47 protein-coding genes and 2 pseudogenes (2 of these 49 cut by a window edge) are annotated in these 57,671 nt (G+C 43.0%); 25 read left to right on the top strand and 24 right to left on the bottom strand.

What is annotated here, in order from left to right; translation table 11 throughout:
* The 3 genes from MAS10914_RS29425 to MAS10914_RS0102515 all read right to left on the bottom strand — a co-directional run.
* On the bottom strand, positions 1-1,623 hold the 5' portion of the coding sequence (locus tag MAS10914_RS29425; protein ID WP_017314326.1) for a phosphodiester glycosidase family protein. Its footprint begins 18 nt before the window's first position; the window shows 1,623 of its 1,641 coding nt (coding positions 1-1,623); its start codon is at positions 1,621-1,623; its stop codon lies off the left edge, out of view.
* Positions 1,624-1,782: 159 nt separating this feature from the next.
* On the bottom strand, positions 1,783-2,727 hold the full coding sequence (locus tag MAS10914_RS0102520) for an ATP adenylyltransferase family protein (RefSeq protein ID WP_017314325.1): 945 nt from the start codon (positions 2,725-2,727) through the stop codon (positions 1,783-1,785).
* A gap of 250 nt (positions 2,728-2,977) precedes the next feature.
* On the bottom strand, positions 2,978-3,655 hold the full coding sequence (locus MAS10914_RS0102515) for a GntR family transcriptional regulator (protein ID WP_017314324.1): 678 nt from the start codon (positions 3,653-3,655) through the stop codon (positions 2,978-2,980).
* A gap of 102 nt (positions 3,656-3,757) precedes the next feature.
* On the opposite strand from MAS10914_RS0102515, the gene MAS10914_RS0102510 reads away from it, so the two are divergent.
* Positions 3,758-5,389 (top strand): 2-isopropylmalate synthase, encoded by a 1,632-nt coding sequence (locus MAS10914_RS0102510; protein WP_017314323.1) that lies wholly within the window; start codon positions 3,758-3,760, stop codon positions 5,387-5,389.
* Between the two features lie 80 nt (positions 5,390-5,469).
* On the opposite strand, the gene MAS10914_RS0102505 is transcribed toward MAS10914_RS0102510, so the two are convergent.
* Positions 5,470-6,051, bottom strand: a complete 582-nt coding sequence (locus tag MAS10914_RS0102505) for a carboxymuconolactone decarboxylase family protein (protein ID WP_017314322.1) — start codon at positions 6,049-6,051, stop codon at positions 5,470-5,472.
* A gap of 259 nt (positions 6,052-6,310) precedes the next feature.
* On the opposite strand from MAS10914_RS0102505, the gene MAS10914_RS0102500 reads away from it, so the two are divergent.
* From MAS10914_RS0102500 to MAS10914_RS35280, 4 genes are all read left to right on the top strand, one after another.
* A complete protein-coding gene (locus tag MAS10914_RS0102500; protein ID WP_017314321.1) occupies positions 6,311-6,877 on the top strand; it encodes a TetR/AcrR family transcriptional regulator in 567 nt (188 codons plus the stop codon).
* Positions 6,878-7,452: 575 nt separating this feature from the next.
* Positions 7,453-7,659 (top strand): DUF433 domain-containing protein, encoded by a 207-nt coding sequence (locus MAS10914_RS0102495; RefSeq protein WP_017314320.1) that lies wholly within the window; start codon positions 7,453-7,455, stop codon positions 7,657-7,659.
* Complete coding sequence (locus MAS10914_RS0102490) at positions 7,656-8,129, top strand: GNAT family N-acetyltransferase (protein WP_017314319.1); 474 nt, start codon at positions 7,656-7,658, stop codon at positions 8,127-8,129. The genes MAS10914_RS0102495 and MAS10914_RS0102490 overlap by 4 nt, the downstream gene beginning before the upstream one ends.
* A 77-nt stretch (positions 8,130-8,206) precedes the next feature.
* Positions 8,207-8,344 (top strand): hypothetical protein, encoded by a 138-nt coding sequence (locus MAS10914_RS35280; RefSeq protein WP_156818079.1) that lies wholly within the window; start codon positions 8,207-8,209, stop codon positions 8,342-8,344.
* A 109-nt stretch (positions 8,345-8,453) separates the two neighbouring features.
* Here the strand turns inward: MAS10914_RS35280 and bla are convergent, their stop codons facing one another.
* On the bottom strand, positions 8,454-9,596 hold the full coding sequence (gene bla, locus MAS10914_RS0102485; RefSeq protein ID WP_017314318.1) for a class A beta-lactamase: 1,143 nt from the start codon (positions 9,594-9,596) through the stop codon (positions 8,454-8,456).
* A gap of 135 nt (positions 9,597-9,731) precedes the next feature.
* Entirely contained in the window at positions 9,732-10,358 is a 627-nt protein-coding gene (locus MAS10914_RS0102480) for a hypothetical protein (protein WP_017314317.1), read from the bottom strand.
* 590 nt (positions 10,359-10,948) lie between these two features.
* Here MAS10914_RS0102480 and MAS10914_RS0102475 point away from each other — a divergent pair.
* The 3 genes and pseudogenes from MAS10914_RS0102475 (at position 10,949) to pstS (ending at position 15,726) form a co-directional block, all read left to right on the top strand.
* The gene (locus tag MAS10914_RS0102475) at positions 10,949-12,394 is read left to right on the top strand and encodes an alkaline phosphatase PhoX (RefSeq protein WP_156818078.1); all 1,446 of its coding nucleotides are present in this window, start codon (positions 10,949-10,951) and stop codon (positions 12,392-12,394) included.
* A gap of 440 nt (positions 12,395-12,834) precedes the next feature.
* Positions 12,835-13,524, top strand: a pseudogene (locus MAS10914_RS35275) (caspase family protein); the annotation flags it as partial.
* 1,065 nt (positions 13,525-14,589) lie between these two features.
* Entirely contained in the window at positions 14,590-15,726 is a 1,137-nt protein-coding gene (gene pstS, locus MAS10914_RS34840) for a phosphate ABC transporter substrate-binding protein PstS (RefSeq protein ID WP_071599869.1), read from the top strand.
* Positions 15,727-15,814: 88 nt separating this feature from the next.
* Here the strand turns inward: pstS and MAS10914_RS0102460 are convergent, their stop codons facing one another.
* Positions 15,815-16,162 carry a hypothetical protein gene (locus MAS10914_RS0102460; protein ID WP_017314313.1) on the bottom strand — a complete coding sequence of 116 codons (348 nt, stop codon included), beginning with the start codon at positions 16,160-16,162 and terminating at the stop codon, positions 15,815-15,817.
* Between the two features lie 250 nt (positions 16,163-16,412).
* Between MAS10914_RS0102460 and MAS10914_RS35270 the strand changes: the two are divergent.
* From MAS10914_RS35270 to MAS10914_RS0102445, 3 genes and pseudogenes are all read left to right on the top strand, one after another.
* A pseudogene (locus tag MAS10914_RS35270) lies at positions 16,413-16,525 on the top strand (DNA-binding response regulator); the annotation flags it as partial.
* 310 nt (positions 16,526-16,835) lie between these two features.
* Positions 16,836-17,786, top strand: coding sequence for an ABC transporter ATP-binding protein (locus MAS10914_RS0102450; RefSeq protein ID WP_017314311.1), 951 nt, complete (start codon positions 16,836-16,838; stop codon positions 17,784-17,786).
* A gap of 79 nt (positions 17,787-17,865) precedes the next feature.
* Complete coding sequence (locus tag MAS10914_RS0102445; RefSeq protein WP_026082288.1) at positions 17,866-19,728, top strand: ABC transporter permease subunit; 1,863 nt, start codon at positions 17,866-17,868, stop codon at positions 19,726-19,728.
* Positions 19,729-19,924: 196 nt separating this feature from the next.
* Here MAS10914_RS0102445 and MAS10914_RS29415 read toward each other — a convergent pair whose 3' ends face one another.
* The 5 genes from MAS10914_RS29415 to MAS10914_RS0102420 all read right to left on the bottom strand — a co-directional run bounded on the left by MAS10914_RS29415 (position 19,925) and on the right by MAS10914_RS0102420 (position 27,305).
* Positions 19,925-20,623, bottom strand: a complete 699-nt coding sequence (locus MAS10914_RS29415; RefSeq protein ID WP_017314309.1) for a VOC family protein — start codon at positions 20,621-20,623, stop codon at positions 19,925-19,927.
* 367 nt (positions 20,624-20,990) lie between these two features.
* The gene (locus MAS10914_RS0102435) at positions 20,991-22,232 is read right to left on the bottom strand and encodes a cysteine desulfurase-like protein (RefSeq protein WP_017314308.1); all 1,242 of its coding nucleotides are present in this window, start codon (positions 22,230-22,232) and stop codon (positions 20,991-20,993) included.
* A gap of 72 nt (positions 22,233-22,304) precedes the next feature.
* Positions 22,305-22,982, bottom strand: a complete 678-nt coding sequence (locus MAS10914_RS0102430) for a 2OG-Fe dioxygenase family protein (RefSeq protein WP_026082287.1) — start codon at positions 22,980-22,982, stop codon at positions 22,305-22,307.
* A gap of 541 nt (positions 22,983-23,523) precedes the next feature.
* A complete protein-coding gene (locus tag MAS10914_RS0102425) occupies positions 23,524-25,926 on the bottom strand; it encodes a tetratricopeptide repeat protein (protein ID WP_017314306.1) in 2,403 nt (800 codons plus the stop codon).
* Positions 25,927-26,252: 326 nt separating this feature from the next.
* Entirely contained in the window at positions 26,253-27,305 is a 1,053-nt protein-coding gene (locus MAS10914_RS0102420) for an Acg family FMN-binding oxidoreductase (RefSeq protein ID WP_017314305.1), read from the bottom strand.
* Positions 27,306-27,995: 690 nt separating this feature from the next.
* Here MAS10914_RS0102420 and MAS10914_RS29410 point away from each other — a divergent pair.
* A complete protein-coding gene (locus MAS10914_RS29410) occupies positions 27,996-28,250 on the top strand; it encodes a hypothetical protein (protein WP_017314303.1) in 255 nt (84 codons plus the stop codon).
* Positions 28,251-28,479: 229 nt separating this feature from the next.
* Complete coding sequence (locus tag MAS10914_RS0102400; protein WP_156818077.1) at positions 28,480-29,025, top strand: hypothetical protein; 546 nt, start codon at positions 28,480-28,482, stop codon at positions 29,023-29,025.
* 121 nt (positions 29,026-29,146) lie between these two features.
* Here the strand turns inward: MAS10914_RS0102400 and MAS10914_RS33850 are convergent, their stop codons facing one another.
* Complete coding sequence (locus tag MAS10914_RS33850; RefSeq protein ID WP_198014953.1) at positions 29,147-29,380, bottom strand: hypothetical protein; 234 nt, start codon at positions 29,378-29,380, stop codon at positions 29,147-29,149.
* A gap of 437 nt (positions 29,381-29,817) precedes the next feature.
* Positions 29,818-30,033: a hypothetical protein gene (locus MAS10914_RS35265; RefSeq protein WP_232224288.1), complete on the bottom strand. Its 216-nt coding sequence runs from the start codon at positions 30,031-30,033 to the stop codon at positions 29,818-29,820.
* Here MAS10914_RS35265 and MAS10914_RS0102395 point away from each other — a divergent pair.
* From MAS10914_RS0102395 to MAS10914_RS0102385, 3 genes are all read left to right on the top strand, one after another.
* Positions 29,936-31,963, top strand: coding sequence for an FAD-dependent oxidoreductase (locus MAS10914_RS0102395; protein WP_017314300.1), 2,028 nt, complete (start codon positions 29,936-29,938; stop codon positions 31,961-31,963). The two genes, MAS10914_RS35265 and MAS10914_RS0102395, sit on opposite strands and share 98 nt — an antisense overlap.
* A gap of 154 nt (positions 31,964-32,117) precedes the next feature.
* Positions 32,118-32,444, top strand: a complete 327-nt coding sequence (clpS, locus tag MAS10914_RS0102390; protein ID WP_017314299.1) for an ATP-dependent Clp protease adapter ClpS — start codon at positions 32,118-32,120, stop codon at positions 32,442-32,444.
* 21 nt (positions 32,445-32,465) lie between these two features.
* Entirely contained in the window at positions 32,466-32,759 is a 294-nt protein-coding gene (locus MAS10914_RS0102385) for a DUF2103 domain-containing protein (protein ID WP_017314298.1), read from the top strand.
* Positions 32,760-32,906: 147 nt separating this feature from the next.
* Here MAS10914_RS0102385 and MAS10914_RS0102380 read toward each other — a convergent pair whose 3' ends face one another.
* Both MAS10914_RS0102380 and MAS10914_RS0102375 read right to left on the bottom strand, forming a co-directional pair.
* Positions 32,907-33,227, bottom strand: coding sequence for a hypothetical protein (locus tag MAS10914_RS0102380; protein ID WP_017314297.1), 321 nt, complete (start codon positions 33,225-33,227; stop codon positions 32,907-32,909).
* 216 nt (positions 33,228-33,443) lie between these two features.
* Entirely contained in the window at positions 33,444-33,932 is a 489-nt protein-coding gene (locus MAS10914_RS0102375; RefSeq protein WP_017314296.1) for a molybdenum cofactor biosynthesis protein MoaE, read from the bottom strand.
* A gap of 717 nt (positions 33,933-34,649) precedes the next feature.
* On the opposite strand from MAS10914_RS0102375, the gene MAS10914_RS0102370 reads away from it, so the two are divergent.
* From MAS10914_RS0102370 to MAS10914_RS0102355, 4 genes are all read left to right on the top strand, one after another.
* Positions 34,650-37,487, top strand: a complete 2,838-nt coding sequence (locus MAS10914_RS0102370) for a hybrid sensor histidine kinase/response regulator (RefSeq protein ID WP_017314295.1) — start codon at positions 34,650-34,652, stop codon at positions 37,485-37,487.
* Positions 37,488-37,567: 80 nt separating this feature from the next.
* Positions 37,568-40,870 carry a PAS domain-containing protein gene (locus MAS10914_RS0102365; protein WP_017314294.1) on the top strand — a complete coding sequence of 1,101 codons (3,303 nt, stop codon included), beginning with the start codon at positions 37,568-37,570 and terminating at the stop codon, positions 40,868-40,870.
* A gap of 128 nt (positions 40,871-40,998) precedes the next feature.
* Entirely contained in the window at positions 40,999-41,445 is a 447-nt protein-coding gene (locus tag MAS10914_RS0102360; RefSeq protein ID WP_017314293.1) for a response regulator, read from the top strand.
* 16 nt (positions 41,446-41,461) lie between these two features.
* Positions 41,462-43,354, top strand: a complete 1,893-nt coding sequence (locus MAS10914_RS0102355; RefSeq protein ID WP_017314292.1) for a hybrid sensor histidine kinase/response regulator — start codon at positions 41,462-41,464, stop codon at positions 43,352-43,354.
* A gap of 84 nt (positions 43,355-43,438) precedes the next feature.
* On the opposite strand, the gene pyrR is transcribed toward MAS10914_RS0102355, so the two are convergent.
* The 3 genes from pyrR to MAS10914_RS0102340 all read right to left on the bottom strand — a co-directional run bounded on the left by pyrR (position 43,439) and on the right by MAS10914_RS0102340 (position 45,590).
* Positions 43,439-43,987, bottom strand: a complete 549-nt coding sequence (gene pyrR / locus MAS10914_RS0102350) for a bifunctional pyr operon transcriptional regulator/uracil phosphoribosyltransferase PyrR (protein WP_017314291.1) — start codon at positions 43,985-43,987, stop codon at positions 43,439-43,441.
* 125 nt (positions 43,988-44,112) lie between these two features.
* Entirely contained in the window at positions 44,113-45,093 is a 981-nt protein-coding gene (gene cbiB / locus MAS10914_RS0102345; protein WP_017314290.1) for an adenosylcobinamide-phosphate synthase CbiB, read from the bottom strand.
* Positions 45,094-45,146: 53 nt separating this feature from the next.
* A complete protein-coding gene (locus tag MAS10914_RS0102340) occupies positions 45,147-45,590 on the bottom strand; it encodes an Rrf2 family transcriptional regulator (RefSeq protein ID WP_017314289.1) in 444 nt (147 codons plus the stop codon).
* A gap of 542 nt (positions 45,591-46,132) precedes the next feature.
* Here MAS10914_RS0102340 and MAS10914_RS0102335 point away from each other — a divergent pair.
* Entirely contained in the window at positions 46,133-46,546 is a 414-nt protein-coding gene (locus tag MAS10914_RS0102335) for an AbrB family transcriptional regulator (RefSeq protein WP_017314288.1), read from the top strand.
* 62 nt (positions 46,547-46,608) lie between these two features.
* Here the strand turns inward: MAS10914_RS0102335 and MAS10914_RS0102330 are convergent, their stop codons facing one another.
* Positions 46,609-48,507 carry a chloride channel protein gene (locus MAS10914_RS0102330; RefSeq protein WP_017314287.1) on the bottom strand — a complete coding sequence of 633 codons (1,899 nt, stop codon included), beginning with the start codon at positions 48,505-48,507 and terminating at the stop codon, positions 46,609-46,611.
* Positions 48,508-49,227: 720 nt separating this feature from the next.
* Between MAS10914_RS0102330 and MAS10914_RS32490 the strand changes: the two genes are divergently transcribed.
* Positions 49,228-49,593, top strand: coding sequence for a hypothetical protein (locus MAS10914_RS32490; protein ID WP_071599787.1), 366 nt, complete (start codon positions 49,228-49,230; stop codon positions 49,591-49,593).
* Between the two features lie 171 nt (positions 49,594-49,764).
* Here MAS10914_RS32490 and MAS10914_RS0102320 read toward each other — a convergent pair whose 3' ends face one another.
* The gene (locus tag MAS10914_RS0102320; RefSeq protein WP_017314285.1) at positions 49,765-51,378 is read right to left on the bottom strand and encodes an ArnT family glycosyltransferase; all 1,614 of its coding nucleotides are present in this window, start codon (positions 51,376-51,378) and stop codon (positions 49,765-49,767) included.
* A gap of 325 nt (positions 51,379-51,703) precedes the next feature.
* Between MAS10914_RS0102320 and MAS10914_RS0102315 the strand changes: the two genes are divergently transcribed.
* Positions 51,704-52,816 carry a hypothetical protein gene (locus tag MAS10914_RS0102315; protein WP_198014952.1) on the top strand — a complete coding sequence of 371 codons (1,113 nt, stop codon included), beginning with the start codon at positions 51,704-51,706 and terminating at the stop codon, positions 52,814-52,816.
* Positions 52,817-52,829: 13 nt separating this feature from the next.
* On the opposite strand, the gene MAS10914_RS0102310 is transcribed toward MAS10914_RS0102315, so the two are convergent.
* Both MAS10914_RS0102310 and MAS10914_RS0102305 read right to left on the bottom strand, forming a co-directional pair.
* Positions 52,830-54,128 (bottom strand): recombinase family protein, encoded by a 1,299-nt coding sequence (locus MAS10914_RS0102310; RefSeq protein WP_017314283.1) that lies wholly within the window; start codon positions 54,126-54,128, stop codon positions 52,830-52,832.
* A gap of 48 nt (positions 54,129-54,176) precedes the next feature.
* Positions 54,177-54,536: a VOC family protein gene (locus MAS10914_RS0102305; RefSeq protein ID WP_017314282.1), complete on the bottom strand. Its 360-nt coding sequence runs from the start codon at positions 54,534-54,536 to the stop codon at positions 54,177-54,179.
* 71 nt (positions 54,537-54,607) lie between these two features.
* Between MAS10914_RS0102305 and MAS10914_RS0102300 the strand changes: the two genes are divergently transcribed.
* Both MAS10914_RS0102300 and MAS10914_RS0102295 read left to right on the top strand, forming a co-directional pair.
* Positions 54,608-55,384: a class I SAM-dependent methyltransferase gene (locus tag MAS10914_RS0102300; RefSeq protein ID WP_017314281.1), complete on the top strand. Its 777-nt coding sequence runs from the start codon at positions 54,608-54,610 to the stop codon at positions 55,382-55,384.
* Positions 55,385-55,616: 232 nt separating this feature from the next.
* On the top strand, positions 55,617-56,558 hold the full coding sequence (locus MAS10914_RS0102295) for a hypothetical protein (protein ID WP_017314280.1): 942 nt from the start codon (positions 55,617-55,619) through the stop codon (positions 56,556-56,558).
* Between the two features lie 218 nt (positions 56,559-56,776).
* On the opposite strand, the gene MAS10914_RS0102290 is transcribed toward MAS10914_RS0102295, so the two are convergent.
* On the bottom strand, positions 56,777-57,671 hold the 3' portion of the coding sequence (locus tag MAS10914_RS0102290) for an ABC transporter ATP-binding protein (protein WP_017314279.1). 776 nt of this gene lie beyond the right edge of the window; the window shows 895 of its 1,671 coding nt (coding positions 777-1,671); its start codon lies beyond the right edge, outside the window; its stop codon occupies positions 56,777-56,779.

The raw sequence follows: 57,671 nt of genomic DNA, 5'->3' as shown, positions 1-57,671 counted from the left end.
AATCGCGTCGGCGATGGGTCGCTCTCCGGTGGCGTCAGATGGACGGTTAACCAGCTGCTGATTAATAGTTATGGTTGTGGAACCACCACCATCAAGATTGACAGCATCTGTTGCTCCGAGAGATCGCATAATCCGAGCGCTTTCTTCAAAAGAAGCACCCACACTCCTTCCTGGTTGACGACCGTCAACTGTCACCAACAGCAGCTTTCCTGTTGCCGTAATTCCAGCTAATGTCCGAGGGTTACGTCGTATCCCAAATCTGTAGTAAAACTCAGGGTTTTCCTGCCAATGGAATCCTTCACTGAAGGCAGTAATCTGTATTTTACCATGACGTAGTAACCGAGGACCACCATTGATGACTCCTAGACCCTCTTCAATTGGGAGTTCCTTCTCATCAGCCAAAACACTAGTTTGAATGTCAATCTTTCCCCCAATGTGCGCGTGAGTTTGTAACCATTCAGCTGCATCACCCGTACCTGACAAAACTGAACCATTGCGTGGAATCTGACCTCCCCGCTGCTGGTGAAATTCAATGACTTGCCCTGATGCATCAAGGACCACTTCCACTCCTTCCCCTGGCTCTGTGGTTTGTCCAAAGGCTGAGGTAAATTGAATGAGTTCGCTGCTATCTGTACAGGTATAGTCATGCTTGGGGCTTTCAGTCGGCGCATCTCCACCGACACCACCGCAACCGCGAATCAGACCTGGCTTACGGTTCAACCCATCCACCTCACGGGTTGCACCGTCGTTTGCTGTTGCACTCACTTGAGAGGTCAGAGCAGCTATACGGACACTTTTACCAGAACCGGAAGGGAGGATAAGACTTGTTCTGCCATTGACAGCTTCGCTCACGAGCTTTCCGTTAAGAATGGAAATACCTGCTAGGTCGCCTGGAGTACCATCGGTTGCTCCAATGACAAAATATCCCCCATTGACGGCTGCTAAAGCTTTGGTTCGTTCAGCAAGCTGTGTTAAAGGTTCATTTTCAGGGACAATTTCAGTCGCGAGTGCGGGAGCAAGTTCTCCTTGAAACAAAGCGGGGTCTACCTCAAGTACGTTCACCACCCACGGACCAGTTGTTTCTCCGCCATCCTCTCCCGTGTTCACAACTCTGAGTCCTGAATATCCATCGGCTGTAAGTTGATTGCGTAATTCAGTAGCAAGAGCTTCTGTAGAGAAAGTACCGACGCGGACTAAATAACCGAGTGGACCAGAATCTGGATCATCTGGTGCTCGTTGCACTATCGGTTGAACACGAGGCTGATATCCTAAAGCGACTAATGATTCAGCGACAGTTTGAGCTTCCTGTGAAGTCGCTTTGAATGTAACATCGACTGTATAGACATCACGCTTGGACTGCTCACCTCTAACAATAGTCGTGTGGAGCACACCAGGCGCTAATTGATTTGATACCCGCGATTCGTTCAAATTAGACTTCCCAAGCGGAAGCGACTGCAAATGGCGCTCACCTGCAAGGGCGAGGCGCTTTGCGCTCTCACCCGTTTGATTTGATTCTTGGTGAGCACTGCTAACAAACGGTGCAACTACGGTAATAAGCAAAGTAACCGGAACGACTAAGTACAAAGCTGTTCCCTTGACGAAGAGACGGGCTTTCCAGTTCATGACTTAACCCCTTTCATCTGATAAGAGGTAAAATCCATCACAAGCACTTGAGGGTCTGAAAACTTGAGAGTCTTTGTGCATGTAAGTACAACAATGTTTTCGTACCCTTAACTTAATCGCTAAGATTTAATGGCTCGTTGTGTATGATTAAACATTCGGTTAAGCAAATGTTGTGGGTACGGCAACCTTCTCTAAAATAGTCATTGGTCCCAGGTTTTTGAGAATCTGCATTTGTTGCTCGTTTCGCACGAACAGCGTACCCGCAAATCCTAGTGAGTTGACAGGAATTGACTCAAAACTTTCTTGCGATCGCGGTACAATTAGCATCCATTGTTTCGTCAGCAGAAGGTTGTAAGAACCAGATTGCCTATTTCCACTCGCTCCGTTACTGTCTTCTAAGCCTACTGTATGTAGCAAAGTGCGGTAGCGCTCCAGCGTGGCTTCAGCCGCTTTTAATGGAGATTGTGCCCAATAGGGGTCTAGCCTTGTCAGGGCGTGTACAAAAGGAAGTTGCGGTATAGTGGCAACAGTGTCTTGAAATTGGGCGGATGCCAGCAGAGGTTCGATGGGTATCGGCAATCCGTCAGGTATAAGTGGAAGTGGAACAATTTGCAAATGCTTGTGTCGCTGACTCGCACCTGCAACCTTGCCACCGTTGTAAAAAACTAAACCATCAAAGTCAGCAAGACACGCCCACATTGCTGCAAAATCTTGCAAGGTGAGTAAGCTTTCCTGTTCCTCAAACGCACGTGTGATAATGAGCAGATGATAGTCCGCAACGTTGTATTTGTTCAACAGACAGACATGAGTATCGGAGATATCTGCAACAAACAAATCTTCCTCATAAGGAAGAAAGGGATTGAAATCTTTGCTAGAGGAGGTTTGTTTCTCTTGTTTTTGCTTTGCTGCGTCTTTACGGGCAAGGTTAGATAAAACTCGCACCAAGAAGCGAACACCACCTTGCTCTATAAATTCAGATTCCGTTGCTATTGTCACCAGCGCTCCGCATTGTAGAGCATACTCAGTCTGCTCTCTGACACGTTTCCCCAACGTGCCTGGTTGCAGTAAAATTTCTGTCTGTGCAGTTGGTTTCTTTTCAAGCATAGCGAAATATTGTACCAGTAGAGTGTTTGTGTTGGTGTAACTACTCACCAAGTCTACTTAAAATATTTGCTTGTACCTTAGTACAGGATTGCAAAAGTTGGTAACGAAATGAAGATGATGCATATCGTTCGTAGTCAGCACGAAGAGTGCTAAAGCACTTACTACAAATACTTTAGTGCTAAAGTATTTACTACAAATTAAAACGTCACGAATTAATGCAAAGCTGTACTAAGTTCTTTGTTTGGTCAGATTAGCTGTGAACGTTGTGTTGCAAGTATGCAACTAGCTGCTCTCCTGCGGTGTCAATGTGTTTTTTGAGTAGCCTGACAGCACCTTTAGTATCGTGCTGTTGACAAGCCTGTAATAATTGATAGTGTTCCTTTTGGGAGCGCTCTAGGTCATCCATTTGAGCCATCTGAAGGCGGACGTAACGGTCAACATTCAGGTGTAGGGTTTTAATCATCGTCAATAACCGAGGACGTTCGGCTGGTGCATAAAGCGTTTCGTGGAATTCCCAGTTCAGTTTCGCAAGCATTCCTGCATCGGTTAATTGATCTGTCTGTGCCAAAATCTCAGATGCCTTTTCTAAATCTGATGGGGTTAGCTTGGGAATTGCCAGTTGTATCGCTTTCACCTCCAACGCGCTCCTAATCTCGAATATTTCTTGCGCTTCTGCTGGAGAAAGTGCCGACACCGTTGCTCCTCGATTGAGATGGATCTTTACTAATCCTTCTGCCTCAAGCTGTCGCAAAGCTTCCCGCACAGGAATGCGGCTCACGCCAAACTGAGTAGCGATTTCATCCTGTCTAAGGGATTGTCCTTCCTGAAAAATTCCCCGCACAATTGCTTCTCGCAAAGCGTCTGCAATCAAATCTGGAGTACTGCGTTGTTGTTGCAGCACGTTTGCTGCTATATCATTTAATTCCATAATTTATTAGGTGCATAATTTATATTGTATACAATTTTATGTATACAATATTCAAAAGCATTGGTCTAACAATCCCTTCTATTAACACCACGGGAGACAGTCATGAGCATTCGACCTCAACCAGACCGGGTCATTATCTTCGACACAACGCTACGAGATGGTGAACAGTCACCAGGCGCAACACTGCTGGTAGAAGAGAAACTGGCGATCGCTCATCAACTGGCTCTCTTAGGGGTTGATGTGATTGAAGCAGGATTTGCGGTAGCCAGTCCTGGGGACTTTGAAGCTGTTAGAACCATAGCTCAACAAGTTGGCGTATTGGGTGGACCTATCATTTGCTCTTTGGCAAGAGCAATTCGACAAGATATTCAGGCTGCGGCTGAAGCATTGCAACCTGCGGCTCATCGTAGAATTCACACCTTCCTTTCTACCTCAGATATTCACCTCAAGTACCAACTGAAAAAGTCGCAAAGCGAGGTTTTGGCGATCGCCGAAGAAATGGTCGCCTATGCCAAGTCCTTTGTCGAAGATGTGGAATTCTCCCCGATGGATGCAAGCCGAACCGATCCAGAATTTCTCTATCAAGTGTTGGAACGAGTGATTGCTGCTGGTGCAACCACCATCAACATTCCCGATACCGTCGGTTACTGCACACCCAAAGATATGGCAGCCTTAATTCAGGGTGTTCAAGAAAATGTTGCCAATATTGAGCGGGTGATTCTTTCAGTTCACACTCAAAACGATTTGGGTTTGGCGACAGCAAATGCCTTGACGGCAATCGAAAATGGTGTGCGTCAGGTGGAGTGTACAGTTAACGGAATTGGTGAACGAGCAGGAAATGCAGCACTCGAAGAGATTGTCATGGCATTACAGGTTCGCAAACCCCATTTCAATCCCTACTTTGGTCGTCCGGTTGATTGCGATGCACCCTTAACGAACATCAAGACGCAAGAGATTTACAAAACTTCTTGCTTGGTTTCCCAATTTACAGGAATTGTGGTTCAGCCGAATAAAGCGATCGTGGGAGCAAATGCTTTTGCCCATGAATCTGGAATTCATCAAGATGGTGTTCTTAAACATCGGCAGACTTATGAGATTATGGAAGCTGCTGACATTGGTCTTTCTGAAAACAGCATTATTTTGGGCAAGCACTCTGGACGGAATGCTTTGCGAACCAGGCTGCAGGAATTGGGGTTTGAGTTGAGTGAGGCAGATTTGAACAAAGCCTTTATGCGGTTCAAAGAAATTGCCGACAAGAAAAAGGAGATGTCGGATTGGGATTTGGAGGCAATTGTTCGGGATGAAACGCAAATTCAAGTAGAAAAAAGCTTTCAACTCGAACACGTCCAAGTCACCTGTGGTGATTGCACCTGTCCGACTGCAACCATTACAATCGTGACTCCCAATGGGGAAATTTTCACGGATGCAGCAGTGGGAACAGGTCCAGTGGATGCTGTTTATAAAGCCATCAATCGAGTTGTGCAAATTCCCAACCAACTGATTGAGTTTTCTGTTCAGTCAGTGACTGGAGGAATTGATGCTCTGGGAACAGTCACAATTCGCTTACGGCATCAAGAGCGCATTTTCTCTGGACAAGCTTCTGATACTGATATTGTAGTCGCAGCAGCGTATGCTCATATGAACGCACTGAATCGCCTTTATCGATTCTTGCAAAGGCAGACAGAGAAGTCCCATGCTTCAGGTTCTGCCTCAGTTCTTAATTTTCTAATTTAAATTTCTTTAACCCAGCATCGCTGGGTTATTTTCCATGCCTTAGTTTAAACTCCAGTAACTAAGTTTTGACACTCCCCGCCTTATAACTGTGATGTGTTCACGCCTTCAGACACAGTGGGTTTCGACCAAGCGTAGCGCTTAAACTCGTTATCGAGAGGTGTTTGAGCAATGTGATTGGTGTAGTTGTGGATAACTTTCACAGCGATACCAAGAATGATTTCTAGAACCTGCTGCTTTGTGTAACCAACCTTCATAAAGCTCTCGATTTCGTCATCAGTAACCCAACCACGAGCTTGTACCATTCGCTGTGTAAAGTGACGAAGTGCCTGTAGTTTTGAGTCTTGCAGAGGTTCACCATTTCGCATGGCATTTATATCCTCGGTTGACAAAGCAACCATTTTTGCCAACCCTGAATGTGCTGCCATGCAGTAGTGACACTCATTTTCATAATTAACTGCTAGGTATACTACCTGTTGTTCAACTGGACTAAAGCTGGTTGTGCTGAAAAGATCCCACAGAGCCATACCACCCTTCAAGAGCGCAGGGGCAAGAGCGCATATACCCTCTAGGTTGGGAATCAAGCCAAAAGTTTCCTTAGCATCGCGCAGAGCTTCTTTGGACTCTTCGGGGGCGGTTTCCAGAGTGTAAATGGTGAATTCCATTAGGTTGTATCTTGTGAAGTATTGGCATAACACAACATTGCGTGCTGGAGGGTAAAGATCTGATATTTACACTAGACATCTCCGAAAAAGAATGTAGAGACGCGCCATAGCGCGTCTCTACAAAGGTTGTAGACAACGCACAATTAATTTCTGGAGATGTCTACTCATCACACACTTGTTGCTGCGTAGACAAGTTTGTCTACACTCAGTAGAATACTTTAAGTAGACAAGATTGTCTACATGGATAAGAAAACTAGCTATGGCATCACAGACCAACCAAATTTATGATCGCATCCTAGAAACTGCCTCCCAGCTTTTCTACCAGAAGGGGATTCAGCACGTTGGGATTAACGAAGTGATTGCTGCTTCAGACGTTGCAAAACGGACATTCTATAAATACTTCCCCTCAAAAGACCAACTCATTTTGGAAGTCATGCGCTATCGCGAAAAGCAGTGGTTGAAGTGGTTTCAGAAAGCTGTTGAGGAGCGAGGAAAAACAGCTAAAGAAAAGCTACTTGCAACATTTGATGTGCTTGGGGAGTGGTATGCTCAACCAGACTTTCGGGGATGCCCATTCATTAATGCAGTTCTTGAAATTGCAGATGCAAATCATCCGGCTCATTATGTTTCCATATCGTTGCGTGAGGCAATTCGCACTCATATTATGAAACTAGCAATAGAAGCGGGGGTTCGTCATCCAGAAACATTCTCTCAGCAGTACTTACTGTTAATTGGTGGTGCCAGTCTGATGGCAACGATTGAAGGAACTCCAGCAGGTGCAAACTATGCTCGTCATGCTTTATCAATCCTCATTAATCAGAGTTAATATCTGAAAGCATTGACTCTTTGACCGCTGCCTTAGCAATTATAGCCGGGATAAAATTAGAAGAGGATGTTATTTATCGCTTATTGCGGAGGGAAATCATACAGGAATCTGTGATTTAAGTACTTGTGCAAAAATATTTATGCATTTTAGCCGTTACTGCGAGCGCCCTTTGGGCGGCTCCCTTTGGGAGCATCGCCGCAGGCGGGCACTGAGTCCCTTTGGGACACGCTGCGCGTTGGCGTAGCCTGCGTGTTACGCTTATGTGCCATCGCGAGCTAGTTGCACGAACGGTGGGAAATTAGTAATGTCATTAAGGTATAAATTTTGTCTACTATACTGAAAATACTAGAAACAAGTAGCTAAATAATGATGCGATCGCAAAGCGCTGCTGTTTTGAGCAGATCGCTTTCAATAATGTCACAATTGAGTTACTCGCTCGTAAATCCCGTTAAATAGAAAACCCTGGTTAATCAAAGGGACTACGAACAGCCTTGACGTGTGTTGTTTGTCTCTAGACAGAAGTATTTGAGTATTTTACGACATAGTTAATTCTTAAAGAAGTCGAGGTTACTCTTATGAAGTTAAACCGCATTACCAGCAATCCTAATCGCATGAACGGGCAACCCTGCATTCGTAATCTTCGTCTTACTGTTCGTCGTGCAATTGAGTTACTGGCTACCTATCCCGATCGAGCAGAACTGCATCAAGAATTTCCCGAACTAGAAGATGAGGATATTCAGCAAGCACTGATTTACGCATCAATACGCCGGAGTTCACCATGATTCGACCGACCACGCCCGATGACACGACTGCTCTGATTGCCCTAGCTGACGCAACCGGACTCTTCCCGCCGAGTGCGCTAGAGTTGTTGCGCCAGATGTTGTCCGATTCTTTGGGAGTAAACAACGACACAGAACACTTCTGGATTACTGACGATGACAATGGACCAGTGGGCGTTGCCTACTGCGAGCCGGAACGGATGACAGACAGGACTTGGAATCTGCAATTGATCGCGATCCACCCTGATCGGCAAGGGCAAGGACGCGGTGCGAAACTGCTACACTACGTCGAGCAGGCGTTGACAGCGCGCGGTGGGCGTATGCTGCTGGTGGAAACGTCCGGACTGCCAGCCTTGGAGCGCACACGGGCGTTCTATGCGAAGTGCGGCTACGAGGAAGAGGCGCGCATCCGCGACTTCTATGCGGCGGGCGATGATAAGGTCGTGTTCCGCAAAGTGTTGAACGCAGACTAGACCACGCACGGTCTGGGGCAATGGGGTAATGGGCGAGACGCAGTCCGTGTTGGCAGTCGCGCCTCACGTTGGGTAGTATGAGGAAGTATTCAGAGGGGATTTTGGAGCAGGAAAGGGCAAATCGATTCCTAGAGCGAGTTACGGTTGTGCCTGATCGTCCCTCAATTGCAGCCCAAGCCTTAAAGCCAACACGGAGTTTAGACCCTAAGGAGTAACAATCAACATTATTGCTTCTGCAACAGGCTTGTCGATTGAGGAAGTGCAACAACTACAACAGCAGATTACCGAATCTCCATAGACTGAAACTTGTGATCACAAGAGGTTCTATGGCATCGCCTCTACCACTGTTGAAGCAATCTCAGACATCAATTTCTCCCGCTCTTCCAGAGGAGCTTTTGAACCAGCTATAAATACAGCAATTCCAACACGCTTCCCGTCCGGCGAACTAGCAATTCCAACATCATTTGTCGCAGTACCTATGCCGAGAACATCTGGACCTGTGCCAGTCTTGTGTGCGATCCACCAATTCTTAGGCAATCCCGCTTTGAGTCGCTTCTGTCCTGTTGGAGAATCGGTCATTATCTTGAGTAACAAAGCGGTAGAGTTCCGAGACAATAACTGATTCGAGTGCAGCTTTGCCAAAAGGTCAACTATACCTTCAGGAGTAGCAGTATCGCGTGGGTCGGTGAGATACTTTTCCACAGCAGCTTTCTTGACACTATCTGGAATCTTCTGCACAGCTTCTGCCCATTTTTGCTCGTCAGCCAATTCTGGTCGAAAGTTTGTCAGTCCCACACAATCCGGCTGTAGCTGCTGCTCTAATCGGTCAACGCGAACATCGCGAATTTTCAGCTTACCTAAGATAGCATTAACTTGCTGTGGTCCACCAACCAATCGCACCAAAGCGTCAGCTGCAGTATTATCACTCATTCCAACAGAACGTTCGAGAAGCTTTCGGACTGTGAACTGTGCGCTTGTACCTTTGAATTCCTTGATCATAGAACTCGATCCAGGAGCAAACTCCTGACGGGTAATGGTGACTGATTGGTCGAGGGAAACCTTGCCGTCGTCTACTAGTCTTAAAACGGCGATCGCAGCAGGAAGCTTAAATACGCTTTGCATGGGAAAGCGCTGCTTGCCATTGAGAAACCAGCTTTTACCACTATTAAGGTCCAAAACCCCAATGCCAACCTTACCTCGGGCGGCTGAAATGTCGAGATTTTTTAACCGTTCTTGAAGTAATGCACTGTTAGGCTGCGCTGTAGCGAACGCGCTCACTCCCATTATTCCACCTGCAAGCGGTGCGATTTGATTAATTTGTTGCTCTTGCTGTAAGGATGACTCAGTGATGCTTGAAGATAAAGGGGTTTGAGATGGTTCTTGTGCTTTGACTGGAAGCAACATCAACGAAAGCAGAATAACCACTCCAAACGAAAGCCAAAAACGACGTACAAAGACTGAAAACATCTGCTGTTTAATTTCTAGGTGTGAATATTTTTCCTACGCTATTATCTACTTTCTTGATGTCTGCTCTGTTTCTGGTAAAATCTAAAGTTAGCTATAGATAATTTGCGTAGTCGAGAATATTGCATTTAACTGAGTTCAATTTTCTCGAATCCATAGTGCTAGCCCACCTCCACGACCGCGAGCTGCAATGAAGTCTTCTGTCACTAAAAAAAACGCAAAGAAGGGTAGTTTCGCTACGGGTTGACTATAAAAATTTTCCGCCTGACCTTTACCGCCTCGTATCTGACCGCTGTAAATAACACGACCAAACAGACTGATTTGCATTTGGATAAAGTCAAACGCCAATAGGTTTTTCTTACCTGGATATTGTGCTGGTCCTTGAAGCTTCAATAAAACAGAACCCACTTGAACACAATTGCTAATTTCCGCTGTGCTTAGAGTCGCATCTGAAGCTTGTGTGGTATGAAAGGATATATGAGTTGGAGCAAACTTAGGCAGATAAAAACCTTTGCCCAAAACAATTCCAGCTTTCTTTCTGAGTTTTCTGGTTCCAGTGACAAAGCATAGCCGCCATTCACCAACCAAAGACTCAAAAGGATATGTCACTCGTTGCTGTTTAGCAGCTTTTTCTGCTTGTAGCAAAGCATTGACCAGTACTTCAGCACTAGGACAATTATTCCTTTGTCGTTGATACGTAGTCGCAGCAAGTGAGAGTACGGTGACAAAATCAGGTGAGGCTTGTGATGTTAAATCGGCTGTCATGAAGGCACTCCAGATTTAGCTTTTTGTTTGCAACCTAATACTCTGGGTAAATCATAACGTTATATATTGTAATTTTCTTGTGTCACTTTGGGAATCCGTCTTTCTGAAGCTGCGGAGATTATGGAGGTTGGTCTAATCTGTTTTACTGTAAATTACATTGAATTTTTCAACACCAGTTTTGACCATCGAAGGTCTTTATAGTCAAGTACGTATTTTTTAGTATAAAAATACACTTATTGATATTTGCATTCGGCTAATTATATTATTAGCAAATTTCTCAATAATAATATACAGAGAGGTCAATATCACTGCGATCGCTTAGACGATGCAGAATATACAGAGGACTTGTGTTATTAAATATGCTTTTGTCATTAAATATGCTAGTTGCTAACGTCTCTAACAATGAGCAATTTTCTTGTTTCTATACACTATAATCTCAGATAAGTAAAGATAACTTTAAAAACAGCAAGAAATCCCTTGAAAACTCAAAGATTCATTAAATAATGGTTCTTTTTAACTAGCTCTTCATTTGAAGTTAACCATAAATTGATAGATTCTCTGGGTATAAAAGTTAAAAGGAGTTCAGTTAAGTGTCTTTCTCCCGACGTAGGTTTTTGACTCTGGCTGGGGCAACTGCTGCTGGTGTGACAGCGATTTCTCCCCTAGAAGCTTTCTATGCTAGGATTGCTCGTGGTGAGGGAGTAACGGGAGTTGGCTTTGGTTCCCTCCAACCCAAGCTTCCTGAGAATTATGCAGAGCTAGCTAACACCAAATTAGGGGATCTCAGCAATGTCTCGCTTCTGGAGCTGCCACCTGGCTTCAAGTACACTGCTATCTCAATTACTGGTCAGACCATGAGTGATGGTAATCCAGTCCCTGGTGACCATGATGGTATGGCTGCTTTCCGTGGTCCTGGAGGAAGTACCATCCTAGTTCGCAACCATGAGCTAGACGATAAAGAAGATAAGTTCGGTGATACTGGGGGAGTAAGAGCACCTGCTAGTAAAAAATATGACCAAATTAATGCGGGTGGCACGACGACCCTTGTCGTGGGACAAGATCGCAAGTTGCAGAAACACTTTGCTTCCCTAGCAGGCACAATTCGCAACTGCGCTGGCGGTCCAACACCTTGGAAAAGCTGGATCAGTTGTGAAGAAACCTTCAGCACGAGCAGTACAGGTGTGCTACATGGTTACAATTTTGAAGTTCCTGCGACTTCCGACATTGCTTTAGCCGATCCTGTACCTCTCAAAGCGATGGGACGCTTTAGCCATGAAGCTATAGCAGTAGATCCAAAGACAGGCTACATCTACGAAACCGAAGATAGATCGAATAGCTGTTTTTACCGTTTTGTACCTGCTGTAGGCATACCGAATGCGCCAGGACAATTAGCCAAAGGAGGCACTCTCTACGCTTTAGTCGTAAAGGGTAGGTCTACACTGAACACATCAAATAACCCTAACCTTGGAGGCGCTGTAGGGTCAGTTAAAGTCGGTGAGGCTATGCCCGTGGAATGGGTTAAAATAGAAGATGTTGACCCTGTAACAGATACTGTCCGCGTAGAAGCTCAAGGTAAAGGTGCAGCCATCTTCTACCGAGGTGAAGGAGCTTGGTACGATAACGGTCTGATCTACTTCGTCTGCACTCAGGGAGGTCCAGCTGCAGTAGATAGTACGCGCGGTAATGGTCAAGTCTGGATTTATAATCCCAGAAAAGAAACAATTACATTATTTGTCGAGGCAGCTTCTAGCGGAGAACTACTCGATGAGCCTGATAACATTACTGTATCGCCCTTTGGAGACCTCTTCCTTTGTGAAGACGGCGGTGGTTCTCAATTTGTTGTCGGGATCAATAAGAAGGGTGAGATTTATCAGTTCGCACGTAATGCCCTTAATGAGAGCGAGTTTGCTGGTGCTTGCTTCTCTCCCGACGGTAAAACGCTGTTTGTCAACACTCAAAGTGCTGGTATTACCTATTGTATCTGGGGACCGTGGCCAGAGTCCGATGATGATAATGATGATTCCGATGATGATTAGTTAGATTTTGAAATAAGGATAAAGAATAATTTTTTAATCTTTATCCTTCATTTCTCATACTTTTTTAGTTAAGAACTTCTATATCAAGAAGCCCAGTTTTTCTAAAAAATTGGGCTTCTTTGTCTATGTTTAACTTTTCCTGCATTTCTTTGTAATACCTATCTTTTGACTCAAAGTACTTCTCCACAGTTACCTTTTACCAGTCGTTGAAGCGATCGCCATCTGCTGGTGAAGCGCTATAGTATTTAATGCAAGCGAATAAAAGCATTTGGTTCGGAAAGTGGAGACTTAGGGTTGTAGATAAAATCTGAGGCTAAGTACTCCTATCTTAGGAGTAAAAGCTAATGGCAAAAAGCTCAAGCTAAAAGTCCGCAGCCAGGCAAAATTAATAGCATCCATAATAAGCCGCGCAGGTATATGTAGCAGCATAGGAGTTAACAGTGGCGAAAGTAGCATTGCTAGTTGGGGTTAGTGAGTACGAGCCAGGTTTGAATCCTTTGCCTGCGGCTGTCAAGGATGTCGAGGCTATACAACAAGTTTTGCTGCACACAGACATAGGTGGTTTTGCACAAGCAGATGTAAAGCTGCTCACAAATCCTGATCGACAACAAATGGAGGAAGCGATTGAGCATCTGTTTGCTGGTCGTCATAAAGATGACTTAGTGTTGTTTTTCTTCTCAGGTCATGGCATAAAGGATGATACAGGCAGGCTTTACCTGGCAACTCACAAAACTCGCAAAAATATTCAAGGGGAATTAATCCCCTCAAGTGCAGTTTCAGCCAGCTTCGTTCAAGAGAGTATGAGTAGAAGCCGTTCTCGGCGACAAGTCGTGATTTTAGACTGTTGCTTTAGTGGTGCTTTTGCTGAGGGGTTATTAGTTAGAGATGATGGCACTATTAACATTCAAGAGCAGCTAGGTGGTGAGGGCAGAGCAATTCTCACATCATCCTCATCGACGCAGTATTCCTTTGAACAAGAGGATTCAGAATTATCAATTTATACTCGTTATCTAGTTGAGGGTATTCAAACTGGCACAGCTGATTTAGATGAAGATGGGTTCATATCGATTGATGAGTTGCATGAATATGCCAAAAAGAAGGTAAGAGAAACTCAACCATCAATGAAGCCAGAGATTTATGCCATTAGAGAAGGCTTCAAGATCCGACTCACAAAAGCTCCTGTTATCGATCCAAAGCAAAAATATCGTAAAGAGGTAGCACGGTATATTGACCGTCGAGAAATTTCTTTTGTAGCGCGCAACATTTTAGATGTTATAAGCAATGGTTTGGGACTTTCTGTTGCAGAGGTGACATCAATTGAAAACGAAATTCTAGAACTTTACCGAGAACAGTTCAAACAAAAACTAGAGCAGTATGAAAAAGTATTTACAGAGCGAATTAAGAGAAAACCAATCATTAGTGAGATTGAGCGTCAACAGTTGCGCCATTTTCAGCAAAGTCTGCATCTAGAAGATGAAGATACCGCACGTATTGAAAAACAAGTTACTGCGGCAATGGAAGCTTATAGAAAAAACTTGCAGCAGTACGAACAACAATTTGCTAAGGCTGTCAGGCAAGAATATCCTCTTGATGCATTAACAAGCAGTAAACTAGAGCAGATGCAGCAACAATTACGACTTGCTAATGAGGATATTGCTTTGATTCAAACTCGCGTTACTGCTGAATTAGAAGCATATAGACAGAAATTACAGCAGTATGAAAATCTATTTGTAGGTGCGACTCAAAAAGAATATCCTCTTAGTGAAGCAAAGCGTCAAGAACTTCAGCAACAACAGGAGTTTTTAGGACTTACTCATGAGGATGTTGCTCCAATTGAAGCACGCGTTACTGCTCCCATAGAGGAGCGCCAGCAAAAATTACGACAGTATGAGCAAGTACTGAACAATGAAATTGAACGTGCGTACCCGATGAGTGACAGAACGCGCGAAGAATTGCGACGGTTTCAGCAAGCTTTGGAACTGAGTGATTCAGAAGTTGCTCTTATTAAAGAACGAGTTATGAACAACCGATCTGTTCCTCGCTTAACACCATCTGTACCTCCACTAACTCCCAAATTACCAGACACACCTATAGCAGATCACACAAACTCTAATTCTTTAAGACAAATATCTTGGAAATTAGGAGCGGGATTAACGGTAGGAGTACTTGCTATTGGCATTGTCATTAACTCTTCAATGCAAAAACCTGACACCTCTTCTTCGCCAACACTATCAACAGATTCCTCCAATTTGAGACAGCAGGTACCTCCAATAGAAAACAGCCCTGTACAAATTCCCCCAACATCACCAACAAATATTTTTAGCCCCGGCAAACTTGACTTAGGTGGACAAGTAAGATTAACTGGCGCTGGTGCTTCTTTCCCAGCACCTCTCTACCAAACTTGGTTCAGCAATTTAAACAAGAAATATCCTAATCTACAAGTTAACTATCAGTCAGTTGGTAGCGGTGCCGGAGTGGAGCAATTTACCAAAGGCACTGTGGACTTTGGTGCTAGCGATGTTGCCATGACCGATGAAGAAATCAAGAAGGTGGAAAGGGGTGTCCTTTTACTGCCTATGACTGCTGGTAGCGTTGTGCTAGCTTACAACCTGCCTGGGGTACAAGAACTAAAACTTCCACGGGACGTGTATACCGGCATCTTCCAAGGCACTATTAAATCTTGGAACGACCCGAAAATCACTGCGGCGAACCCTGGTGTTAACCTTCCAAACACGCCAATCACAATTGTACATCGTTCTGATGGCAGTGGTACCACGGGTGTGTTCACGCAACACCTTAGTGCTGTGAGTCCAGAATGGAAATCCAAAGTAGGCAGTGGCAAAACTGTAAACTGGCCTACAGGAGTTGGTGCAAAGGGCAATGAAGGTGTGACTGCCCAAATACAGCAAACTCAAGGCTCGATGGGATACGTTGAGTACGGCTACGCTCAACAAAATAAACTTTCTTATGCTGCTTTGCAAAATAAAGCAGGTCAATTTGTGACACCAAATGAACAATCAGCATCTAAAACATTGGATGCCGTAGAATTGCCAGGAAATCTCCGTGCCTTTATTACAGATCCAGAAGGAAACGATTCTTACCCCATTGTCACCTACAGTTGGATTTTGGCTTACCAGAAATATCCTGATGCCGCAAAAGCCAAAGCAGTAGAAGCCATGATTGAATATGGTTTGACAGAGGGTCAAAAAGCTGCTCCACAACTAGGCTACGTTCCTTTACCTGAAAACGTTGTGAAAAAAGTTGCAGCAGCAGCTGATGCTATCAGTCCAGAATACAAAATTGCCGTAGGCGGTGCCAGCGCTAGCAAATAGCACAAAGAAATATAGAAAACGTCACAGGTGTGTTCTACTTCCACTTTGCCTGAGATAATACCCCATCTTAGCAACCGCCATAGTTCTACTATTCGTTGATATTAGAATCTTGACTCACTACCGGCTCAATTTCACAGACAACTTCATGTAAATAAGTGGTTGGAGCCTTGGCAAACAAGGGCGTCATCTCTTTCAAGATGTGATCATAAGCCTCGCTGTGATTCGCTTCCATATCTTCCACGTTTTCCCAAAAAATGACCGCGATGCCTTTGTCAGTTCCTGGTTCTTGCAGCAGGTATGCTTTTTTGAAGCCTTGAGTATAAGTTGAGACAGCTTGTTCGTAAAGTCTTTTAGCTTCTTCAAACTTGCCTGGTTTAAATTCTCCTATTGCAACATAGGCAAATTGATGTTTCAAGAAGTCATGGAAATCTGACATTTTTTTCTCCTCAGATATAAGTTATTGATATTCAGATGTTCCTCATTAAGTCAGTGGGCGAGAAAAGTTCCAAGTATGTAACCAAAAGTTAACTCTCTTAATTAGAGTTAAATCTAACACGCTGCGTACTGTAGTTTCCTCTTTGTCCCCTAGCTTTAACGCTATCAATTCCTGATTCATCCAAATACTTTAGGTCTATTTCTCCGGTGGCTGCAGATAATTCCAACATACAGCAGCAATTCCTGAGTCAGAATTGTTCCGCCAACATCAACCCGATGTAACATTGATGGATTTGCGAATGCCTGGATTGAGCGGCGTTGAGGCGATCCTACCATTTGCGCTGAGTTTGCAGATGCTCGGATCACACAAACAGCAGGAGAAGGCTTGAAAACCAGGGACACCAGCATTTTGGAAAAAAAGCAGCTTCAAGAAGTTTCAGTACGCTAAAACTACTTTCGTTAAAACTAGTTTCAATTTCCGAAACAAAGCTGACAAATACTGTATTCAGAAGCTACGCTGACTGTTATTCAACAATCACAGATAAATAAACAGGGTAGGCTACTAGACGCGCTAGATGCGGATAGTTCACCGTGTCATAGTGTAGTGCGCGTCAAAATTTCAGTCTGTGTGTTTGAATGCAACTCAGTATAATTTCAACTGCACTTCAGTAGCTATGACAAAAGAACTGGCAATCCGCACTAGCGGACTGACTAAGCAATTTGACAGACACATTGCCGTTAATGATATTGATTTAGAAATTCAAGAGGGAGAAGTTTACGGACTGATTGGTCCGAATGGCGCAGGTAAAACGACTCTCATCCGGATGTTGGCTGCTGCTGAGGAACCAACTACGGGTGAGATTTATATTAATGGCGATCGCCTACTGCGCGACAAAAGCAACCCCACCCTCAAGCGTCGCCTCGGCTACTTACCCGATGACTATCCACTGTATGACGAACTGACAGTCTGGGACTACCTAGATTATTTTGCCCGACTTTATAAATTACGAGAACCACGCCGCACTCAACGTCTACACGAAGTTTTAGAACTCATACAACTAGGTAATAAACGCCATAGCTTGATTTCCACGCTATCACGAGGAATGAAACAGCGTCTGTGTTTGGCGCGAACAATTCTCCACGAACCCATTGTCTTGTTGCTAGATGAACCAGTTTCGGGATTAGATCCAATCGCCAGGATGCAGTTTCGCGAAATCATCAAAGCGTTGCAAGAAGCAGGGATGACAATATTAATTTCCTCCCACGTTCTTAGCGACTTGGCGGAGTTGTGTACTTCAGTGGGAATTATGGAACTTGGGTTCCTAGTAGAAAGTGAATCACTACAACAACTCTACCAGCGTCTTGCCCGCCAGCAAATTGTGATTTCAACTTTAGGGAAGTTAGATGAACTTTTGGGCGAACTAAAAAATAATCCTCTCGTACAAGAGTGGGAGATATTGTCTACAAAAAACAGCGTGCGGGTGAATTTTTCTGGTAAGCAGGAAGATAGTGCTGATTTGTTGCGATCGCTTATTATCGCTGGTATTCCCCTCACTGATTTTCACTGTACTCAAGAAGACCTGGAAACAATTTTCCTCAAACTAGGTCATAAGCAAGCATATTGATTGGTCATTAGTCATTAGTTACTCAACGACGGACTGTGACTCTGCAAAATGGTTAATTTAATTGTGGAGTTTCTATCAAATGATAATCAACTTTATAGACAGAATGGGCGATTGGAATCCGCAATTGTTACGTGAACTGAAGGGTCGCCTAAAAGTTTTTCCTGCTGCTATAGCAGTTGTAACATCTTTACTTGTTCAGCTTGTCGTTTTCCTGTATCAATTGCGAGAACTTCCTGGCGAAAAACACTCTCTGTACGGAACATACTGCAAACTGGGTTTAAATTTTGAGCAGGCAAGAATCAAACTTGAAAAAGAACTGTCAATACAATATCAACAACTGCAAGAACAATTCCGTCACTATAGCAGTTCTAGTGACTTCGACCAGGTAAAGCTTGAGCAAATTAAATCACAAATAGCCGATGTACGTGAGAGACAAAATCATATCTATCCAACCTTAAACAATCAATTTTGCCCGTTAGACCAAATCGATATGCAAATGTGGTGGCGTGACCACTGGGAATCCATATTCCTCACGTTAAGTGTGATTTTTATTTTCACGTTGTTAGTTGCTGGCACTTATTTGCTCATCAATAATTTAGCAACCGAAGAACGGCGCGGCACACTGAATTTTCTTCGTCTCAGCCCTCAGCCAGAAACCAGTATTTTGATTGGTAAAATGCTGGGAGTTCCCATCTTAATTTATCTGGTAATTCTGACAGCATTACCTTTACATTTTTACGCCGGATATACTGCCAACATTGCCATAAGTTACATTTTGAGCTTCTGGGCTGTCCTAGCTGGTTGCTGCATTTTATTCTACAGTGTCGCACTACTGTTTGGTTTATCTTGCCGTTGGTTCAGCGGTTTTCAACCTTGGTTGGGTAGTGGTGCAGTTCTATTATTCTTAATGATCACGGTAGGTCTGGCATCCTCAAGTGGATACAACCTTGTAACTGCTTGGTTGAGAATGTTCAGTCCCTTTGACATGACGAATTATCTTTTTCCCAACTTGTTGCATGTATACAATGGTTCACCGCTAAACAAATTGCAGTTTTTTAATTTCCAACTTGGTAAAAGTGTTGTCGGTCTTGTTAGCTTTCATCTGTTGCATTATGGCTTATGGACTTACTGGACTTGGCAAGCACTGAAGCGTTGCTTCCGCAACCCAAATGCTACTATTCTAAGCAAACGTCAAAGTTACTTTTTGGTAACTTGCTTGCAAATAATTAACCTAGGATTTTACGTGGTTTATCCAATGAACACTAGGTTACTCGGATATGATATTCAATATTATTTTCAATGGCTATATCCCTTGAATTTGTTCTTGCTTCTTGGTTTAATGGCAATTCTCTCTCCTCACCGCCAAACTATACAAGATTGGGCAAGGTATCGACACCAAAATGTTTCTAGTAGCAATTTTGGGAAAAAGTCTTTGTTGAAAGATTTAATTTGGGGTGAAAAAAGCCCAGCAATTTTGGCAATAGCAATCAATCTTGTCATCACTGCCACTCCCTTAGTTATTTTGATTTTACTTTGGCATGAAACTTTGGATGATGGTCTTGTTGATTCAATTGATAGAATTAAGGCTCTTTCGGGTGTGGCTTTGTTCATGATTTTGATAATGATTTACGCCACCCTTGCTCAACTTATGCTGTTAATGAAAACTCCCAAGCGTAGTTTCTGGACTTTTGGCACCCTAGCCGCAGCAATCTTCCTGCCACTGATGATTCTACAAATACTGGGCATCAGTGCATACAAAACTCATATTTTGTGGCTGTTTTCAAGTTTTCTTTGGATGGGTGTACCAGAGGCATCAATGACAACAATTTTTATGACTTTCGTTGGTGAGTTGAGCATCATAGCATTGTTAACCTTCCAATTGACACGTCAAGTTAAATTAGTAGGGGAGTCTGCCACAAAAGCATTGTTAGCGGGACGATAGGCAATAGGTTTTGGATGCTGAAATAGCAACAAATCTGTTTAGGGTTTAGGGTGCGTCACTCCTATCGCTAAGTGCTAATTGTGGAGACTTTTCCTATGAAATTTAATTTGATGGACCGATTGGGTAACTGGAATCCTCAGCGTATTCGGCCTATTTATTTATCTTTACATAGTTTGGTTTTTTCTTACTCACCTACTTATTTAAGGGAAAGATGTTTCCTTTTTGTGAGTTCCCCTTCCGAAAGGCGTAAACCAGCAACATTTTGGCAGGAAAAGGTTTCTCTGCCTCCACATCGGCGACAGATAAGTTCTATAATTTGCTCTGCTGAGTTGCCAAGGAACCACTGACACAAGCAGCCATCATCTTGAGGAGTCATAGACAAGGGAATGAAACCCTTTTTTTGCCACGACGTTGCTGCTATTCGTATATCGTCAACGCAAAGGGCAACGTGATGGACGGCGTTGACACCGCGCTTGTTCAATAAGATATCAAGTTTATCGTTCGGTGCGTGAGGTGCAACCAGCACTAAGATGACGCTTGAAGGCATTAAAACTGCGAGGAAATACATCGAGATGTCTTCAGGCAATCCATCAAGGTTGTCGCAAAAGTCATCAGGCCATAGTCCCGGTCCTTCGGTAATTTGGGCACCATATTTGACTAAAGCATCAGCGTACTTTGTCAGGGTTTCTGTCTCAGGAAACAGTAGCACAAAGTGGTCTACGATAACTGACTCGCCAAACAGTTTTATAGAAGAGGATGAGTTGAGAATTTCCGGAGTCTTGCACTTTTCCTTGTACAAGAGAAGTCCGTTAGTTTCGATAAAAGGTGACTCACTGGTAGTCAAGGTTTCGTTTGAGTTGTCACCTGTTGTAGAAGCTAAATATTGATTTTTCATATGGTTCTCCTTGCGAACCAAACTGACCTACCCACATAAAAACTTCCATCTCTCCCAGAAACAGTCACACTCAGGAATGACACACTTGAAAACACAACCTGAATGAACGTTCAGGAAATGACTTTATAGGCAGGTTTTGACTCAAGCCAATCCAGAGAGCTTTTAAACAAAATTCTGAGGAGGCTATAATCTAATTATAGCCGATGTATAATTTTACAAAATTTTAATCATTGGAATGGGAAAAAATTCGGTTGCTAAATTGCACTTAAATTGATATAGAGATAAAACCATGATTGTCCGCCAGCAACCCGACTAGCTCGACTGAATAACCAGGAAAAGGATGTAGAGACATTGCACTGCAACGTCTCTACATCCTCTGTGAGAGCACTTTCAACAGACGATGGATCTCTTCAGGAGTGTTGTAGTGTACAAGCCCAATCCGCAGGAATCCCCCGCTTGACTCAACTCCTAATTTTTCGCTAAGACCAAGTGCATAAAAGTTGCCGTTCCAAGAGAAGATACCCTGCTCACCCAAAGCTTTGGCAACAGCGTGAGGTGTTTGCCCAGCAACTCGGACGGCAACGGTTGGTGTCCGCCAGTCAAAGCGATTTGGATCGGTGATACCATATAAAGTTAACGTGGAAATCTGCAACAGTCCTGTGACTAAGCTTTGACACAAATCTCTTTCGTATTGCTTTATTGCTATCATCGCTGCTAATAGGGCTTCTCGGCGGTTCTTCACACCTGGCAAAACTTGGCGACCAATTTTAGCTAGGTAGTTGATTGTCGCTACTAATCCAGCCAGCCCCTCGTAGTTCTGGGTTCCAGTTTCCCAACGTGATGGAACTTCGTCTGGGGCTGGGTGCACTTTGTATGGGCGCAGCCGAGCAAGATGCTCACGCTTTGCATACAGTACCCCAACATGGGGTCCAAAGAATTTATAAGCGGAGCAAGCAAGAAAGTCGCACTCAAGCACACGCACGTCAATTGGAGCATGAGCGACGTAGTGAACCGCATCAACAAAAACCATCGCCCCAACAGCATGAGCTAATTTCACAATGGTTGCAACGTCGTTAATTGTGCCTACAGCATTGGATGCATAACCCACCGCCACTAATCGCGTCCGCTCATTTATCTGCTGCTGGAGATGGTTCATGTCTAGCGTGCAGTCTTCTACGTTGATATCAACCTCACGAATGACAACACCGCGTTCGCAAAGTGCATACCAAGGTGAAACGTTGGCATAATGGTCTAGCTTGGTAACGATAATTTCATCACCAGGTTGGAGTTCGCGAGCGATCGCTCGACTCAAAGTATAGGTGAGCGTGGTCATGTTGGCACCAAAAACCACTTCGTCAGAATTACACCCCAATAAATCAGCTATGGCTGCACGCGCTGAAGTTATGAGCGCATCTGTCCGCTCACTTGTGGCAAAAGCCCCATGAGCATTGGCGTTTGACCTTACTAAGTATTCGGCGATCGCATCTATCACGCTACTTGATGCCTGAGTACCACCAGGTCCATCAAAAAAAATCACAGGTTGACCATTGATTTCTTGTGAAAGTGCAGGAAACTGATTGCGTATCCACCCCAAATCAAGGTCAACCATAAAAAACTCCTTTATTTTTGATAGTACTTTACACTTCAGTGATGTCAAGGTCTGGATATTGCATTTAGTTTTTTACTGATTTGTTGACGGAATCAACCCCGGACAAGTTAACACGAAGACATCCCTCACCCCGCTCTCTGAGGACATTGCATTGATAGCATCCGTAAAATGGAAAAATTCTTTGTCGCTAAATACTAACAGTTCACCAGGGTTGAGAATTTTGTTAAAAACAGGGCTGTCATTTTTAGATTTATATAGATGACTTTCTCCCCCTGCAATCCTTTCTCTATTCACAGAGAATATCCCAACCAAGTCTACTCCATCTCTATGGATTCCTTCAGGGGCTGGTTTACCTATTTGCCATGCAGAAGCAGTGATTCTAATTTGATGAACTGCAATTTCTTTGTAGGTCGAGCAGAGTTTACAAAACTCGAAAAATTCTAGAATAATTCTCTGAAAGTCTTGCATTTTTATCAGTTCATCATCTAGTTCTGGGTACTCTCTGACGACATCACCCAGTAAAGAATTATATTGTTTAGCTTGATAGAAAGGACGATGTGGCAACTTGACTATGCCTTCGTCAGAGATTTTAAAATGAGATAGTCGCCGGAAACGATAGTTACCTGCCAAATATGGATCTACAGGAAGGTTAATAAAGTAAGGCTTCAGCTTATCTACATCCACAGAAGATATGCTTTCTAAAGCGTAGCTGGTAAGACAATTAAAGTCTTTTTTTCTTAGTTCCAACATTTTATTATTCTCCTGAGGTTGACCTAATTTAGCTATATTGATATGCAGAAAAATCTGGGTTAGCAACATGGTCAAACCCAATGTTAAAAATCAGTAAAAAAAATAACAATCCTACTGCCACTACTGCAAATATCTTTGAGCTATGGACAGTTTTTGCGCTACAGCTAGACTCTTCAAAATGCCAATCTTAATTAGACAAATTAAAAGTTTGTGAATTTTTGAAACCTGATCATTTTTAGATTGATTTAACCTAGTTACTCGTTGTTTTTTTTAGATTTGCGTGAAGTAACCAAAGAAAGAACTCAGGACTCAGGACTCAGTAGTCAGAATAATAAAAGGATGCAAACCCCGTGTATTCATTTATGCAGAAGAGAAAAATTCTTTCCTGTCTTTCCTTGCTTAAATAAGCGCGGATTTCATCCGAGGGGATATTCTGCGTTCTGTGTTCTGCGTTCTTCTTCATTTAACACCTTATGCTTCAATTATAAGCAAGGGAAAAATGACCTGCAATATTGAGATAAATATTGTATTAATACAGTACCTACGCCGTCATAAAGTGCCGGAAGCGCTTATGTCTGGTAATCTCATCAAAATCTATATCAGTTGCAGCCTCTTCTCTATAACTAGGATTAATTTCAACTGCTCGTTGCAAATTTTCTAGGGCTAACTCGACTTGTCTTTGCAGTGCATAACAGGCGGCTTTGTTATAATAAGCACTGGCGTAGTCTGGCTTCATTTCCAACGCTTTGTCGAAACTCTCGATCGCTTCGTCATCGCGTCCTAAACTAACTAAGGCGTAACCTCGGTTATTCCAAGCTTTGTAGGAGTCTGGCTTTAATTTAATGGCTTTGTCAAAACAAGCGATCGCGTCTTCGTATCGTTCCAACTCTTGCAAAGCAAGACCCCGGTTTAACCATGCAACCGCATCATCAGGCTTAACTTGCGTCGCTTTCTTAAAAGAAGCAAAGGCTTCCTTGTGTCTTTGCAAATATCCCAGTGCTACACCCCGGTCAACCCAGGCTTGATGGTAATCTGGCTTGATTTTCAAAGCTTGTTCGTAGGAGGCGATCGCCTCTTTGTACTGTTTCAACCTTCCTAAAGCTATACCTCGGTTTAACCAGACAACAGCTTCTTTTGGCTGAACTGTCACTGCTTGGTTGTAAGCAGCAAGTGCATCTTCATAGCGCTTTTGGGAGAAGAGAACATCTCCCTGTTTGAGATAATCATCAACTTTCGACTCCTCCTGAGTCTCTGTCTGTTCTGTTACCTCTGGTTGCTTCGGCTGCTCCTGTATTTTTTCCTCAACTTTAGGAGTGGTAGACTCTAGGATAGAGGGAGGAGTCACTACCGATTGCTGAAGGACGAGATTTTTTCTTTGTTGAGCATCCTTCTGCAATTCAGAAACTTGAGAGCCAAACTCTGACTCTAATTTTCTGAGCTTTTCAAGGATAAGAACCTTTTTTTGTTGAGCATTTAACTGTAATTGCGAGAATTGGGATGCTAACTCGTCCCCGGATTTCTCTAAATTCTCTATAATTAACTTTTTTCGTTGTTCAACATCCGCCTGTAATTTAGACAGCAGAAATTCAAAGTCTGAACGCAATCGCTCTAAACTTTCAAAAATCTTGTGTTTTTGCTGCTCAGTATCGGATTGCAATCCCGATAACTCATATCTCAATTGAGACTCTAATTCTACTATATTTTCATTTGTGACATTCTTTTGTTGTTGAACCCCATCCTGCAATTTTGACAATTGTGAGGTAAATTCTGAACGCAATTGTTCTAAACTTTCAAAAATCTTGTGTTTTTGCTGCTCAGTCTCTGACTGTAATCCGAAAATTTGCGATGTAAATTCCGAACTGGATTTTTCTAAATTCTCAAAGGCAACATCCTTTTGTTGTTGAACTCCATCCTGCAATTTTGACAATTGTGAGGTAAATTCTGAACGCAATTGTTCTAAACTCTCAAGAATGGAGTTCTTTTGCTGCTCAGTCTCTGACTGTAATCCAGAAATTTGCGATGTAAATTCCGAACTAGATTTTTCTAAATTCTCAAAGGCAACATCCTTTTGTTGTTGAACCCCATTTTGCAATTCGGATACTTGTGATGTAAATTCTGAACGCAATTGCTTCAAACTTTCAAAAAACTTGTCTTTTTGCTGCTCAGTCTCAAACTGTAATCCCGACAGATGGCTTGCAAACTCCGAACTTGATGTTTCTAAATTTTCGAGGGCGATATCCTTTTGTTTTTGAACACCTACTTGTACTTCCGACAGTTGCAATGCAAGTTCGGTTTCTATTTTACCTAAATTCTCAATAGTTGTATTTCTTTGTTGTTGAGTTTGCAATTGTAACTCCGAAACTTGAGAGGTAAATTCATACTCCAGAGTTTTTACCTCTTGTTTAGAGTTCTTTATTGCTGTTTCTAATTCTGCTAAAAGTTGCTCTTTTGACTGAGATATTTCAAATGGAAGTCTAGATAAACTTTCTTGCTCTATTTTGATTTTTTGTTGAAGTTCCTCTACTTCCTTTTCTAATCCATAACTGATATTTCTAGTTTCTTGGATAAGCTTTTGTGCTTCTTGCTTAACAGAGGCTAGCTGTTTTTCTAAGTCTTCTAGTCCGTATAGCCGTTCCATTGCTTTATCAACTATTTCACGGATGGCAACCCGTCGCAGGAGCAATAAAGCAGCAATGACTGTGACTGGAACTAGAGTCAGTATGGCTAGCCAAACGTTGAGCAAAATGGTTGTACGAAGAAAGGTGCGATGTTCTTCTGTCAGTCGCGGTAGTTCTGCCCGGTTTTGGGTGGAAAGTACCGGAGGCTGTGATGAAGGAGAAGGTGTTCTTTGGGCACTCGCAATACCAACGGACAGTAGGACGGGTGAAAAGACTAGAGCGCTTCTCAACAATAAGGCGAAGATGATTTGATTCTTGCTGTTCATAAAGATTCTCTATCCGTTGGTCAGTTTTTGAAGCAGCACGTATACCTCCAATCTAGCAGTCTTGATGAGATAGTTGAATTACATTTGTTGAGGAAAGGAAGCAAGAGTGCTTATTAGAACTCTTGCAAAAGTCAATTTTTTGAAAATAAACCACAGATGGACACAGATGAACACCGATATTTATCTGTGTTCATCTGTGTCCATCTGTGGTTAAAAAATTCATAAATCGTACTTTTTGCAAGAAGTCTATTGTTACAGCGTCAACAGAAAGGGCTACGCCAACGGCTGGGATGCAAAGAGTGACGCCTTCTAGCCGTGGGAGAATGTCAATCAGCTAAAAGTACTTCACTTACTGCCCTTCGAGGTGTTGGTTTTACTTCAGGACCAAAACCAAGGCGCAGCAAGACTTGAGAATAACCGCCTTTATTGAGAAGGGTTCGGAGTTTAGGACGCAGTTGTGCCACTTGTATGGGTTGATTTAAGAACGATGCGGAAACACCTACCGCCTGTCCAAGCAGCAGAACTCTCTCCAAAGCCTGTCCAGCAGTAAACCAGCTAGCGGGAGTGTCTTCATTGGTTCCTAAAACGGCAAGAATAGGAGACCCAACAGCCAATTCCCAGTCTTTTGCCGCCTGTCCTCTACCAAGGTCGAAAGTACGTGTGACATGGGCAGGAATTGGGGTGCAAAAGTCCAGCAGTTGATTTACAGTTTGGGCATAAGCAGGCATACCATCATGGGTGACGCTACGATTAGAGTGAATCCATGCAGCTAGTTCGCGACGAAAATGAGGGTTTGCCATTTGAATGCGATCGCCCTCTGCAATTAATTGAGTCACCGCGTTGCGAAGGTCTTCGCCTTCAATGATCTCAAGCCAAGCACCTTCCTCAACTGCTGACTTCCGCATAATAGAAAGCAGTGTTTCTGGAATTTCCCAATTTTGAAATTGTAACCTATTGGTGTGTCGCCTAGCAATTGTCGCGAACAGCAGATATTCCTCTTCAGTTTCCTCTCTAGGATTACCTAACCAGACATGAGCCAGCAAATCTGGATCGTCAGGGTTAGGAAAAGTTTTTACAGCATCAGTGTAGCCAAAGTGCCGAATCGCTAACCGTAAATTAAACAGTGCTGCACCGCAACTCATGGTTAACTCCCGGTCTTGGGGGTCTGTGACAGGCAAAGCACGGGTTCTGTCAGCATAAAGTTCGATAGTTTCGTGAGCGATTCTAAACAGCCAAGGCTGAGTATTGTGTCCCGATGGAGCCAGGATTGCATAGTTCAATAAAAATTCCAGTTGCTCAGAAGGACTACCTAATTTGGGAAAGTCAGTTTCTGAAATGTTCCACGAGTTGAAAGAGTGGGACGTTAACGTTTTTGACATAAATCTCAATATATTAATAAATATTTTTATTTCGAAATAAAATTTTACCAAAAAATTCATAATTCCTAATTACTGGCTCAATTACAAATTATGATTTTTTATTTTAAAAAAATGCATTAATAATTTTTTTTATTTTTGATTCATTATACTTCAGTTGAAAACAAGGCAGATCTGCTGAGAACAGAGGAGCCATTGCATCCAACGCCTGATCACATAAGTAACCATCCAGCATACATACTTACTAAATTATTGCTCTGGATATCTTCAGTGTTGCCCAATGCAGACGACAAAATCCTTGAAAGTGTTAGAAATGCCATAAAGTTTTATTAATTAAGCCTCCCAGTGTATGAAGACGAGATATGAGGAGGAGGGGGATTAGGAAAGGACGGAAAACTCGTCATTCCTAGACTCCTCACTCTGAGTCTCTTCCCAGTTTTCTAAGTTCTGTTATACCGACAGAATTTGAGGAAGTTGTGAGGGGAGTCAGAAGAAGTTACCTGAACTTTAAGAAAACTTTCCCGAACCAACCTGTAGCGGCAATCATCAGGTAACGGGAGAAACTACTAAACAACCATCCTACCATTTGTGCATAAGTTAAAAGCAATCGCACCTATTAAGAATCAGAAGGCAAGCAAAGCAAGCTGAACCTTCAAGACCAACGATTTTTTTGAAAAACTAGGAGTCAAACATATGTCCACATACGAACCCAATTACTATCCCACCCCTTGTGAATTCACAATTCCTATCAAATTGAATATCCCCATTGAAATCGAGCCAAAACTAATTGTGAAAGCACCCGGAACTGTTAAGCAGAAAGTCCCTGTATACCTGGAACCAGATATTTATATCGAACCAGAAGTACAAGCAAAACCCGCTGAGTGTCGTATCTTAAAAAATGGGCACAAAGAATATTCTCAAGAGCAACCAGTGGTACAACAATCGTAACCAAGATAAGTAATTTTTGAATGCCAGTATTTATCTTAGTTGCTGATTATTGGTCAAGAGGAGCTAGTTCTGGGAAGCCTTTAACTCCTGTCAATTGGGTGTTGGGCTTCCCGCCCCATTTTTTGTTTTTTGTCCCAGTTTTTTTACCAAGAAACTTTAGCATTTATTGAAACTTATGTCTGTTCTACCCGAGCCACTATACCCTTCGCAAAAGCGCAAAGTTCAGATTATGTTAAAAGTTCCTATCGACATTGAGCTAGATGTGTTGGGAATACCTCCCACAAACTCACACCAAATCGAGGGTCAAGAATTGTTGAAATTGATAGAGGATTCTAGGTCTGCGATAGTGATTAGTGGGGTGAATCAAGCCGAACTTTGTAGTAGCAATGTCGAGATTTCATCAAACCAACTCGTAGGTCAGCTTGAGCAAGTTCAGGTTGTTTCCACAGCCCACATCCAAGATAAACAAGACACGCCAGGACATCATCAAGAAGGCATAATAGCAGAGTGTCAACTTATAGATTCCTTGGCTCAAATTCAAGATGAGCAAGACAACTCAGGAAATTATCAAGAAGATACAATAATAGAGTTTTACCACATAAATTCCTTGTTAGTTGAGCAAGGTTTTGCAACAATCCAACCACTTCCACCAGTTTTCAAGAAAAAACTCACCAAACGGGTATTTGACTCACTCAACGATGGTTTAACTCTTGCTGTTAACACTGTAGGAACAATCTTGTTTCTAGGCAAACTTGCTAACTACAGTTGGGAGTAATGCAACACCCAATCCGAAAATCTCAAAATTGCTACAAAATTGCTAAATATTAGCCCTGGCATTACACCTGGGCTAATCTTATATCTATATACAGCGCTTCTCATCTGAATGAAGTACTAATTTATCTGTGTCCATCTGTACGGCAGTTTGCACACTCGGGGGAACCCCCCTCCGGGTATGCCTGCGGCACGCCTGACGGCGTTGGCGTAGCCTGTCCGCAGGACTTACACCAGTCGCCTGGGTCGGGAAACCCTCCTGCATAGCGCTGGTTCAGCGCAACGCACACAAGAGTCCATCTGTGGTTCATTATTTCTTTGTGTACCTCACCCAATTGCAAACCGCTGTATCTATACATTACATTGTCGTGTTTATTAAGCAGCCAGGAAGCCCAACACCCAATTGAGAGGAGTCAGCTTGCTTTGCTTGCCTTCTAATTCTTGATAGGTGCGATTGCATTTAACTTATGCACAAATGGGACGATGCTTGTTTAGCTTGCTCTGAGTTTCGGGCGTTAAATTGAAAAAAAGCTTGTGAAGAACATTTTCAGGATTTTAGCGTCTTAAATTGCTGATATAGTATCTGGCGAAAGCGATATCGCGGCTTGTCAAATACAGACGCCCCTTCGTTAGGGTTGTCTAATTGCCTGCGAATTGATTCTCTGGCTCATAGTGCAAGTCCTACTAAAGAGGACTAAAAGCCTTATACATCAATAGTTTTCCTGGGTTAAAACCAACTAAAACTATTAGCCCTGTCATTGGTTACAGGGCGAATGAGGAGCCAAATGAAACAACCCTACGCAAAGGGCGCATCCGCAGGTTCTATTTGTCTAGTCGCGAAGCAAAAGTCGCGTCTGTAATTTAAGAAAAATGCTCTAAAAGCTGACTTGGGAGTTGAACGGATCTTGTTAAGAATGAAGCGATCGCTATCTATACTGACTTTTTGCTCTACTTTTCTCTCTTTTCTCGCACCATACGCTGCGATCGCAGCACCACCCAGAACACCAGACAAAACAGTTAATTGTGAGGTCCTCGTTGTGGGTGGAGGACTTTCTGGTGTCGCCACGGCTTATGAAGCATTACTTGCGGGGCAAACGGTTTGCTTTACCGAAATTACCGATTGGCTGGGAGGACAAATTTCGTCTCAGGGAACCTCCGCACTTGATGAACGACCAACCCAGCGTCGCAAACTATACTACTCTCGTGGTTATTTGGAATTGCGAAACCGCATTGAGCGCAAATACCGAGGGAACCTCAACCCTGGTGACTGCTGGGTTAGTGACTCGTGCTTTCTTCCTCGCGATGGTCATGAAATCTTGACTTCGATGCTCAAAGATGCTGCAAAAAAGGGGAAAGGAAAGTTGCAATGGTTCCCAAACACGGTGATTAAGGAGTTGGAATATAGTAGCGACGGGAAACTCATTAATAGTGCGATCGCAATCCAACATCAACCAGTCAAGGGCGCACCACCCATCAACACTTTTCCTTTATCTCAAACCATCGAAGACGCTTATACCTACCAAAACTCTTCTCGGTTTACCAAAAATATTATCCGCTTCAGCTCAAGGCAAACCAAAGGCAAAGCTGGCAGTAATGCCCCGAAGTGGTATGTTGTGGACACTTCGGAAACCGGGGAAATTATCGCCCTCGCTGATGTCCCTTACCGATTGGGTATTGATGCCCGTTCTTACTTAGAACCTTCTTCCTCTAGTCCTCAAAACGACCCCTTTTGTACTCAAGGGTTTACCTACACCTTTGCAATGGAGGCTACCAATCAACCGCAACCCCAAACAATGCCTCCATTCTATCCACAGTATGAGCCATATTACAGCTATGAATTGAAGCGATTGGCTAGTTTTCCCTTGGTTTTCACCTATCGTCGCATTTGGAGTCCCCAAGAGGGGCAACCAATGGAATTTGGTGGTGTCAAGTTTACAGCCCCCACGCCAAGGGACATCTCGATGCAAAACTGGACTTGGGGCAATGATTACCGTCCCGGAACCTCTGCCGATAACCTCATTTACAATCGCCAACAGTTACAATCCACTGGGCAATTGAAACCTGGGGGTTGGATGGGCGGACTCCGGAGGGAAGCGTTAAGAAAAGCTGAGGAAATCTCCCTGGGTTACTATTACTGGCTAGCAGCTGGCAATACAGATTCCCAATTGGGGGATGGTGTAAAGCAGCCGCAACCAAATAACCGCTTGTTATCAGGGTTAGATTCGCCGATGGGGACAGTGCATGGCTTATCGAAACACCCGTATATGCGGGAAGGACGACGTATTATTGGACGCCCAAGCTGGGGACAACCCCAAGGCTTTTCGATTTGGGAAATTGATATCTCTCGTCGCAACTACGATGACGAGTATTATCGCAAAACGCTACCGCAAGATATGTATCGCCGCCTAAAAGCTGCATTGGGAGGTTTAGAAGCTGCATCGGTACTTTCAGGTCAGAAAAGTCCGGATAATGTCATGCGGCGGACTCGTTCTACAATCTTCCCCGATGCTATAGGTATAGGTCATTATGCCATAGACTTCCATCCTTGCATGACCAACAGCCCTCCGGAAGCGCCTGGAAATACAGAACGTGCAGGCGAAAGACGTGGTGCTGGGCAAGCTTATCCCTTCCAAATCGCACTGAGGGCGATGATTCCTCAAAAAATCGACAATTTGCTTGTGGGTGGTAAAAGCATTGCAACCAGTCACATTGCCGCAGCAGCATACAGAGTACACTCCTTTGAATGGTCTGCTGGTGCAGCGGCTGGAACGACAGCGGCTTTTGCCTTAAAAAACAGCATCGCACCTTACCAACTGGTAGACGAATTGCCTAAACCAGAACCGCAACTACAAGCCCTGAAACAGTTGTTAGAGAAAAATGGCAACCCCACCGCCTTCCCTGATACCTCGATTTTTAACCAAAATTGGGATGATTGGAAATAATTAGTCAAAAGTCAATAGTCATTAGTTTTGACTCTTGACTCTTGACTCTTGACTTTTGACTCTTGACTCTTGACTCTTGACTCTTGACTCTTGACTATGGACTAAACTAGTTAACTGTAGTTTAGTTTGGTTAAGCTTTTTGGCTAAGTGTTTTATGGTTCCCAGACTTTCAGCTGCTGTTTACGGGATGACAACAACACCAACTATAGCTCCTGAACGGTCTAGTCAAGCGACCCGTAAGCCATATCCCAATTATAAAGTGATTGTATTGAATGACGATTTCAATACTTTCCAGCACGTTCACGATTGTTTGGTAAAGTATATTCCGGGTATGACTAGCGATCGCGCTTGGGAACTCACCAACCAAGTGCATTACGAAGGTCAAGCAATTGTCTGGATCGGTCCCCAAGAATCGGCTGAACTGTATCACCAGCAGCTGTGTCGAGCCGGTTTGACGATGGCTCCTCTTGAAGCAGCATAATAGTATTAAAAATAAAATATAATGACAAAACCCACTGAGGGCAGGCTTGTTTGGAATCACTCGACCCATATTAGTGGTCTTATCCCAGTCCTAGAACGTCTCATACGACAGGATGGGATTCAAACCGTGACACCAGGTCAGATTGGGCGGGTGAAAGGTCACTGTCCTCATTTACAATTGCGGATCTCTGTACCAATTCGGGGTGGCTTTAAGGTCATCGCACGCCAGGGTAGAACAGTGCAAGAGGTGTTTATCCTGACAATTTTAGACCAGAATCTACTGGAAGAGGCGATCGCAATCGCCATGAAAAAGTGATTACATTGTGTGAAAGAACTCAGAATTCAGCCAGCAATTAGGTCAACTATTGCATCTATTCTCTACAGTGTCATTTACACTGTCGGTATCAATCTATTCTAATTTCTGGGTTCTAAATTCTGAATTCTTCTCAGTCTTAACTAATGACTACTCCTCTACATGACGTACTGCAAATTTGTGTAGTGGTAGACTGACGACGCAAGAAAATGTTAAAAAATATGACAGTGCAGCAGTTATCTTTAAACTCATCATTATAGTTTCCCAGTCGGGTAAAACTATTTTTTGGATAGCAAAAGCAACACAGTAAACTAGCCAGTAAGAAAAACTCATCCTAAACAGAATTCGCTCTGTTTCTTCCGCTTCGTCCTTTTGCTGGTTGCGCTCCCAAAGTAACAGTAGACCAGCAATACAAGCTATGAAGGAAAGAAGCACAAAAAAATCGTGACAAATGAACTTTAATGAATCCATTCGCTTATATCCCAAAAGCTTTTTATTTCTATAGGAGATCAGTCTAAAGGAATAATCTTTTGGAAAAAGCAAATAGTTACAAACTGAAATAGATTACTCCCAAATTTGTAAAAAAGTGCAAAGAAGTTATAAGTTCATTGTTAATGAGTAGTGGTTGGTGGGTAGGGCTTTTTGACAACTATCGACTCTCAACCACCAACCATCAACGACCCACTATCAACCCTGAGCTTCACAAGCACCAATACTCACCCAGGTACTTGAACCATCAGCCCAATGTTCTTTTTTCCAAATGGGGGCGTTGTGTTTGAGAGTATCAATCGCATAACGACAAGCTTCAAACGCTTCGGAACGATGGGGACAACCCACCGCGACTAAAACGCTGATTTCACCAACTTGCAAGCGCCCAACCCGATGATAAATGACCACGCGATTCACAATAGACCATTGTTGCCGAATATTAGCGGCAATTTGATAAAACACCCGCATTGCCATAGGTTCGTAAGCTTGATATTCTAGGGCAATCACAGGTTTACCATCGGTTTGGTTGCGAACCATCCCACTCATAACCACAACTGCGCCATTTGCTGGGTCATCCGCTTTGGTATAAACTTCTTCAACAGACAGTGGCGCAAAGCTAATGGCGAAGCTATCTTCGGCTTTCGGTTTAATGGCAGAGGCAACTGAAGCGACCAGACCCAAGTTCATCTTAATTATTTCTATCCCTCATAGGGATTTATACACGTACCGCGTCTATATTCTACATTAATTTACCAACCAGTCTGTTAACAACCTTTCTCTATTCTCCCCTACTGGATTGATGCAAAATTGTTACGCTTTGCAAACACACTTTTTCAGCTTTTCTCTAAGGAATTCCTTGCTTAAGTCTTAAAAAAACAATACCAACAGCTAGGTAAATCTAAGATTTTTTATGTAAATTTACTTGTATCAGCAAAAAAAATGTCATCCTCCTTTAGACATATTACTATAGTAAAGTGACAAAATTATCTGAGGACTCATCTAGAGAATCCGATAGTGACTTAGTTGAGCTACCAAGTGCAGCAAGCACTAATTTGACCAAGAGGCAAGTTCCCGGTTAGAGCTACCAGTTGGAAATAACCTGATGCGCGTACATATTGCACTGTCTTGAAAAATAGCTTGAGAGGAAACCTCGCAACGCTTTTTTCGTTAAGGCAGTGTTGACGAACCTCACGAATAAATGTGCAAATTACATACGTAACAGCTTAGTCTGAGTAACGACCTCTTAATTGTTAGAACTTAAAAATGTATATGGCACTTGTACACAGACTGAGAGTAGACAGTGAGATCAAGCAGCCACCTTGAAACTTTCCTTGTTGAAGAATCTGGAGAACCGTGCATCACATCAGGGCAAGCGATAATTCAGTACTCATAGGAAAAGATATAATGAATCCTTTATTGTCTAACAATGAAGTAGCGAGGCTTGAGGCTCTCCACCAATATCAGATTCTCGACACATCACCAGAACAAACATTTGATGATTTGGCATTCTTAGCTGCTCAGATTTGCGCTACACCCATCGCATTAATAAATTTAATAGACGCTAACCGTCAGTGGTTCAAAGCCAAAGTGGGATTAGATATAGAAGAAATGCCCGTAGATATCGGGTTGTGTCCCCTTTGTATCCAACAACGAGATGTTTTGATCATTCCTGACACTTTGGCTGATGAACGGTTTGCTACCAGCCCCGTAGTTACCTCTGCTCCGTACGTGAGATTTTACGCTGGAGTCCCTTTGATAACACCAGAGGGACACGTGATCGGGACAGTATGTGTTGTTGATCGCGTACCCCGCCTTCTGCAACCAGAACAGTTAGAGTCGCTAAAAGCAATCAGCCGCCTGGTTATGAGACAACTGGAGTTACGCCGGAATTTAACTCAGGTCGCTAGTATCAAAACAGAGTACCAGCAAGCGCAAGAAGCACTGCGACAGAGCGAATCTACGCTCCGCAGCTTTTTTGACAGTGCGCCGATGATGATGGGGATAGTCGAGCTATTAGATGATAATGATATCCTGCATATTTCTGATAATGCTGCCACAGCAAAATTTTTTGGGCTAGCCCCAGGAGCAATGGGAAATCGCCTTGCTAGTGAGCTAGGTTTGTCCCCAGATTATGTGCGCGACTGGATTGATTATTTCCGTCAAGCACAAAGCCTTCAATTACCTGTGAGCTTTGAACATCCTCACAATGTGTTAGGGGATCACAGATGGTTAAGAGCTACAGTCTCGGTCATTGGAGAGAGTTCACTGAGCCATCCGCGATTTGCTTACATAGTTGAGGACATTACTGAGCGTCAGCAAGCAGAAGAAGAATTGCGTTGGAAAGAAGCACTTTTGCGCTCCATGACTGGCGTTTCTCCACTAGCATTTTACGTTGTTGATCACCGTACAAGTGACATTTTGTATGTCAATGAACGCTTTTGTGAAATTTGGGGCATTCAATACCTGAAAGAGCAAATCGAAAGCGGCAGATTGAAACATCAGGATGTCATGAACAAATGCTGTGAATTTACAGAGGTTTCACCTTTCATCTCCTGCGAACCTATTCCAAGCCAGACCTGCATATGTGAGGACGAAATTTTATTAAATGATGGTCGCACTATCCGGCGTTTTTCCAGACGGATTCAAGATGAAAATGACCAATATTTTGCACGGTTATATATTTTTGAGGATATCACTGTACGCAAGTTAGCAGAACAGCACGTTCGCGAACAAGCGGCACTGCTTGATATTGCAACAGACGCAATTATTGTGCGGGATTTGAACAATAAAATTTTACTATGGAATAAAAGCGCCGAGAACCTTTACGGTTGGAAGGCGCAAGAAACCCTTGGTAGAAACGCAGAGGAAATTCTATATAATAATAAACTCTTGCCGCAACACAGGGAAATTTACCAAAATGTCTTTGACTCTGGCTCGTGGCAAGGTGAATTGCAGAAAATGACTAAATCTGGCAAAGAAATTATTGTTGAAAGTCGTTGGACGCTAGTGCGCGATGAACATTTTCAACCAAAATCAATCCTTGTCGTTGAGACTGATATCACAGAGAAAAAGCAACTAGAAAAGCAATTTTTACGCAATCAGCGAATGGAGAGTATAGGCACTCTTGCGAGTGGCATTGCTCACGATTTGAACAATGTGTTGTCTCCAATTTTGATGTCAGTACAAATGCTTAAAGTAAAATCCCAAGATGAGCGTAGCAGGAAAATACTGACGATTGTAGAAAATAACGCCAAACGGGGTGCAAATTTAGTCAAACAGGTGCTGTCATTTGCACGAGGAATTGAAGGCGATGGATCTGCCAATGTCTTCGGCGAGCGCACCGGAATTCAGCTGAAGAATTTGATTTCAGAAATGAAGCAAATAGTCGAACAAACTTTTCCTAAATCGATCGCAATTCAAACTGAAATCCAGCCAGATTTGTTAGCTGTGTGTGGTGATAGTACTCAACTGCATCAAGTGCTGATGAATTTGTGTCTTAATGCTCGTGACGCCATGACGAATGGCGGAAATTTGAAAATTTCTGCCCAGAATGTTTTCATTGATGAAAATTTTGCCAAGATGCATCTTGATGCTCAAGCTGGTTCTTACATTGTCCTCACGGTTGCTGATACGGGAATTGGTATTTCTAACGAACTATTAGATAGAATTTTTGAACCATTTTTTACAACTAAAGAGTTTGGTAAGGGAACCGGACTTGGACTGTCAACAGTCATGGGCATTATTAAAGGTCATGGCGGGTTCGTCACCGTATCGAGTTCCATAGGCAAGGGAACAAAATTTAAGGTCTACCTGCCAGCAGTCAAGACAGCTGCGACGCAGTTAATAGAAGACCTAGAAATGCCTACAGGATACGGAGAATGGATTTTAGTTGTAGATGACGAACCCGCTATAAGAGAAATTACCAAAGCTTCTTTGGAAAACAATAATTATAAAGTAATGACTGCTAGTGATGGCATAGAGGCAGTCGCACTGTACGCCCAGTATAAAGATAAAATTAGTGCGGCAATTGTCGATATGATGATGCCAAATATGGATGGCGTCACTACCATCAACACCTTGCACAAAATGAACCCACTGCTGCGTGTCATTGCTGTTAGTGGACTAGCGACAAGCGAACAAGTGCCATTAGATAAAGCCTCTAAGCTAACAGCATTTTTACCTAAGCCATATACCGCGCAGGAGTTACTAAAAACTTTGCATTCAGTTATCTCTGGTTATTAGTAGAAGTTAGGATTGGGAATAGGGGAATATGAGGGAGAATAACTAGTAACTAAGAACTAGTAACTAAGAACTTATAACTAATGACTAATTTGATTCTGGTTGTAGACGACGACGCTTTAACGCGGTTATATCTACGGAGTTTGCTACAACAAGAAGGGTATCAGGTAGCAGAGGCAATAAACGGCGAGCAAGCACTAAATTTGTATAGTGAAATACAACCAGATATAGTGCTGCTAGATGCCCTGATGCCGATGATGGATGGGTTTACCTGCTGCGCTCAATTGCAAACACTCCCCGGTGGCGCGGAAACGCCTGTGTTAATAATTACCGCTCTTGACGACCAGACATCCGTGGAGCGGGCTTTTGCTGCTGGTGCTACTGATTACATTACCAAGCCAATCAACTGGCAAGTCTTGCGTCAAAGAGTGCGTCGTCTATTAGAAGCGCGTCATGCCATGCAGAAATTGCGACAGCAAACTCAGCAGGCGCAGAATCGGGAGGCGCAACTGGTGATGGCGTTGGAAGCAGCCAGCATGAGTACTTGGGATTGGGACATCCAAAATAACAAGGTGAGTTGGTCGGATAACCTGACAGCACTCTTAGGCTTGGAAAGTGCTACATATGAAGCTTTTTTGCAACGTATTCATCCCGAAGACCGAGATTTTCTCAACCATTCAGTGATGCAGGCTCTTTACGAAGGGGCAGAGTACGACGTAGAATTTCGTGTTGTTTTGCATAATGGTCATATTGGTTGGTTGGCGAGTAAAGGTGTTGTCTTTCGCAACTCCTCTGACGTAGTGGTGCGGATGACTGGGGTAACTATGGACATCACTAAGCGCAAACAAGCGGAAGAGGCGTTAGAAGTTTATGCCAATCGACAAGCACTAGTAGCAGAACTCAGTCAACTGGCACTAGCAGGTATAGACGTGACCAAGCTGATGGATGAAACTGTCACCCTCGTTGCCCACAGTCTTGAGGTTGACTATTGCAAGGTTTTGGAACTCCTGAATGATGGTGACACCTTGCTGCTACGGGCAGGGGTAGGTTGGCAGCCAGGGCTTGAAGGATATGCAACTGTCAGTGCTGGAATGGATTCTCAAGCTGGCTACACCCTATATTTGCAAGAGCCAGTTATTGTGAGTGACCTCCGCACAGAAACGCGGTTCAAGGGACCTTCGCTACTGCATAACCATCAAGTGGTCAGCGGTTTGTCGGTGATCATTCATGGCAAAGAGCGTCCTTTTGGTGTTTTAGGGGTACACACCACCACACAGCGTACCTTCAGCAAAGATGATATTTACTTCCTGCAAGCTATTGCCAATGTGCTAGCTACAGCTATTGAGCGTCAGAGAGTCGAAGATGCCCTCAGAGAAAGTGAGCAACGCTGGCAGTTGGCTTTGCGGGGCAATAGTGATGGTATTTGGGACTGGAACGTTAAAACCAATGAAGTGTTCTTCTCAACTCGCTGGAAGGAAATGCTCGGTTACTCTGAGCATGAGATTGTGAATCATTTAGATGAATGGATGAGCCGCATTCACCCAGATGATATAGCCAGGGTCACACGAGTTATTCAAGACCACTTTGCCAGGAAAACCCCCTTTTATATAAGTGAATATAGAGTCCGGTGTAAGGACGGTAGCTACAAATGGGTTTTGGATCGGGGTCAAGCACTGTGGGATGATGAAGGTACAGTAGTGCGGATGGCAGGCTCCCATACAGATATTACTGAGCACAAGCTGGCAGAAGAAAAACTGCAAGAAAGCGAAAAGCGTTTTCAGATACTTGCTCGTGCCACGAATGATGCTGTCTGGGATTGGGATTTACTCACAGATAAGTTGTGGTGGAATGACAGCGTACAGACTCTGTTTGGTTACTCACCAGAGGAAGTCAAAAGCGAGGCGACTTGGTGGTATGAGCATATACACCCAAATGATAGGGAGAGAATTGTTTCTGACATTCATGCTGTGATCAACAGTAATCAACAATTCTGGTCGAATGAATACCTCTTTCGCCGTGCAGACGGTTCTTATGCCTACATCTTTGATCGCGGTTATGTCGTTCATGACAACATAGGCAAATCGGTGCGAATGATTGGGGCGATGATGGACATTTCTGAGCGCAAGCGGGTCCAAGAAGAGTTACAGCGCCAGAACTTGCGATCGCAATTATTTGCCGATATCACTTTAAAAATTCGTCAGTCCTTACAAATTGATGAAATTCTTCAAACCACCGTTACCGAGGTGCAAAAGCTGCTGCACGCTGAACGTGTATTAATTTTTCGCCTACTTTCAGATGGTTCTGGAATAGTAGTGCAAGAGGCTGTGGTCGGGGGTGTGCTTGCTGTTCTCGGGCACAACCTCCATGACCCTTGCTTTGTCGAAGATTACATCCAGAAATACCGCCATGGACGGATTAGTGCTGTTACCGATATCGAGCATGGTGGGATCGAGCCTTGCTATGTGGAATTTCTGAAGCGACTGAGTGTTAGATCTAACCTTATTGTCCCTATTCTCCTGAAAAATCAACTTTGGGGTCTGCTCATTGCCCATCAGTGTACTCAACCTCGCCAATGGACGAGCTGGGAAACAGAACTTTTGCGACATCTGGCGGATCAGATAGGCATTGCCCTTGCTCAGGCTCAACTCCTAGAACAAGAAACTCGTCAACGGCAAGAACTTCTCCGTTCCAATGACGAACTGCAACAATTTGCCTTTATCGCCTCTCACGATTTGCAAGAGCCATTGCGTAAGATTAAGACATTTGGCGAGCGATTAAAAGCCGCTTATAGCGATGCTTTAACCGACCAGGGACGTGATTACCTGGACCGGATGCAGAACGCAACCCGCAGGATGCAAGCCTTGATTGAAGATTTATTAACACTTTCGCGAGTAACCACTAGAGGGCAGCCTTTTGTACCTGTGGATTTGACACAGGTCACGCAAGAGGTGTTGTCTGATTTGGAGATACGTATCCAACAAACCGGAGCATATGTGGAGGTAGGCGAGTTACCTATCATTCACGCCGATCCGCTCCAGATGCGTCAATTGCTACAAAACCTCATCGGCAATGCTCTGAAATTCCATCGTCAAGGGGAACGACCTATTGTTAACATTTACACTCAGCAATTAAACGATCAAGATGCTGTAGAATTTTGTCAAATTATTGTAGAAGATAATGGGATTGGCTTTGACGAAAAGTATCTTGACCGCATCTTCAACGTATTTCAACGCCTGCATGGTCGTAGCGAATACGAAGGAACCGGGATAGGTTTAGCTATCTGCCGGAAAATTGTTGAGCGTCACAACGGGAGCATCTCGGCACAAAGCACACCAGGGCAAGGGTCAAGATTTATTGTCATACTTCCAATTAACTCTGTTGCATAATATGCTCTTTCTTAAAAGGATTTATCATCCGCCCAGAGGTTATTAAGATTTTACAACCTTATCCTCATTGTTTGTTGCAATTTAATAATCTATTAATCCTAAAACCAACGCAAAGGAGAAAATGCAGAGTGAAGGGTCGGCAAACAACCGTCACAATTCTGATGGCTGATGATGATGAGGATGACTGTATGCTAGCTCGTGAAGCGCTGGCAGAAAGTCGATTGGCAAACGAGCTACATATCGTTAATGATGGTGAAGAGTTAATGGATTATCTCTATCATCGTGGTCTGTATGCCAACAAAAGCAGTGCGCCACGACCAAATCTGATTTTGTTAGATTTAAATATGCCCAAAAAAGATGGTCGTGAGGCACTCAGAGAGATTAAAGCTGACCCGCGTTTAAGGAAAATTCCCGTTGTTATTCTGACGACTTCCAAGGCAGAGGAAGATGTTTATAGCAGTTATGATTTGGGTGCGAACTCATTCATCATTAAACCTGTCACCTTCGCATCCTTGGTGGAAGTCATGAGAACAATTGGAAAGTATTGGTTTGAAATTGTGGAACTGCCGCTATAAGCATAAGGAGGCAGAAATGAAAGAGAGCATATTCAAAGTTCTTCTTATTGATGATGATGAAGATGACTACATTTTAACTCGTGATTGGTTTCGTGAATTTCAGGTAGCTTACTGCGATCTGGAATGGGTCGATAGTTATCAAGCAGCAATGGAGGCGATTGTTGACAATCAATACGATATCTATCTTGTTGATTACCGTTTGGGTGCGCGTAACGGACTGGATTTGTTACGTGAAGCAATTGCCAAAGGCTGCTCTTCCCCAATCATTTTATTGACAGGTAAGGGAGACAGGGAAATAGATATTGAGGCAATGAAAGCAGGTGCAGCAGATTATTTAGAAAAAAGTCAGTTGACGGCTCCTTTGCTAGAACGTTCTATCCGCTACGCGGTTGAACGCAAGCGATCTGAACAAAAGATTCGCGAACACGCAGCACTACTTGATGTTGCTACTGATGCAATTTTTGTACGCGATTTAAAAAATCAAATTTTATTTTGGAATAAAGCTGCTGAACGATTATACGGTTGGAAAGCAACCGAGGCAATTGGCAAGAAAACATTACAACTTTGGGATGAGAAAGATATACCACTATTTAAAGAAGCTCTTAACGCTCTATTGCAAAATGGTTCTTGGGAGGGCGAACTACATCAAAGAACAAAATTTGGTAAAGAAATTATCGTCGAAAGTCGCTGGACACTGGTACGCGAGTTTGATAAAAAAGTCCAATCAATCCTCGTTGTTAATACTAATATCACACAAAAAAAAGAACTAGAAGCACAATTTTTTCGTGCCCAGCGTTTAGAAAGCATTGGAACTTTAGCAAGCGGTATTGCCCACGACCTCAACAATGTTCTTGCGCCCATTTTGATGACAGCCCAACTTTTAGAGTCACAACTGCATGATGCGCGGAGTAAGCGCCTGCTACCAATATTAATATCCAATGCCAAACGGGGAGCAAATTTGGTTAAGCAAGTGCTGTCTTTTACTCGCGGTATTGAGGGCGAGCGCACTTTGCTGCAACTAAAGCACTTAATGAGAGAAATTCAGCAAGTTGTTAAAGAAACTTTTCCCAAATCTATTGAACTTTCCACAGAGATAGCGCCAAACCTTTGGACTGTTTTAGGCGATGTGACCCAACTGCATCAAGTACTCATAAATTTGTGCGTCAATGCTCGTGATGCCATGCCTAATGGCGGTACCTTGACCATCTCGGCTGAAAATCTTCTTGTTGATGAAAATTACGCCAAGATGTATATTGATGCTCGAGTTGGTTCGTATGTTGTTATTACTGTGACTGATACTGGAGTTGGTATTTCACAGGAAATCCTAGACCGCATTTTTGAACCATTTTTTACGACTAAAGATTTAGGCAAGGGAACTGGGCTTGGTCTTTCGACAGTACTTGGCATTATCAAAAGCCACGGCGGTTTTATCAACGTGGAGAGTCAGGTAGGGAAAGGTAGCCAATTTAAGGTATATTTACCAGCACAAGAAGCAACGGAAACTCCAGAAGAGCAAGAACTGGAATTACCATCCGGTAACGGAGAATTGATTTTGGTTGTGGATGACGAAGATTCGATTCGAGATGTTACAAAAACATCTCTGGAAAGCTATAATTACAAGGCTATAACTGCTAGCGATGGCATTGAGGCGATCGCTCTTTATGCAGAACGTCAGGATGAAATAGCTCTAGTCTTGACAGATATGGTTATGCCTTCGATGGATGGGCTAACTACCATTCGCACCTTAAAAAAAATTAATCCAGCCGTCAAGATTATTGCCGTTAGTGGACTTGCTTCTAGTGAAAAGGTAAATACAGTCACTGACATGGGTGTCAAAGCCTTTTTATCCAAACCTTACACTGCAAAGCAGTTGTTGCAAACTATTAGCGCCGTCAAGAGTGGGAATTAGAATAAGGGGAGTGGGTAGTGGATAGTGGGTAGTAGTAAACAACTAACCAACAACAATCCCTATCTCCCTTATGCCTACTTTGCACTAATCCCCAATCAACTCTACACCATCACGTCCATCCCAATTATGTAAGTGAACTTTGACAATCTCTTCTTTGGCGGTGGGCAACTGCTTGCCTACAAAATCTGGATGAATTGGTAACTCACGATGACCTCTATCTACCAGCACGGCTAAACGAATGACCTCTGGTCTACCATACTCGTTCACCGCATTTAAAGCGGCACGAACTGTCCGTCCTTTATAAATAACATCATCCACGAGGACAACAATTTTCCCTGTTAGGTCAAAAGGGATATCGGTTTTTGCAGGAGTCCGCAACCCAATTTGGTCAAGATCATCACGATAGAATGTGATATCTAAGGCTCCCATTGCTATAGGTATGCCTTCAAGCGCTTCTATCTGACGCGCCAATAACTGGGCTAGTGGCACACCTCTCGTATAGATACCTATTAGTACCAGTTGAGACAAGTCACGCGTTTTTTCTACGATTTGAGAGGCAAGACGATTCACAGTACGACGGAGTTCTTCAGATGAGAGAATCTCAACCACTTTGGCTTCGACAGAGACAGTCATAGACCGATACCCCTGAACAACGACTGAAACTATAACAAATGGATAATTGTGATTGGTGACTGGTTAGTAGGTAGTAGGTAGTGGTTAGTTGAATTTTCTACTAACTACTAACAATTCCCAATTACCTATCTCCATAATGACTTGTTTAAGGCAAGTAGTAACAGAGGTATAGCAACCCCCAACCACAGCAAAAAGCAATATCGAGTGAGTTGCAAAGCTTGATTAATGCAAGTTGGGGTGATGGGTCGTATGGCGTCTCCCAACAATGGTTTCTGTTTTGCCACCCCACGATACCAATTTGTACCTCCCACCTGCACGCCCAAAATAGCAGCATAGGCACACTCACTCCAGCCAGAGTTAGGACTGGGGTCAGCAACAGCATCCCGACGGCAAATTCGCCAAACTTGCAAGGGTTTACCCGACAGGAGTGCCAAAGTGATTACCGTTAACCGACAAGGAATCCAAGTCAAACAATCTTCCAACCGCGCACTAAACCATCCTAAATATGTATAGGGGTTTTCATGGTAGCCCACCATTGAATCAAGAGTGCTGCTAGCTTTGTATGCCAAGGCTAGGGGAATAGGACCAATAACTGGGATAAACGCACCAATAATTGCATAAAAAAGAGGAGCCATCACTCCATCTGTGGCATTTTCTGTGACTGTTTCTAGAACGGCTCGTAAAATTTCTGGTTCTGTTAAATTTTCTGTATCTCGCCCAACGTAGTTTCTTAAACTAGAACGGGCATCTAAAAGCTGTCCTGCTGTTAATGGTTGTAAAACTGTTTGGGCTGCTACTCTCAAACTTCTCAGAGCAAAACAGCTAGCTAAGAGAATACTTTCCAGTGTTATTCCTAAAAGAGGGTGCAGCCACCTGGCAATTTGAATGAGTAGGTAGCCCATAAAGCCGCTACCAATTATTAGGATAATACCTAGCGCAATTCCAGCTAGGCGCTGTGTTAGGGAATTATGACAATATGTGAGAGCAAATTTGGTAAAGCGAGAAATGACCCACCCCATAACTCGTACTGGATGAGGCCAACCCCATGGATCGCCAATTAAGTAATCTAAAGTGGCAGCGATGATCAAGACAACAGCAATAGTCATTTGTCCAAAGTCCTTTGTCCTTTGTATGATTGCTAATGACTAATGACTAATGACTAAACAATAAAACTTGCTTCTTCCCCAAGAGAAGCTTGCCAACTACGAGCATCGTAATAAAGGTCTGCCAAGGTAATACTGTACAAAGCTTCTTTGAGCTTTTGGTGCAGCCTCTGCCAAAGGCTAAATGTGACCCAATCTTCTGTTTGTGTTGGGGAAGCTTGGTGACGAGCCAAGGGTTCAATAGTTTCTCCAACTGCCTCTAAAATTTCTCCTAAAGAAATTTGTGCAGGCTCTCGTGCCAGCTGATATCCGCCGATACTACCGCGAATAGATTTGACTAAACCAGCACGACGCATTTCTATGAGCAGTTTTTCTAAGTAGGGAGCGCTTATATGTTGGCGAGAGGCTATTGCCTTAGTAGATACCGGACCGTACCCAGCCTGTAAGCTCAAATCGAGCAACGCTTTCACACTGTAATGTCCTCTAGTTGTTAGTTTCATTTTGGTAAGCTTTGTCCTTTGTCCTTTGTAATGACAAATGACCAATAATTAATGACTAATGACTAAGGATCAGTTTTGCTTATCATTCTGTGTGGCAATTATTAAATTCAGCAAGTAGGCAAACTTTTTAGGTATGCTTTATGAAACTTAAACAAACATAGTGTACCAGTTAAGTTAAGGCAGAAGTATAAAGTATCGAGTAGGATAAATCAGGGGGCTTGAAATAAGGATACTGCGCTGGAATATTTTCTCCACGGTTCAATGGAGGACTTGTATCCCCCTTGTTTGCTCTTACTTTATCCTTCATCCTTTCTTTGGTCATTCACGTTCCTTACAAACTATAGTTATCATCATTGCCTATCTTCTTTAAGATATATTGTATTGGCAATCTTGTTAATAAGAGCCAAAATTCTGCTATTTGGGTGTAATATACTTGGCGATAGCACCAAATAAAAAATAAATCATGGCGCTCGCATTAGCATAACCTCAGCTAAAATAAAATCGATTCATTGTATTTGACCATTCGTTTTTGAATTAAGTTGATGGCTAAACAGAAAAAAATTGAACCCCTAGTCGGTGAAGATCTGCTCAAGAAAGTCAAAGAGCTAGAACACCTAAGCAAAGAAGAAAAAGCCAAACAGTGTGGCTACTATACCGTCACCAAAAATGGTATAGAGCGTGTCAACATGATGAAATTCTTAAATGCCCTCATTGATGCCGAAGGCATTCAATTAGATAGCGCTCCTAGTGCAAATGGGCGGGGCGGACGCAGTGCAAGCTATAGAATTAGCGTGCAGTCAAACGGTAACTTACTGATAGGTTCAGCCTATACGAAACAAATGAATCTCAAACCAGGAGATGAGTTTGTTATTACTTTAGGCAAAAAACACATTCGTCTGAGACAAGTAGACTCAGACGAGAGAGAAGATGCCGAGCTAGTAGAAGTTGCTGTGTAAATAGTCATTAGTCATTAGTCATTAGACTGCGAGGCTTTTGACTAATGACTAATGAGTGCTGGCTATTGACTCATGCTTACACCTGTTTTTAGAGCCATTGGTAAATAGTGGCGAAGTGCCCTGCGCGTCACAGCTACGTTGCAGGTTAAAGCAATTTGCTCCCTTTCTAGTAGACCCAAAATACGCTCTTGATTGTCTCGGGCTACCACTGGTAACTGATGCAAACCTCTAAGAGCCATGCGGTCTAAAGCTTCGGCTAGAGGTTCATCTTGCCATGCATAAAGAATATCAGTGGTACAGATGTCTATAAGTGTTTGATTGGCTATGTTAGCCCAGATTTCACTTGGCGAATTTGGGTATTTTTCCCAAAGAGAAAGGGTGCGGTTGACATCTTCTAAAGAAACGATTCCAACTAATTTCTCTGCTTCATTAATAACTAAAGCACTGCGACAGCGGTCCCCTGTCATTGCCAAAGCTGCTTCTATCACCTTCATGGTTGCTGGCAGCTTTTTGGGACAAGAGTACATAGCATCTTCTACCAAAATTTGCTGCAAAATTTCTGCTTGCTCGTCTTTCAACTCAGAAAGACCAATTTGCTGTAGGTTTGAATTAGAGTTAGAAGTTGGCTTGATTCGTTCCACGAGCCAAACACTTAAACCGACTGCTGTCATTAACGGTAAAACAATGCGGTAGTCCCGAGTTAATTCAAATAGTAATAAAATTGCTGTCAACGGAGCTCTGACACTTGCAGCGAGAACTGCTGCCATTCCCACCATTGCGTAAGCTGGGGGAGCTGCCATAAACTCTGCGAAAGCAGGTGCAACACTTGCCAAAATTTTGGCATAAGCAGCTCCAAAAGAAGCACCTAAGAACATGGCTGGTGCAAATACACCACCGACAAAACCACTACCCGCACTGACAGCCGTCATGAATAGCTTCACGACCAGCAGCACCAGCAACAATTGCAGAGAAAACTTCACATCCTGAAGCATTGCTTCCACAGTTCCATAACCGATGCCCAAAATTTGAGGGAATTGTAAAGCAACTATGCCAACAATGGTTCCGCCAATAATTGGATGAATTGGTTCAGGGATGCGCCCTAGCCATCGGAGATAAGAAACCTGACCGTTAAAGCAGGCTTTTGCTAAACGAATCAATTGGGTATAAGTCAGAGACACTAAACTTGCTCCCAAACCCAAGCCGACATAGAGCGGTAATTCCAGAGGACTGCGGACTTGGTAAACTGGTAAGGCAAAGGCAGGCTGTGCGCCTAAACCAATTTGAGCAATTAATGCCGCGACTACCGCTGCAAGCAGCACCACACTCACCGCAGAAGTGGCAAAGGATGTAGCCCCCAACACCACCTCTAAGGCAAAGAAAACTCCAGCGATGGGGGCATTAAATCCAGCAGCCAAACCAGCCGCAGCACCAGCACCCAAAAGCAACCGCTGTCGTTCTTGAGAGACTTGTAAAACAACAGACAGCAGCATGCCAAAATTTGCGCCAATTTCTACACTTGGTCCCTCTGGTCCCAAAGAAGCACCACTCCCCAACGAGACTGATGCTGCTAGCATCTTGGTGACTGGTCGTAATTGTCCTTTGATCTCTCCTCCTTGGGATGCGGCAATGAGAGTTGAAAGTCCAGGACCAAAATCTTGGGTACGCCAGCGCATCAACCCGACAATTAATCCACCGAGGATGGGAACACACGCTAGAGTCCAAGCGCCCCAAGCACCAATCGCACCCATGAAATTTTCCAGCATCAGGTGGTGAATCAGCTCGATTAAATAGTGAAAGGTAACGACACCCATTCCACTACCACCGCCTATAAGGACGGCTAAAAGCAGCACAAGGGTTTCTGGGGATGGTTGAAAACGGTTAAGCAGATCGGTGGCAGAAGGAGTGGAAAAAACAGGTTGTTCCACCACCTTCCTTAGTTCAGTAGAAGGCAGAAGAGTCATTGAGTGCAGCAGTAAATTTAATAAAAAATTTAAATTTTTATGTCTTACATTTCATTGTGAGTGATCATTTAGCAACCAGACAAGTGCTTTGCATATGTTAGTTTTACAAAGCTTTGATAAAAAGATTCCCGTTGTTAGCAATTTTTGCAGGGACAATGCTTAAATGGGAAAGAATTGATGGTTAATGGTCATTAGCAGCAGCCACAAGAAGGTTAAAATATGTAGACACTACGGACGCTTGCACCAACTTGGGGGGTTTTGGGGTTCCCACGGAGGAGCCAGGGCTGCGGGAGGGAAACCCTCCGGCACTTCGTGCCACGCACTCGCGTTCACGAACGCGAGTGCGTCCCCTTACAGCACTGGACTCACCGCAAAGCAGTGTCCTCCACAGGGCGGCCTAGCGGAGGTTAGGATGAAGGATGAAATAAAGGCAAAGGTAAGAAGTCTGAAGTATGAAATAAAGTATAGAGTGTTTCAGTCTTCATCCTTGACCCTTTCTTGGTCATTCTCCCCAAAATCTAGCTATACTCGTGGTGCAACCATTGATCTATGCTTGTAGCACAGGCTTTTGCCTGTTTTAACTTTCAACATAAACTAAACATTGTATGCGTGATTCATGGCTGATGTCAGACCAGACTGGGTAATCTACACGCGTGTTGAGCGGAAATTCTCTATAGCTATTGAAATAGAGCAAGTAAGTGGACTAGGCGGATGAGGTAGATGAATACACACACCTTTGATAATCATTATTTGACTTGCCCAATTTGCCAAAAAAATACTACGCCAAAGCCTGTAAAGACGTGCATGGGGTTGTTTACCTGTCCGTATTGTCAGGAAAGGCTAGTAGTTTGTCACAGCGGTCATTACGTCCGCGATCCTTTCACCTACAAACAGATAACAATATCTTCGTCTCTCCGTCGTCAAAGCCGACCTTTAGCTAGGATTCTACGGGATTTCGTCATCCTTAAGCGTCCTGTAGTAGCTCTGGTTGTAGGAGGTGCTATTCTTTTAACTGCGATTGGTATGACTCAGCAAGCTTCAGACCATGATTCTCCAAGCCTTCCAAAAACAGAGAAACAGAAGTAGAGATTGGGAATGGTGAGTGGTTAGTTGTTGTTCATCACTAACCACTCACTAGTACAGCGCGGCGGAAATAAACAACCCATTCCAAATCAACGAAACAGTTACGCTGCATTCATTTTGACTTTTGACTTTTGACTTCCGCCTTGCGGTACTAGTCCCTTCTTCTTTCTACAATCACTTAGTATCTTTTGTGATAAGTGACCAATCCAAGGCATGGTCAATTAACTTTAGTGACTCCAGTTTGAGGTTTTTGAGTGCAGGTTCATTAAGCAGAAAGTAAGGTTGTCCCTCAGATTGCCAATAAGATTGCAGTTGAGTAAAAGAAGCGGGAACAATGGTGCGATCGCTATAAAAATCCAACGACGGACGGTGGTAGGAAAAAGATGTGTAAATCTTCGTTACGGTTGGGTTTACCCGCTGGATCATCTGTGCAACTGGTTTCACTGGATAAGCTTCCCCTAGTTCCCAAACCCAGTAATGAGATTTCATCAATAGCAGCAGAGAAACATAAGTGCCCCAAAATAGAACCTTGAGGAATTGCCCGTCACCTCGCTCTGCCAAAACAGCGGCTAAAGCCATTGTCATGGCTACTGCTGCAAAAATCAGTTGTAAGTCTGATTTTGGTGTACTCCCCAAACTAAAGTAAACGCTGCCAGCAGTTGCCACTACAGACAGGAATGCCAAAGAGACTACCAAAGAGCGTGGGTAAGATGACACTAAAGGCATCTTTTCGATTTCTGCAAGCTTGGCACCACAAGCTAAGGCTATGCCTGGGTAGATGGGAAATACGTACCAAGGAAGTTTAGTTCCCATTAGGGAAATACTGATGAGATAAACACCACACCACACCAACACCAGTTTTGCCCAGCTCAGATTACGATTTTCCCAAGTGAAGCGCAAACTAGACGGTAAAAAAATGAGCCAGGGCCATGTGTACTTGAGAATTTCCAGTAGATAATACCACACGGGTCCAGAATTGCTCTCAACAGAATTCCAAACACGGCTGAGGGATTGATCCATCATACCGATTTTGGTAAATATGTAGCCATAATGTACCCACTGGGCACCGTACCAAAAAGCAACAGGCACAATGCCGATGAGGATTCCTGTCCACATATACCAACTCATGAATAGTCGTGGTGTGTCCCAAAAGAGAAAAACAAGCGCGATCGCACCTAATAATAAGCCCAATATGCCTTTGGTTAGGCAAATCAACCCAAAACAGATTCCTACACCCAGGCAATAGCGTAAATTGCGGCGCGATCGCAGCAAACATAGTATCATAACCATGAAAAAACTGACCGCTGCTCCATCCAACATTGCTAACCGCCCATGACGCACCACTGGCAGCATTGTCAGGTAAACTAAGGCGCTATAAATAGCTGCCCAACGTTGGTGAAATATTTCTCGTCCAATGTAATACAGTAAAGGTACTGAAATAGCTGTGAGCATTGCTCCAGGTAAGCGTGTTGTCCACTCATGCACTCCCCAAAAGGAGTAAGCCCAAGCAATTAGCAAGTGTATCAGTGGTGGCTTATTATAATATGGTTCACCCCCAAGCGTTGGGTAAAGCCAACGCATTGAACCAGCTGGGGCACGCCATATTTCACGTGCAACCTGTGCCACAGTACCTTCATCCCAATCTCGCAGCGGCAATTCCCCAAGATTAATGGTAAAAAGTAAAACCGCTGCCAAAAGCAGCACTATCACCCATACCCTATCAATCCATTTCTCAACCGTGCGATACTGCTTTTCCAGACGACCCCAAATAAAGCTTCCTTCTTGCATATTCCAAGATATTTTATTGTGCTTGCTGGTTCGATTAAATAGAGACGCTCTGGAGTCTCGAATGTTGCCAATCGTTATTACAAGTGTTTTTAAACAGCCCCCTAATTTTAAATTAACTTACATTTCCTTAGAAAGGAATAATATTTTTTTTATAGACTTTTTCGATTTTTTTCATTTTATTTAACAATCTTTATTTTTATATAAATGCTAAAACTATTACTAATCAAAATATTCCATTAAGTTACTCCTGGAGAATATATCGATGAATTTACCTGTCGTTTTAGATGTTGCTCTTGGCTTAGTCTTTATTTACTTGACTTTGAGCTTGCTAGCTTCTGAAATTCAGGAGTTGATTACCACATTGTTACAATGGAGAGCTAAACATTTAAAAAAATCAATTCAATTGCTCATAGCAGGTGGTAGCGAAACTCAACAATCAGATATTGACGATGCCACAATTTTAGTACATAAACTTTATCAAGACCCCTTAATTAATACACTAAATCAACAAGCCCAAGAGATAGTAGAAAAGAAATTGCAGGATCTGAATCAAGCTAGAGTTGACCCAAGAACATTAAAAGGAAAACAAAGTGCTCCTTCCTACATTCCTTCAGAAACATTTGCAATTACCTTATTGGAAGCATTAAAAATTCCAGAGTTAATTAATTATGTGCAAAAACCGGAAACGAAAACAAACTTGCACATGATATTAGCCTCTTACAAAGAACTTAAAACAGGTATTAACGACTCAAGTAGTGAAAGCTACAAAAAAATTCAACAAATTTACGGAAATGTTGACAACGAGCAATTTAAAAATCTTGTTAAGAGTTTACCTGACTACGTGCCTGACAATTTAATCACGAGTCTTGGTGTTCTTGCTCAACGGAGTAGGATAAAAATTGACGACCTCAGAGAGGAAATGAACCAGTTTAAAAAAGAGGTGGAAACGTGGTTTGATCGCTCTATGGATCGGGCAAGTGGTGTTTACAGGCGCAATGCCAAAGGAGTTGCTATTTTAATTGGTCTATCAGTTGCTATATTAACCAATACTGATTCATTTCACCTCCTTAAAAGATTATCGCAGGATTCAGCTATCCGCTCTGCCATTACTCAAAGTGCAAGTCAGTACGATGTTATTAAGAACCCAAATGATAGAAGGCAAATTGAGGAACTTTTAGGAAATGCTTCTATACCCATTGGATGGCAAAACATAAGTCAACAATTTGAGCCATTAAGTACTAGTCGAGGGAATAGTGCTAACAGTTTGTTACTCGGAATTTGGCTGGGTTTCAAACTCATTTGCGGTTGGCTTGTGAGTGGTTTAGCTATTGCTATGGGTGCGCCTTTTTGGTTTGATATCCTCAATAAAGTGATCAATGTGCGTAATGCAGGTCCCAGACCTGTTGCATATACTAAGGATCAGCCACCTTCAAAATAGCATTTCCATTCAACTAAAAAATAAAAATAACTTGCAATTCCCACTCTTTATCTTGACGAATAATCTCAATTTGCCGAATAAATTCTCGGAAGTAAAACCGTCGCTCTGCTTCAGACAAATCTAACCAAAATTGTGGAATTGAAACAGCTTGAGCAACAGAACCCAAATTCACTGGTGGTAAAGTTGCTAGTTTTGCTTGGAGTGCAGATATTTCTGTGCGGATTTTGTATGCTCTTAACTTTGCTGTTTCTGCATCCAACACTCCAGTTTCTAACAAAGAAGGTAACTGATTGAGTATTTCTTGCTGGCGGGAAATCGCTTCACTTAAACTATTTTTCACTGCGTCCAACTGAGGAAAATTCATCCCCGCCACTGCAAGGGGTAAGTCACGGCAAACCGCTTGAATTGTATATTCTAAAACTTCTTGATAGGCAATCGTACGACATTTGGGGTGTTTGGGGCAGCTAATAGGACGTAAATAAAGATACTCTTTCTCTTGGTTCCGCATAGTGACACGAGTGACTGTCATGTGTGACTGACACTCGCCACAGACAACCAAACCAGCCAGAGAACGCGGTGCGCTAGCAGTCCGAGGTGGTAAACGACTATTGCGCCGCAAAAGTCTATCCACCTGTGCTGCTTCTTCCTTAGTAATAATAGGAACATGAGTATTGGAGATGATTTCTCCGTTCTGATAAGCTGTATCACCCCGATAAACTGGATTTGTCAACCAACGACGTCCAGTGGTAACAGAGATTTTCTTGCCGTATTTTTTCGCTAGATAACGAACTGCTCCTCGTAGAGAACTATAGAGTAAGAAGTGTTCAAAGAAATCTTTGACGACGGGGGAAGTGGTGCGGTCAATGATATATTTTCCTTTGCCTCGGCGGTAGCCGTAAGGTACTCTACCAGGTGGTGGTGTAGCATCCAGACGGTTGCGGGCATGTCCTTGACGGATACGGCGGCTCCGTTGCTGATACTGAATTTCGTGTAGCAATTTCAGCAATTGAGCGCGGAGATTGGAATTTTGTTCGGAGGTATTGTAGTCTTGCTCAACAGCAATGAGCGTTATTCCCATTGCTTCAAGTTCCGCAAGGCACGAACTCACTTCTTCTACAGTATCCCCTAATTCTTCTAAACGACGAATAAGCAGACAATCAGGTGGTTCGGTTTTACAGTCGTTAAAGAGTTGTTGTAGTTGAGAGCGTTTGCCTAAGTCTTGATAAATGCAATCTACCTCCCATCCCCAAGTTGTGGGGTCAGGAGTAGGTTCTAGTAAGGGGTCAGTGTAGATGTAGGCGAAGATTTTCATTAATCTTATAGTTGTAAAGACGTGCCATGGCACGTCTCTAGATTCGTCTCACTGCTGACTCAGTTCTACAACATTACCATCAGGGTCTTTGGTGAAGAGGGCTGGGCGTCCGGAGGCGCTGGGTTGAATTGGGCAGTTATGATTTAGTAGCTGCTGTTTTGCAGCGTCTAAGTCAGTAACTAAGAAGGCTACGTGGGGGTTGCGGCCCCATTTTTCGTTTTGGGTTTCGGTGGGAACAGATGAGGCTACTATCAAGTGAATTTGATATTCACCGACTTGATACCACGCGCCGGGGTATTTCAGAGAGCGTTCCACTTTGGGCAATCCTAGCACCTTTCCATAAAAATGTTCGGAGTGTTCAAGGTTACTAACGAGAATGGCTGTATGGAGAGACTGGGTAATCTGCATTGGTGATGAGATGCGACTCGGTTTATTTTGATTTTGACGTAGTTTGAATGCCTAACTGGAGAGAAGAAAACATGAACAGCACTAAATTTGAAAATCAGTGGAATGCAGAACTCTACGATAGTAAACATTCTTACATTTCTGAACTAGCTACTGATTTAGTTGAATTACTATCCCCAAAGCCTGGGGAATACATTCTCGATTTAGGTTGTGGTACGGGTCATTTAACTCATAAAATTGCTAGCAAGGGAGCGGCAGTTATTGGCATCGATAGTGCTCCAACCATGATTGAACAGGCTTGTCAAAATTATCGTCAGCTAGATTTTACTGTGGTAGATGCCAGAAATTTGCCATTTACAGAAAAATTTGATGCTGTCTTTTCTAATGCTGTACTTCATTGGATTCAAGAAGCTGAAGAAGTTGTCGTTGGTATAAATAGAGCACTGAAACCTGGTGGGCGTTTTGTGGCTGAATTTGGTGGCAAAGGCAATGTAAAAGCCATTGTTAGCGCTATTTATAACGCGGTGCAAACTGCTGGTTATCCTGCTGATGCAGCATTAAACCCTTGGTACTTCCCTAGTATTGCTGAATATGGAAGCTTACTAGAAAAACATGGCTTGCAGTTAACCTTTGCAACCCTTTTTGAACGCCCAACACTTTTGGAGGATGGAGAACAGGGGATGCAAAACTGGCTCAAAATGTTTGCGAACAGCTTCTTTAGCGAATTATCCCTTGAAAACCAGATGAGTATCTTAGCTGATATCGAAAATCAGTTGCGTCCAGCTTTATATAAAGATGGTAATTGGTTTGCAGATTATAGACGTATTCGAGTCATTGCCATGAAAGTATGATGTTGTTTTAAATACAAGTCTTGTTAAAGACCAAAGTATAAATATGTAGCTCATTGCCTTTCTTGTTTTATCAGAATTAAAGAGAATTTTCTGATAATTCAATTGAGGGAAAACCTGTATATTAAGATTTATAACTGAAGGTAGAGGTAGGTTCCATTATCTGTGAATAAGCTCTTAGTTAAGAACCTAAATTATATCTATTCTTCAATTAATATCAGATTGCTGAATTACTATGTCTATTAATCTTATTCAAGATAACGATAACAAAACAAAGAAGAGCCATCCTTCTATAGAAGTAGATGTCGCTTTCTTTATATTAAGGCTTAAAAATGGTATTTGGCTGTTTGGGATACCATCCTTTCTCTTTGGAATCACCGATAGAAGTCTTGTTGCCTTTGCTGATGGATATGTATCTCCTATAGAAGTCATACAAATCTTTACAGCCTCATTCTTTTTCTTGACTTGGCTGTATTTAAAACCAGAGCAGAGCTTTGATATTAATGATGTAGATAGTATTCAAAATTATTTACATCAATCCTATCTATGTCCAACTCAAGTCAACCAGTTTGAGTTAAAAAAGCGACATATGATTAGCCAGGAGTATATTTTACCTTTTCCTTATCTCTGCCAAATTTATCATCTATTGAATTTAAAACATTTAGAAAGTATTCACAAGTTCAGCCTTAATAACCTGAGAGTTATTAAAGTCAGCAATGTCCAATCCACATCTATTGGTGGAATGATCACATTTCAAACAATCTTAGATTCTCCATTTAATATTTTGAGAATTTGGAGACAACCAATCGTTGAGGTAGATTTAATATTACATAATCCTTACACTGTAGAACTGAGTATTCCAGTCTACAAAGACAAAAGAATAACTGTTATGTTTAATACCCATCCCTTAACAGAAAATGAGCATTATTTCTTTATTGACATCTACAGTGACCTAGAGTGGCCAAAACCCATATTGCAGCTTCTGTTGCACATTGCCTCTTGTTTGACCTTGATTGAAGATTTGCCTTATTTACGTAAACTGGCTGAGAGAAATATAGGTCATCTAGTCAACCAAAACAGGATGTCAAATCATGAAACAATGTGGCTTTTTAACAGATTTGTTGAGCTACATAATTCGAGTGTAGAAATGCCCAAATTAATTGAAGCAAGCAAATAAGAGAGTCCTGAGTCATACAGCATAATTCAGGAGTCAGGAGTCAGCAGTAAAATTTACTCTATATTTAGAACCACAGATGCACACAGATTAACACAGATAAATCATCTGTGTGCATCTGTGTTAATCTGTGGTTTTATTTTCATTCTTCATGACTTTTGCAACAGAATCTAATATCCAATAAGCCCTGTTTACTGGTTGTAAATTATTGAACACTGAGTTTATGCTCGCGCCAACAGGGGAGCTGCTGCAAGTAGGGTTTTCGTATAAAGATGTTGCGGATTGGTAAAAATCTGTTTCGTGAGACCAATTTCTACAATCTTACCACTATTCATGACAGCAATTCTATCGCACAAAAACCGCGCTAACCACAAGTCATGAGTGATAAACAAATACGTTAACTCAAATTCCTTTTTCAACTCCAACATCAAATCCAAAACTTGCGACTGTACGCTAGCATCTAACATACTCACTGGTTCATCACAGATAAGTAGTTTAGGACGAGTAATCAAAGCACGGGCAATTGCAACTCTTTGCTGCTGTCCACCAGACAAATCCGACGGATAACGCTGATAATAAACTTCTGGTGGTTTTAACCCTACTTTCTCCAACATCCACAGCACCTCTTGTTTTGCCTTTGCTGGATTTGCTAAATTGTGGATCAGCAAAGGGTCAGCTATGCTCTGTCCTACGGTCATCGCTGGATTTAAGCAAGCATGGGGGTCTTGAAACACCATTTGCATTTGCCGCCTAGAAGCACGCATTTGCTGGCGCGATTGATGAGTTAAATCCTGTCCCAAAAACTCGACTTTCCCTGCTGTAGGACGAATAAGTTGCAATATTGTTCGCGACAGCGTACTCTTACCGCAACCTGACTCCCCAACTAATCCCAGAATTTCTCCTGGATACAGTTCTAGGTTGATTCCATCTACTGCTTTAATCGTCTGGCTTTGCTGTCTTAACAGTCGCTCTATAAAATTGGGTTCTAAGGTGTAATGTTGTTTTAGTTCTAGGACACGGAGTATGGGCGTTGACTGAACTCCCCCTTGCTCCCTCTGTGCTATCACAGAGGGAGAGTAAGAGGGTGAAGTATCATCCACCGTTTGAATGTGCAAA

The organism is Mastigocladopsis repens PCC 10914, assembly GCF_000315565.1.
Lineage (GTDB): Bacteria > Cyanobacteriota > Cyanobacteriia > Cyanobacteriales > Nostocaceae > Mastigocladopsis > Mastigocladopsis repens.
The sequence above is the reverse complement of the archived record's forward strand: the minus strand, read 5'-3'. Positions and strand labels throughout refer to the sequence as shown.

What these genes read in the sequence shown, in the direction of transcription:
- clpS (WP_017314299.1), top strand. Translation starts at nt 32,118, where the DNA reads ATGGTTCCCAGACTTTCAGCTGCTGTTTACGGGATGACAACAACACCA.
- MAS10914_RS0102480 (WP_017314317.1), bottom strand. Translation starts at nt 10,358, where the DNA reads ATGACAGCCGATTTAACATCACAAGCCTCACCTGATTTTGTCACCGTA.
- MAS10914_RS0102460 (WP_017314313.1), bottom strand. Translation starts at nt 16,162, where the DNA reads ATGTCAGATTTCCATGACTTCTTGAAACATCAATTTGCCTATGTTGCA.
- MAS10914_RS0102355 (WP_017314292.1), top strand. Translation starts at nt 41,462, where the DNA reads ATGAAAGAGAGCATATTCAAAGTTCTTCTTATTGATGATGATGAAGAT.
- MAS10914_RS0102375 (WP_017314296.1), bottom strand. Translation starts at nt 33,932, where the DNA reads ATGAACTTGGGTCTGGTCGCTTCAGTTGCCTCTGCCATTAAACCGAAA.
- MAS10914_RS0102340 (WP_017314289.1), bottom strand. Translation starts at nt 45,590, where the DNA reads ATGAAACTAACAACTAGAGGACATTACAGTGTGAAAGCGTTGCTCGAT.
- MAS10914_RS0102400 (WP_156818077.1), top strand. Translation starts at nt 28,480, where the DNA reads ATGTTAAAAGTTCCTATCGACATTGAGCTAGATGTGTTGGGAATACCT.
- MAS10914_RS0102370 (WP_017314295.1), top strand. Translation starts at nt 34,650, where the DNA reads ATGAATCCTTTATTGTCTAACAATGAAGTAGCGAGGCTTGAGGCTCTC.
- MAS10914_RS0102515 (WP_017314324.1), bottom strand. Translation starts at nt 3,655, where the DNA reads ATGGAATTAAATGATATAGCAGCAAACGTGCTGCAACAACAACGCAGT.
- MAS10914_RS0102495 (WP_017314320.1), top strand. Translation starts at nt 7,453, where the DNA reads ATGAAGTTAAACCGCATTACCAGCAATCCTAATCGCATGAACGGGCAA.
- MAS10914_RS0102380 (WP_017314297.1), bottom strand. Translation starts at nt 33,227, where the DNA reads ATGGATTCATTAAAGTTCATTTGTCACGATTTTTTTGTGCTTCTTTCC.
- MAS10914_RS0102520 (WP_017314325.1), bottom strand. Translation starts at nt 2,727, where the DNA reads ATGCTTGAAAAGAAACCAACTGCACAGACAGAAATTTTACTGCAACCA.
- MAS10914_RS33850 (WP_198014953.1), bottom strand. Translation starts at nt 29,380, where the DNA reads ATGTATAGATACAGCGGTTTGCAATTGGGTGAGGTACACAAAGAAATA.
- MAS10914_RS0102505 (WP_017314322.1), bottom strand. Translation starts at nt 6,051, where the DNA reads ATGGAATTCACCATTTACACTCTGGAAACCGCCCCCGAAGAGTCCAAA.
- MAS10914_RS0102365 (WP_017314294.1), top strand. Translation starts at nt 37,568, where the DNA reads ATGACTAATTTGATTCTGGTTGTAGACGACGACGCTTTAACGCGGTTA.
- MAS10914_RS29410 (WP_017314303.1), top strand. Translation starts at nt 27,996, where the DNA reads ATGTCCACATACGAACCCAATTACTATCCCACCCCTTGTGAATTCACA.
- MAS10914_RS0102450 (WP_017314311.1), top strand. Translation starts at nt 16,836, where the DNA reads ATGACAAAAGAACTGGCAATCCGCACTAGCGGACTGACTAAGCAATTT.
- MAS10914_RS0102395 (WP_017314300.1), top strand. Translation starts at nt 29,936, where the DNA reads ATGAAGCGATCGCTATCTATACTGACTTTTTGCTCTACTTTTCTCTCT.
- MAS10914_RS0102510 (WP_017314323.1), top strand. Translation starts at nt 3,758, where the DNA reads ATGAGCATTCGACCTCAACCAGACCGGGTCATTATCTTCGACACAACG.
- MAS10914_RS0102490 (WP_017314319.1), top strand. Translation starts at nt 7,656, where the DNA reads ATGATTCGACCGACCACGCCCGATGACACGACTGCTCTGATTGCCCTA.
- MAS10914_RS0102445 (WP_026082288.1), top strand. Translation starts at nt 17,866, where the DNA reads ATGATAATCAACTTTATAGACAGAATGGGCGATTGGAATCCGCAATTG.
- MAS10914_RS0102295 (WP_017314280.1), top strand. Translation starts at nt 55,617, where the DNA reads ATGTCTATTAATCTTATTCAAGATAACGATAACAAAACAAAGAAGAGC.
- bla (WP_017314318.1), bottom strand. Translation starts at nt 9,596, where the DNA reads ATGTTTTCAGTCTTTGTACGTCGTTTTTGGCTTTCGTTTGGAGTGGTT.
- MAS10914_RS0102300 (WP_017314281.1), top strand. Translation starts at nt 54,608, where the DNA reads ATGAACAGCACTAAATTTGAAAATCAGTGGAATGCAGAACTCTACGAT.
- MAS10914_RS0102305 (WP_017314282.1), bottom strand. Translation starts at nt 54,536, where the DNA reads ATGCAGATTACCCAGTCTCTCCATACAGCCATTCTCGTTAGTAACCTT.
- MAS10914_RS0102335 (WP_017314288.1), top strand. Translation starts at nt 46,133, where the DNA reads ATGGCTAAACAGAAAAAAATTGAACCCCTAGTCGGTGAAGATCTGCTC.
- MAS10914_RS0102320 (WP_017314285.1), bottom strand. Translation starts at nt 51,378, where the DNA reads ATGCAAGAAGGAAGCTTTATTTGGGGTCGTCTGGAAAAGCAGTATCGC.
- MAS10914_RS0102500 (WP_017314321.1), top strand. Translation starts at nt 6,311, where the DNA reads ATGGCATCACAGACCAACCAAATTTATGATCGCATCCTAGAAACTGCC.
- MAS10914_RS0102330 (WP_017314287.1), bottom strand. Translation starts at nt 48,507, where the DNA reads ATGACTCTTCTGCCTTCTACTGAACTAAGGAAGGTGGTGGAACAACCT.
- MAS10914_RS0102430 (WP_026082287.1), bottom strand. Translation starts at nt 22,982, where the DNA reads ATGTTGGAACTAAGAAAAAAAGACTTTAATTGTCTTACCAGCTACGCT.
- MAS10914_RS0102420 (WP_017314305.1), bottom strand. Translation starts at nt 27,305, where the DNA reads ATGTCAAAAACGTTAACGTCCCACTCTTTCAACTCGTGGAACATTTCA.
- pstS (WP_071599869.1), top strand. Translation starts at nt 14,590, where the DNA reads ATGCAAAAACCTGACACCTCTTCTTCGCCAACACTATCAACAGATTCC.
- pyrR (WP_017314291.1), bottom strand. Translation starts at nt 43,987, where the DNA reads ATGACTGTCTCTGTCGAAGCCAAAGTGGTTGAGATTCTCTCATCTGAA.
- MAS10914_RS32490 (WP_071599787.1), top strand. Translation starts at nt 49,228, where the DNA reads ATGAATACACACACCTTTGATAATCATTATTTGACTTGCCCAATTTGC.
- MAS10914_RS35280 (WP_156818079.1), top strand. Translation starts at nt 8,207, where the DNA reads ATGAGGAAGTATTCAGAGGGGATTTTGGAGCAGGAAAGGGCAAATCGA.
- MAS10914_RS0102425 (WP_017314306.1), bottom strand. Translation starts at nt 25,926, where the DNA reads ATGAACAGCAAGAATCAAATCATCTTCGCCTTATTGTTGAGAAGCGCT.
- cbiB (WP_017314290.1), bottom strand. Translation starts at nt 45,093, where the DNA reads ATGACTATTGCTGTTGTCTTGATCATCGCTGCCACTTTAGATTACTTA.
- MAS10914_RS0102310 (WP_017314283.1), bottom strand. Translation starts at nt 54,128, where the DNA reads ATGAAAATCTTCGCCTACATCTACACTGACCCCTTACTAGAACCTACT.
- MAS10914_RS0102435 (WP_017314308.1), bottom strand. Translation starts at nt 22,232, where the DNA reads ATGGTTGACCTTGATTTGGGGTGGATACGCAATCAGTTTCCTGCACTT.
- MAS10914_RS29415 (WP_017314309.1), bottom strand. Translation starts at nt 20,623, where the DNA reads ATGAAAAATCAATATTTAGCTTCTACAACAGGTGACAACTCAAACGAA.
- MAS10914_RS0102385 (WP_017314298.1), top strand. Translation starts at nt 32,466, where the DNA reads ATGACAAAACCCACTGAGGGCAGGCTTGTTTGGAATCACTCGACCCAT.